Annotated in this window: 52 protein-coding genes (2 of these 52 running past the window's edge); 19 read left to right on the top strand and 33 right to left on the bottom strand. The window is 44.3% G+C overall.

Annotation, left to right across the window (positions count from 1 at the left end):
* Positions 1 to 601, top strand: the 3' portion of a protein-coding gene (locus F3J22_RS04565; protein ID WP_167014734.1) for a ferredoxin--NADP reductase. 119 nt of this gene lie to the left of the window's left edge; 601 of the gene's 720 nt are visible here — the last part of the coding sequence; its start codon lies beyond the left edge, outside the window; the stop codon is at positions 599 to 601.
* 58 nt (positions 602 to 659) lie between these two features.
* On the opposite strand, the gene F3J22_RS04560 is transcribed toward F3J22_RS04565, so the two are convergent.
* From F3J22_RS04560 to F3J22_RS04520, 9 genes are all read right to left on the bottom strand, one after another.
* Positions 660 to 2,087 carry a glycine--tRNA ligase gene (locus tag F3J22_RS04560; RefSeq protein ID WP_167014732.1) on the bottom strand — a complete coding sequence of 476 codons (1,428 nt, stop codon included), beginning with the start codon at positions 2,085 to 2,087 and terminating at the stop codon, positions 660 to 662.
* Between the two features lie 82 nt (positions 2,088 to 2,169).
* The gene (locus F3J22_RS04555; protein ID WP_167014730.1) at positions 2,170 to 3,108 is read right to left on the bottom strand and encodes a YihY/virulence factor BrkB family protein; all 939 of its coding nucleotides are present in this window, start codon (positions 3,106 to 3,108) and stop codon (positions 2,170 to 2,172) included.
* Between the two features lie 10 nt (positions 3,109 to 3,118).
* Entirely contained in the window at positions 3,119 to 3,445 is a 327-nt protein-coding gene (locus F3J22_RS04550) for a nucleotide pyrophosphohydrolase (protein WP_167014728.1), read from the bottom strand.
* A 131-nt stretch (positions 3,446 to 3,576) separates the two neighbouring features.
* Positions 3,577 to 4,056 carry a hypothetical protein gene (locus tag F3J22_RS04545; protein ID WP_167014726.1) on the bottom strand — a complete coding sequence of 160 codons (480 nt, stop codon included), beginning with the start codon at positions 4,054 to 4,056 and terminating at the stop codon, positions 3,577 to 3,579.
* Between the two features lie 76 nt (positions 4,057 to 4,132).
* Complete coding sequence (locus tag F3J22_RS04540; protein WP_167014724.1) at positions 4,133 to 4,639, bottom strand: hypothetical protein; 507 nt, start codon at positions 4,637 to 4,639, stop codon at positions 4,133 to 4,135.
* 145 nt (positions 4,640 to 4,784) lie between these two features.
* Positions 4,785 to 5,237 carry a D-aminoacyl-tRNA deacylase gene (gene dtd, locus F3J22_RS04535; protein ID WP_167014722.1) on the bottom strand — a complete coding sequence of 151 codons (453 nt, stop codon included), beginning with the start codon at positions 5,235 to 5,237 and terminating at the stop codon, positions 4,785 to 4,787.
* A 32-nt stretch (positions 5,238 to 5,269) separates the two neighbouring features.
* Positions 5,270 to 6,622, bottom strand: coding sequence for a hypothetical protein (locus tag F3J22_RS04530; protein ID WP_167014720.1), 1,353 nt, complete (start codon positions 6,620 to 6,622; stop codon positions 5,270 to 5,272).
* 23 nt (positions 6,623 to 6,645) lie between these two features.
* Positions 6,646 to 8,019: a hypothetical protein gene (locus tag F3J22_RS04525; RefSeq protein ID WP_167014718.1), complete on the bottom strand. Its 1,374-nt coding sequence runs from the start codon at positions 8,017 to 8,019 to the stop codon at positions 6,646 to 6,648.
* Between the two features lie 37 nt (positions 8,020 to 8,056).
* Positions 8,057 to 9,424: a hypothetical protein gene (locus F3J22_RS04520; protein WP_167014716.1), complete on the bottom strand. Its 1,368-nt coding sequence runs from the start codon at positions 9,422 to 9,424 to the stop codon at positions 8,057 to 8,059.
* 76 nt (positions 9,425 to 9,500) lie between these two features.
* Here F3J22_RS04520 and arfB point away from each other — a divergent pair, with 76 nt between their 5' ends.
* A complete protein-coding gene (gene arfB, locus F3J22_RS04515) occupies positions 9,501 to 9,902 on the top strand; it encodes an alternative ribosome rescue aminoacyl-tRNA hydrolase ArfB (RefSeq protein WP_167014714.1) in 402 nt (133 codons plus the stop codon).
* A 21-nt stretch (positions 9,903 to 9,923) separates the two neighbouring features.
* The gene (locus F3J22_RS04510; RefSeq protein WP_167014712.1) at positions 9,924 to 11,453 is read left to right on the top strand and encodes a lipopolysaccharide biosynthesis protein; all 1,530 of its coding nucleotides are present in this window, start codon (positions 9,924 to 9,926) and stop codon (positions 11,451 to 11,453) included.
* Positions 11,454 to 11,516: 63 nt separating this feature from the next.
* On the opposite strand, the gene F3J22_RS04505 is transcribed toward F3J22_RS04510, so the two are convergent.
* Positions 11,517 to 12,155, bottom strand: a complete 639-nt coding sequence (locus F3J22_RS04505; RefSeq protein ID WP_167014710.1) for an MBL fold metallo-hydrolase — start codon at positions 12,153 to 12,155, stop codon at positions 11,517 to 11,519.
* A gap of 55 nt (positions 12,156 to 12,210) precedes the next feature.
* On the opposite strand from F3J22_RS04505, the gene F3J22_RS04500 reads away from it, so the two are divergent.
* Positions 12,211 to 15,672 (top strand): hypothetical protein, encoded by a 3,462-nt coding sequence (locus tag F3J22_RS04500; protein WP_167014708.1) that lies wholly within the window; start codon positions 12,211 to 12,213, stop codon positions 15,670 to 15,672.
* A 52-nt stretch (positions 15,673 to 15,724) separates the two neighbouring features.
* On the opposite strand, the gene F3J22_RS04495 is transcribed toward F3J22_RS04500, so the two are convergent.
* The 5 genes from F3J22_RS04495 to F3J22_RS04475 form a co-directional block, all read right to left on the bottom strand.
* Positions 15,725 to 16,411, bottom strand: a complete 687-nt coding sequence (locus F3J22_RS04495) for a DUF1361 domain-containing protein (protein ID WP_167014706.1) — start codon at positions 16,409 to 16,411, stop codon at positions 15,725 to 15,727.
* Between the two features lie 42 nt (positions 16,412 to 16,453).
* Positions 16,454 to 16,819 carry a diacylglycerol kinase family protein gene (locus F3J22_RS04490; RefSeq protein ID WP_167014704.1) on the bottom strand — a complete coding sequence of 122 codons (366 nt, stop codon included), beginning with the start codon at positions 16,817 to 16,819 and terminating at the stop codon, positions 16,454 to 16,456.
* Between the two features lie 501 nt (positions 16,820 to 17,320).
* Positions 17,321 to 18,673 carry a cell envelope integrity protein CreD gene (creD, locus tag F3J22_RS04485; protein WP_167014702.1) on the bottom strand — a complete coding sequence of 451 codons (1,353 nt, stop codon included), beginning with the start codon at positions 18,671 to 18,673 and terminating at the stop codon, positions 17,321 to 17,323.
* Positions 18,674 to 18,726: 53 nt separating this feature from the next.
* Positions 18,727 to 19,029: a transcriptional regulator gene (locus F3J22_RS04480; RefSeq protein WP_167014699.1), complete on the bottom strand. Its 303-nt coding sequence runs from the start codon at positions 19,027 to 19,029 to the stop codon at positions 18,727 to 18,729.
* Entirely contained in the window at positions 19,026 to 19,670 is a 645-nt protein-coding gene (locus F3J22_RS04475) for a hypothetical protein (RefSeq protein WP_167014697.1), read from the bottom strand. Before F3J22_RS04475 ends, F3J22_RS04480 begins: the two co-directional genes overlap by 4 nt.
* A 133-nt stretch (positions 19,671 to 19,803) precedes the next feature.
* On the opposite strand from F3J22_RS04475, the gene F3J22_RS04470 reads away from it, so the two are divergent.
* Together F3J22_RS04470 and F3J22_RS04465 are read left to right on the top strand one after the other, a co-directional pair.
* Entirely contained in the window at positions 19,804 to 22,311 is a 2,508-nt protein-coding gene (locus tag F3J22_RS04470) for a DUF5686 family protein (RefSeq protein ID WP_167014696.1), read from the top strand.
* Positions 22,312 to 22,367: 56 nt separating this feature from the next.
* Entirely contained in the window at positions 22,368 to 23,117 is a 750-nt protein-coding gene (locus F3J22_RS04465; protein WP_167014694.1) for an SDR family NAD(P)-dependent oxidoreductase, read from the top strand.
* A 55-nt stretch (positions 23,118 to 23,172) separates the two neighbouring features.
* On the opposite strand, the gene F3J22_RS04460 is transcribed toward F3J22_RS04465, so the two are convergent.
* On the bottom strand, positions 23,173 to 24,354 hold the full coding sequence (locus tag F3J22_RS04460) for an aspartate aminotransferase family protein (RefSeq protein WP_167014692.1): 1,182 nt from the start codon (positions 24,352 to 24,354) through the stop codon (positions 23,173 to 23,175).
* Between the two features lie 85 nt (positions 24,355 to 24,439).
* Between F3J22_RS04460 and F3J22_RS04455 the strand changes: the two genes are divergently transcribed.
* The 3 genes from F3J22_RS04455 to F3J22_RS04445 are packed head-to-tail and all read left to right on the top strand — an operon-like array spanning position 24,440 to position 25,321.
* Complete coding sequence (locus F3J22_RS04455) at positions 24,440 to 24,979, top strand: gamma carbonic anhydrase family protein (protein ID WP_167014690.1); 540 nt, start codon at positions 24,440 to 24,442, stop codon at positions 24,977 to 24,979.
* A gap of 37 nt (positions 24,980 to 25,016) precedes the next feature.
* Positions 25,017 to 25,169, top strand: a complete 153-nt coding sequence (locus F3J22_RS04450; RefSeq protein WP_167014688.1) for a hypothetical protein — start codon at positions 25,017 to 25,019, stop codon at positions 25,167 to 25,169.
* An 11-nt stretch (positions 25,170 to 25,180) separates the two neighbouring features.
* The gene (locus F3J22_RS04445; RefSeq protein WP_167014686.1) at positions 25,181 to 25,321 is read left to right on the top strand and encodes a hypothetical protein; all 141 of its coding nucleotides are present in this window, start codon (positions 25,181 to 25,183) and stop codon (positions 25,319 to 25,321) included.
* Here F3J22_RS04445 and rsgA read toward each other — a convergent pair.
* The 5 genes from rsgA to F3J22_RS04420 form a co-directional block, all read right to left on the bottom strand.
* Entirely contained in the window at positions 25,318 to 26,247 is a 930-nt protein-coding gene (rsgA, locus tag F3J22_RS04440) for a ribosome small subunit-dependent GTPase A (protein WP_167014684.1), read from the bottom strand. The genes F3J22_RS04445 and rsgA overlap by 4 nt on opposite strands.
* A 95-nt stretch (positions 26,248 to 26,342) precedes the next feature.
* Positions 26,343 to 27,353: a VWA domain-containing protein gene (locus F3J22_RS04435; protein ID WP_167014682.1), complete on the bottom strand. Its 1,011-nt coding sequence runs from the start codon at positions 27,351 to 27,353 to the stop codon at positions 26,343 to 26,345.
* 48 nt (positions 27,354 to 27,401) lie between these two features.
* Positions 27,402 to 28,385, bottom strand: coding sequence for a hypothetical protein (locus F3J22_RS04430; RefSeq protein ID WP_167014680.1), 984 nt, complete (start codon positions 28,383 to 28,385; stop codon positions 27,402 to 27,404).
* Between the two features lie 17 nt (positions 28,386 to 28,402).
* Positions 28,403 to 29,242 carry a DUF58 domain-containing protein gene (locus F3J22_RS04425; protein ID WP_370459403.1) on the bottom strand — a complete coding sequence of 280 codons (840 nt, stop codon included), beginning with the start codon at positions 29,240 to 29,242 and terminating at the stop codon, positions 28,403 to 28,405.
* Between the two features lie 79 nt (positions 29,243 to 29,321).
* Positions 29,322 to 30,245: a MoxR family ATPase gene (locus tag F3J22_RS04420; RefSeq protein ID WP_205195220.1), complete on the bottom strand. Its 924-nt coding sequence runs from the start codon at positions 30,243 to 30,245 to the stop codon at positions 29,322 to 29,324.
* 294 nt (positions 30,246 to 30,539) lie between these two features.
* Between F3J22_RS04420 and F3J22_RS04415 the strand changes: the two genes are divergently transcribed.
* From F3J22_RS04415 to F3J22_RS04400, 4 genes are all read left to right on the top strand, one after another.
* Positions 30,540 to 30,878 carry a hypothetical protein gene (locus F3J22_RS04415; protein ID WP_167014674.1) on the top strand — a complete coding sequence of 113 codons (339 nt, stop codon included), beginning with the start codon at positions 30,540 to 30,542 and terminating at the stop codon, positions 30,876 to 30,878.
* Between the two features lie 6 nt (positions 30,879 to 30,884).
* Positions 30,885 to 31,544 carry a peptidylprolyl isomerase gene (locus F3J22_RS04410; protein WP_167014673.1) on the top strand — a complete coding sequence of 220 codons (660 nt, stop codon included), beginning with the start codon at positions 30,885 to 30,887 and terminating at the stop codon, positions 31,542 to 31,544.
* Positions 31,545 to 31,603: 59 nt separating this feature from the next.
* On the top strand, positions 31,604 to 31,981 hold the full coding sequence (gene gcvH, locus F3J22_RS04405) for a glycine cleavage system protein GcvH (RefSeq protein ID WP_167014672.1): 378 nt from the start codon (positions 31,604 to 31,606) through the stop codon (positions 31,979 to 31,981).
* Between the two features lie 127 nt (positions 31,982 to 32,108).
* Positions 32,109 to 32,504, top strand: a complete 396-nt coding sequence (locus F3J22_RS04400) for a VanZ family protein (RefSeq protein ID WP_167014671.1) — start codon at positions 32,109 to 32,111, stop codon at positions 32,502 to 32,504.
* 110 nt (positions 32,505 to 32,614) lie between these two features.
* On the opposite strand, the gene F3J22_RS04395 is transcribed toward F3J22_RS04400, so the two are convergent.
* The 3 genes from F3J22_RS04395 to prfA all read right to left on the bottom strand — a co-directional run bounded on the left by F3J22_RS04395 (position 32,615) and on the right by prfA (position 35,281).
* On the bottom strand, positions 32,615 to 33,295 hold the full coding sequence (locus F3J22_RS04395; protein WP_167014670.1) for an OmpA family protein: 681 nt from the start codon (positions 33,293 to 33,295) through the stop codon (positions 32,615 to 32,617).
* 172 nt (positions 33,296 to 33,467) lie between these two features.
* Positions 33,468 to 34,034 (bottom strand): hypothetical protein, encoded by a 567-nt coding sequence (locus tag F3J22_RS04390; protein ID WP_167014669.1) that lies wholly within the window; start codon positions 34,032 to 34,034, stop codon positions 33,468 to 33,470.
* A gap of 182 nt (positions 34,035 to 34,216) precedes the next feature.
* Positions 34,217 to 35,281 (bottom strand): peptide chain release factor 1, encoded by a 1,065-nt coding sequence (prfA, locus tag F3J22_RS04385; protein ID WP_167014668.1) that lies wholly within the window; start codon positions 35,279 to 35,281, stop codon positions 34,217 to 34,219.
* 100 nt (positions 35,282 to 35,381) lie between these two features.
* Between prfA and F3J22_RS04380 the strand changes: the two genes are divergently transcribed.
* Together F3J22_RS04380 and F3J22_RS04375 are read left to right on the top strand one after the other, a co-directional pair.
* Positions 35,382 to 36,530: an amidohydrolase family protein gene (locus F3J22_RS04380; protein WP_167014666.1), complete on the top strand. Its 1,149-nt coding sequence runs from the start codon at positions 35,382 to 35,384 to the stop codon at positions 36,528 to 36,530.
* Between the two features lie 87 nt (positions 36,531 to 36,617).
* Entirely contained in the window at positions 36,618 to 37,712 is a 1,095-nt protein-coding gene (locus F3J22_RS04375) for a mechanosensitive ion channel family protein (protein ID WP_167014664.1), read from the top strand.
* A 59-nt stretch (positions 37,713 to 37,771) separates the two neighbouring features.
* On the opposite strand, the gene F3J22_RS04370 is transcribed toward F3J22_RS04375, so the two are convergent.
* The 3 genes from F3J22_RS04370 to F3J22_RS04360 all read right to left on the bottom strand — a co-directional run bounded on the left by F3J22_RS04370 (position 37,772) and on the right by F3J22_RS04360 (position 39,913).
* Positions 37,772 to 38,290 carry a co-chaperone YbbN gene (locus F3J22_RS04370; RefSeq protein ID WP_167014662.1) on the bottom strand — a complete coding sequence of 173 codons (519 nt, stop codon included), beginning with the start codon at positions 38,288 to 38,290 and terminating at the stop codon, positions 37,772 to 37,774.
* Between the two features lie 11 nt (positions 38,291 to 38,301).
* On the bottom strand, positions 38,302 to 38,826 hold the full coding sequence (locus F3J22_RS30500) for a MerR family transcriptional regulator (protein WP_240155001.1): 525 nt from the start codon (positions 38,824 to 38,826) through the stop codon (positions 38,302 to 38,304).
* Positions 38,827 to 38,941: 115 nt separating this feature from the next.
* Positions 38,942 to 39,913 carry a M23 family metallopeptidase gene (locus F3J22_RS04360; RefSeq protein WP_167014660.1) on the bottom strand — a complete coding sequence of 324 codons (972 nt, stop codon included), beginning with the start codon at positions 39,911 to 39,913 and terminating at the stop codon, positions 38,942 to 38,944.
* A 359-nt stretch (positions 39,914 to 40,272) separates the two neighbouring features.
* Here F3J22_RS04360 and alaS point away from each other — a divergent pair, with 359 nt between their 5' ends.
* On the top strand, positions 40,273 to 42,891 hold the full coding sequence (gene alaS / locus F3J22_RS04355) for an alanine--tRNA ligase (protein ID WP_167014658.1): 2,619 nt from the start codon (positions 40,273 to 40,275) through the stop codon (positions 42,889 to 42,891).
* Between the two features lie 174 nt (positions 42,892 to 43,065).
* A complete protein-coding gene (locus tag F3J22_RS04350; RefSeq protein ID WP_167014656.1) occupies positions 43,066 to 44,118 on the top strand; it encodes a PDZ domain-containing protein in 1,053 nt (350 codons plus the stop codon).
* A gap of 118 nt (positions 44,119 to 44,236) precedes the next feature.
* Here the strand turns inward: F3J22_RS04350 and F3J22_RS04345 are convergent, their stop codons facing one another.
* Positions 44,237 to 45,619 carry an aldehyde dehydrogenase gene (locus F3J22_RS04345; RefSeq protein WP_167014654.1) on the bottom strand — a complete coding sequence of 461 codons (1,383 nt, stop codon included), beginning with the start codon at positions 45,617 to 45,619 and terminating at the stop codon, positions 44,237 to 44,239.
* Between the two features lie 165 nt (positions 45,620 to 45,784).
* Between F3J22_RS04345 and gatB the strand changes: the two genes are divergently transcribed.
* Positions 45,785 to 47,230: an Asp-tRNA(Asn)/Glu-tRNA(Gln) amidotransferase subunit GatB gene (gene gatB, locus F3J22_RS04340; protein ID WP_167014652.1), complete on the top strand. Its 1,446-nt coding sequence runs from the start codon at positions 45,785 to 45,787 to the stop codon at positions 47,228 to 47,230.
* 65 nt (positions 47,231 to 47,295) lie between these two features.
* Complete coding sequence (locus tag F3J22_RS04335; protein ID WP_167014650.1) at positions 47,296 to 48,462, top strand: redoxin domain-containing protein; 1,167 nt, start codon at positions 47,296 to 47,298, stop codon at positions 48,460 to 48,462.
* Positions 48,463 to 48,644: 182 nt separating this feature from the next.
* On the opposite strand, the gene F3J22_RS04330 is transcribed toward F3J22_RS04335, so the two are convergent.
* The 5 genes from F3J22_RS04330 to F3J22_RS04310 all read right to left on the bottom strand — a co-directional run.
* Positions 48,645 to 50,234 carry a RagB/SusD family nutrient uptake outer membrane protein gene (locus F3J22_RS04330; RefSeq protein ID WP_167014648.1) on the bottom strand — a complete coding sequence of 530 codons (1,590 nt, stop codon included), beginning with the start codon at positions 50,232 to 50,234 and terminating at the stop codon, positions 48,645 to 48,647.
* Positions 50,235 to 50,245: 11 nt separating this feature from the next.
* A complete protein-coding gene (locus F3J22_RS04325; protein ID WP_167014646.1) occupies positions 50,246 to 53,371 on the bottom strand; it encodes a TonB-dependent receptor in 3,126 nt (1,041 codons plus the stop codon).
* A 681-nt stretch (positions 53,372 to 54,052) separates the two neighbouring features.
* Positions 54,053 to 54,979, bottom strand: a complete 927-nt coding sequence (locus tag F3J22_RS04320) for a hypothetical protein (RefSeq protein WP_167014644.1) — start codon at positions 54,977 to 54,979, stop codon at positions 54,053 to 54,055.
* Positions 54,980 to 55,009: 30 nt separating this feature from the next.
* Complete coding sequence (locus F3J22_RS04315; protein ID WP_167014642.1) at positions 55,010 to 56,758, bottom strand: SusD/RagB family nutrient-binding outer membrane lipoprotein; 1,749 nt, start codon at positions 56,756 to 56,758, stop codon at positions 55,010 to 55,012.
* 23 nt (positions 56,759 to 56,781) lie between these two features.
* On the bottom strand, positions 56,782 to 57,671 hold the final stretch of the coding sequence (locus F3J22_RS04310; RefSeq protein WP_167014640.1) for a SusC/RagA family TonB-linked outer membrane protein. The gene runs 2,281 nt beyond the window's last position; the window shows 890 of its 3,171 coding nt (coding positions 2,282-3,171); the start codon falls outside the window, past its right edge; its stop codon occupies positions 56,782 to 56,784.

Genomic DNA, 57,671 nt, shown 5'->3' with positions numbered 1-57,671 from the left:
TGTAACATTAGATCTTCCTATTCACGAGAAGAAGAACAAAAGATGGCGTAGTTACTCTATTGCTTCACATCCTGACGGCACCAATGAAATAGAGCTGGTAATCGTATTACTGGAGGGGGGCGCAGGCACTACCTATCTTTTCAATGAGGTAAAAGAGGGGAGCGAATTATTACTACGGGGGCCGCTGGGTGTTTTCGTGTTACCGGAAACGTTAGACACTGAAATTTTCTTTATCTGTACCGGCACAGGCATTGCGCCATTCAGGGCCATGGCCAAATACCTTAAGCTGCATGGCGTTCCTCATAAAGGCATACACCTGATCTATGGCTGCAGGTATGAGAAGGACCTGCTATATGCCAGCGAAATGCGGCAGCTGGAAGCCGAATTTCCCGGTTTTCATTATATCCCTACACTCAGCAGGGAAGAGCATTGGACCGGCCGTAAAGGCTATGTACATAACATTTACGAAGAATTACTGCAGGACAAACGCCCTGCGCACTTCTATCTCTGTGGCTGGAAAGCCATGATAGACGAGGCAAAACAACGTATTACCGCTATGGGCTACGATCGTAAAGCCATTCACCAGGAGCTGTACGGATAGGCATAAAAAAGCCGCCTCTGTTGCGCAGAGACGGCCCTTTCAGTTATATTACTGCTAATTAGAATATTGCATTCATTACCATATTCCTGATCTCAGACATAGGCACACGTTCCTGCTCCATGCTGTCGCGGTGACGAACAGTAACAGTACCGTCTTCTTTGGTCTGGTGGTCGATGGTTACGCAGAAAGGAGTACCGATGGCATCCTGGCGGCGATAACGTCTGCCAATGGTATCTTTCTCTTCATAGAAGCAATGGAAGTAAGGCTTACACTGATCCATGAGTTCTCTTGCCAGTTCCGGCAGACCATCCTTCTTGGTTAAAGGCAGGATAGCCAGCTTGGTAGGCGCCAGTTTTGCAGGGAGGCGTAATACCACGCGGGTATCTGGTTTTTCTTCGGTACCAACCTGTTCTTCCGCATATGCGTTGCAGATAACCAGCAGGAACATACGATCCAGACCGATGGAGGTCTCAATTACGTAAGGAACATAGTTCTGGTTTATTTCTGTATCGAAGTACTGAATTTTCTTTCTGCTGTATTCCGCATGTTGTTTCAGATCGAAATCGGTGCGGGAGTGAATACCTTCTACCTCTTTGAAACCAATCGGGAATTCGAATTCGATATCCACAGCGGCATCAGCATAATGCGCCAGTTTCACGTGGTCTTTGAAGCGGTATTTAGCCGGATCGATACCCAGGCTCAGGTGCCATTCCATGCGGGTCTGCTTCCATTTGTCGTACCACTCTTTCTGGGAGCCCGGACGTACAAAGAACTGCATTTCCATCTGCTCAAATTCGCGCATACGGAAGATGAACTGACGGGCAACGATTTCGTTACGGAATGCTTTACCGATTTGTGCAATACCGAAAGGCACTTTCATACGGCCCGTTTTCTGCACATTCAGGAAGTTCACGAAGATACCCTGTGCAGTTTCAGGACGCAGATATATTTCACTTGCCTCATCTGTAACGCTTCCCAGCTGGGTAGAGAACATCAGGTTGAACTGACGTACATCTGTCCAGTTAACGGTACCGCTTACAGTGCAGGCAATTTTTTTCTCTTCAATTAAGGACTTCAGTCCGTCAAAATCATTGTCGGCCAGCAGTCTGTCCATAGTAGCCAGCAGCTCATCTGCCTGCTCTTTAGGTAAGTTTTCAGCAAAGCCTTCGATGAGATGATCCACACGGTAGCGTTTTTTGCTATCCTTGTTGTCGATCATAGGATCGGAGAAGTTATCTACGTGTCCGGAAGCTTTCCAGGTTGTTGGGTGCATGAAAATAGCAGCATCGATCCCGACGATGTTCTCATGCAGCTGGGTCATGCTTTTCCACCAGTAGTCCTTAATGTTCTTTTTCAGCTCGGACCCGTTCTGACCGTAGTCATACACCGCGCTGAGCCCATCGTAAATTTCGCTGGACTGAAAGATAAAACCGTATTCTTTACAATGCGATATAATCGCCTGGAATAAATTCTGTTCTGTAGACATAGTTGCGCAAAGATAACTGGCAATTTTGAAAATACAGTTGTAATTATTTTAACATCTGTATAAAATTGATTAATAAATATTTCTAACCTTCCCCAGTATTATCATCCTTATTTTCCACTACTGGCACTTCCTGCATCCAGATGGCGTATTCATTTGGATAGATGCGGGAGCCGAAATACTGTACCCATACACGGGTGAAGACGGCCCCAAAATAAAGAATGGCAGCGGAATAATATACCCAGAGGAGAATAATTACAATGGAACCCGCGGCGCCATAGGCAGAAGAGACCTTACTGGCCCCCAGGTAAAAGCCAATGGCAAACTTCCCGATCATAAAGAGGGTAGCAGTAGCAACAGCCCCTACCAGTACGTCTTTCCAGCGGATTTTGGCATCGGGCAGTACCTTGAAGATAATCGCAAACAGCGTGGTAATTACGAGGAAAGTAATACAGAGGTTGGCGGCATACACCGCAACGTATTCTACTTCCGGGAAAACAGCCAGCAGCCGGTGGTTCATGACTTCCATCAGTCCATTCAATGCCAGGGAAACCAGCAAAATGAAGCCCATACTCACCACCAGGGAAAAGGACAGCAGCCTGTTTAGTAAAAGCTTAATGATGCCGCTTTTCTTAGGTTTTGCCTTTAATTTCCAGATAAAATTGATGGAATCCTGGATTTCCGCAAATACCCCCGTGGCGCCCACCATCAGCATCGCACCGCCGAAAACAGTGGCCCAGCTTACATCATTGGACAGGGTCGCATTGGTAATCATGGACTTGATCTGTAAGGTGGCATCATTACCCACCAGCGAGCGGATCTGCCCATATACGCTTCCTTCGATAGACTCCTTTCCCAGAAAAATATCGCATAAAAAGATGATAATAATGAGCATGGGTGCGATAGAAAAAATGGTATAGTAGGATAATGCAGCGCTCAGTTTAAGCACCTTATCATCCAGAAAATCGCTCCCGGATTGTTTTAGCACATGCCAGATTATTTTCAGTCTGTCTGATATTTTCATAGGAAGGGAATTATTTCAGCTTGGGGTTATTTAAATGCCTGCTGGCATCGCGGATATTTTTCTTGTCGAAGTTTTTCTCGAGGGCCACGGTCATGTCTACACCGGTTTGATTGGCAATACACAACAGTACCCACATTACATCAGCCAGTTCATCAGCCAGTTCTTTTTTACTGTCGCTTTCTTTGGAGGACTGGTCACCATATTTACGGGCCATTACACGGGCTACTTCTCCGACTTCTTCTGTGAGTATAGCCATATTCGTGAGTTCGCTGAAATAGCGGACACCAGTAGTATTGATCCAGTTGTCTATTCGGTCCTGCGCTTCTTTTATCGTCATTTGGATAACAGTTTTATTATCCTAAAGATAACGAATGGGGCATAACAATGTTCAGCTGAAAATTTGGGGCTAACAGCTGCGTAAATATCCGGCAAGCCGGGTTCAATTAAAACGTAGATGGATTTAAGCAATTATTTTACAGGAACCTTTACAACAAATTCCGGCGATTTTAAAAAAGTAGTTTCATTGTTAAGATATATGCCGGTAATCCGTTCTCCAGAACAGCGGACCATATCAAATACAGGACGCACAGAAATTACAGTTGTATCTGTTACGTTACTGGCATTCCGTATCTTAATATCAAAGCGCATCACCATTGCCGAATGCTTCATCTGGTCTGTAACATTCATGGTAAAAAATCCGCTTGCTTTGGTGTCTTCTGTTTTTACCAGTGCTATCTGTTTATCATAATACCAGACGGAAACATAATCAGGATTAATCTTTGCGTCAGCACCAAACACCAGGTTCTGCTGCGTTGAGGCATCTACCAGTGTAAAATAAAATGAGTTGGATCCATTGATATAGATTCCATCACATATAGGCTCTTTCTGACTTTTTTTACAGGAAAACAGCAGACCAGCTACAGTCAGTATCAGGATAAAATTTCTCATTAAATTAAAATTTTGATTAACGGTATATATGATTCTCTATATAAAAAAAGCAATAACGTTGTAGGCTGAACGACATTTAATCGACAACAACAGGAATATCAATTACATGATTTTTTGCGGTGTATTCTTTATCACCTATCCATACATGCTCCGCATTACCACCGCAACACTCGGTTTGTTCATAATCCGCCGATAGTGTAAATTCTTTGACTAAGCCAGAATTGAATGTCAGTCGTATTGTCATATTTCCTCTGGAATGATTACCACCAGTAATAAGAGGCGTACGTAAATATGAATTAGTTGAAGCAGAACCAGGCATTGTGGAGGGGTGATACGATACCAGGTTCCCATTAACAATAACCCCATAATCTAGAGCAATTCCTTCTGGCTTAATTAACGGGAATGAACTGAAAACAAGATCTTCTTTAGTGACAGCATTGATTAGCCGGAAATTAAAATCAGAATTCCACATAACACAATTAACTGAAGGACATATAGATACGTTATCTTTTTTTGACTTTCGGCATGCAGCTGTCATCAGGATAGCCATCATGGCTATCATTAAGATTTTGGTGAATTTCATATTTATTTTTTAGGGGATGTGGAATACAGTACTTAAGCACATCTACCGCTTGCTAGATAAGTTTAAATCCACTACAGTAGCCAATCTACATATGAAGTTAAAACGGGGATTATCAAAGAAAAGTTACAGGGGTTAACAGAAAAATTTATTCCCGGTTTTGGGTATCAATAATTATTGTTACAGGACCGTCATTCAGTAATTCGACTTTCATATCGGCACCAAAAATACCGCGCTGGATGGTTGTTTCCATGTCCTGCTCCAGCCTTGCAATCATTTTTTCGTACATAGGGATTGCAAAATCAGGTTTACTTGCACGCAGGTAGGATGGCCGGTTACCCTTTTTCGTAGATGCGTGTAAGGTAAACTGGCTGACCAGCAATATGTCGCCGTTGACATCTTTAACAGAAACATTCATCACACCTGCATCATCATTAAAAATGCGCAGGTTAACGATTTTGCTGCTCAGCCAGTGTATATCTTCATCCGTGTCGGCATCTTCAATACCCAACAGTACCAGTAAACCTGTTTCGATAGCGCCGGTAACAGCGCCATCTACAGTAACAGAAGCACGACTAACCCGTTGTATTACAGCTCTCATTAGCTTTTCATTTTCATGGAAAGTTAATGGAATCAGTCCATACCGACAACCAGATCTTCTCCGATAGCGGATTCTTCTTTCAGGTATATCTCTGCATCAGCATCTTCCAGTGAAGGATGATATACTTCCAGGAACGCCTGAATGGATAAAGCACATTGCAAGAGTGCTAAGGCAGCAGTACTGGAATCATAATACCTGGTAAAGAATATTGGCAGCAGTACCAACCCCATCATCACATACACCGCCCATTCCTGTTTTATTAATATAATCAGCAGCACAAGCTTTGCTACTGCAATTCCCATGAATACACCTGCATCTTCCATCCTGGCTATATTCGATGCCTGCGATAAGATACTCAGCAAAGCCACTCCGATAATCACATATCTCAATACAGACATCGGCTCTTTCATATAGGTAGTACCGTTTTCTCCTGCTGTCGTATTTACCGCCGGCGCAGACCAGTAAAACAAGACAGCAATCGTATTAACAATGGGTATGATATGAAGAAAGAACCAGAACTTATTAGGATTACTGATTGTCAATGATCTTGCCACCACAATATTTCTCAGTAAATAAGGTACAAAAACCAATACAGCAACGGCGTATATTATGCCTAATGGTGTGAAAACGTTCCGAAAGATATACCCTATATTATTCAGTGAACCTTTAGACAAAAACTCCGCCAGAATCCGGCCGGCCGGCATTAATAAGCTATATAAACCAACAAACAAAAACAGGTAACTGTGTTTATCCATCACCGTTAGTTTGGATCTCAGTGCCTTTATATAATTGCTGTCTGTCAGGTTTTCAGCAATAAAGAGGAATAGATAATATGTCACGGGAAATACCATGTTCATATAAAGCATATCGTATTCCATCAGGTAGCCGTATCCGAACATTCTTATAAAAATACTGGCCAGCGGGCGTGCGGGGGGCTGAACAGTCAGCACTACAGCTACCGCCAGCGCAATAAGTATAGCTTTAGTATCCTTCTTTCCCATCACCACAAAGCGCAGTAGCAACAAGGCAGTCCAAATGAGAAAGGTGAAATATACTACACCGTACCCGGAACCGAGCATATTCGTTAGTGCCGGAAGGCCCAATGAACCCGCCACCAATACAAGGCTGACAGCAGCAATAAGCATGCGGTGCTTATGTTGTACCAGGAAGAATTCCAGGTTATACGTCACTAAAATAACCGGTAACCAAAATATCAACGGACCATAGCTATTATTAAACATCCTGGCCCCGCCAATAGGTAAATAGGGATCATATCTGCCAAAATTCACAAAAACAAGGTAGCTTATACTCAATATAGCTGCCAGCAATACAGGTATCCAGATTTTTTTTATAACTGCCGATTGGTTGTCAGTAAACAGATGCATAGGGAAATATAAAAAGTGAAATATTAGTCATTAATTGCTACTACATCTTCTCCGATTGTAGCTGCTTCGTTCAGGTAAATTTCTGCATCCGCATCTTCCAGGGATGGATGATAAATTTCCTGAAAATATTGCATAGCGAGCACTTCCAGCATTACTGTAAGTCCACCATATGCGACACCGTAATCTTTGCTAAAAAATACTATCAGGATAGATATACCAGGAAGTAAGAATGCTGCAAATTCTTTCTTAAATACCAGGATATACAAAACTATACGAATAAATGCCAGTGCATAAAATATGGATACATCATTGTCCATACGGGCATCCAGTACTATCATCTGGTATACCAGTACAGCAATACCTAATCCTGACATCACATATCTCAGTACCGGCATAGGCTGGCTCATATAAGTGGTGCCATTTTCTCCTGCTGTGACATTAACATCCGGTGCAGCATAATAAAGTATAGCAGGTATGATATGGAACACCGGAAAAAAATGGAACAGAAACCATACCTTCCCGGTATTATTAATCGTCATTGACCTGGCAACAAGAATATTTCTGAGCACATACGGTACTGTTATCATTACACCCAGACAATATAAAAAACTGATCAACATTAAACCATTCCCGGAAAAAAACTCCTGAATCTGACGCATTCCACCAAGCGAAAAGATATGAACACATCTTTCGGCAGCAGGAAGTAGCAGACTATAAAGTCCAATGAATAAAAACAGATAGCTTCGTTTATCTATTACCGTTAGTTTAGACCTAAGACTGATCAGGTAGTCTTTTCGTGTTGAATTATCTGTCAGATTGTCTCCGATAAACAGCACCAGGTAATAAGTTACAGGAAATATCACACTACAGTATACCAATTCTAATATCGCACCATTCTGATAGGTATACCCCTGGGTTAGCATATGAAATACCGACTCACTTAAAGGCTTCAAGCCAAAGATAAAGGCTGTTGCTATGGCCAGCACCAAGCTATTTTTATCTTTTTTCCCAAAGGAAAAACTACGCATCAATAGCAGTACGGCCCAGATAAGTACCGTAACCATTTCGGCTTTCATGGTGGTCATTGCATCTGTGGAGAAATTCTCAAAGTAGGCCCATGCTCCGCCCAGCAGTGCAAAACTTGCTATCGCCACGGTAAAGCGATGTTTATTCTCCAAAATAAAAAATTCCAGGTTGTACGTCAGATAGAGTAGCGGCAAAAAAGTTAGTAAAGCGCCACGGTAATTGTCAAAAATCCTGGCGCCCAAACCCATGGAAGGGGTATAGTCGGCGAATCTCTTTAGTAAGATATGCCCAAAGATAAATATGGCTCCAAGCACGGCCGGTATCCATATCTTACTTATTACCTTTGATTGGTTATCAGTAAATAATTGCATAGGGATAAATGTTTAGGGGAATAATAACAATATATTATCATGCAAGAATAGTATCCTCTTCTACCACGTCTTTTGCTTTGTGATAAAGCACCGCATCTTCACCATACAACGCAGGATGAAACACTTCCATCATATAATAGAAAGATAAGACAATCTGCATCATCCAGAAAGCAGCAAATTCGCCATAGGCAATACTACAGCAACAAATAACGGAGATAGCACACAGTACATAAACCGGCCATTTATGTCTGAAAAAAACGCTTACCAGTGTAAGCCGGAAGCTCAGTAAAGAAAGGAACAGTTTTCCTTCTGAAACACGGCCCCTTGCAAATACCATTATGCAGCCCCATATCAGAATAAATACGTTGAATATGAGGAAATAATATCTCACATCAGACTCGGGTTCCTCCACATACAGCAACGCGTTTTCTTCTTCATTGCTATGCACTTCCCTGCTGTTGAAAAGAACCAGTGTAACAATAACGTTAATGACAGGAATGAAATGACCAACCAGCCATAGCTTCCCCGACTTTCCCACTGTCAGCAATCTTGCCATCACAATATTTTTCAGCATATAGGGCGCCAGCAGTAATACACCCATAGCAACCAGCAATTGTAGCAATAACGGAACATGCGTGATGTAATGAAGCAGGACCCCATAACCTCTTGGTGCAAAGACATTAGTTGTAGTAATCGCTGCACCAACTATCATGGCATACAAGGCAATAACGGCAAACAGATAAGTACGTTTATCCATGATCGTTATTTTCGATTTCACCGCTTGAATGAAGTTGTTTTTCGATATATTTTCCGCCACAAAGACAAGGAGATAGTAGACCATCGGAAACACGGCATAGCCAAACATACATTCAAATCCGGCCAGATACTTTGACTCCAGGAAGTTGTTAATAATATAAACGATGGAGTGTCCCCAGGGCATTATTGAAATCAGCAACCCCGCAATGATGGCCGTAATCAGGTCAGTTTTGCTTTTCTTTTCCAAAGCATACGTGCGCAGGAGCAGGAGTGATACCCAGATAATACATTCAACACCAGCATAGGCATATATCCGGGCGTTCCCTTCAGCAATGGAGGCCCTGGATTCAAATAATAAAAAACCGGTCAGGAGCAAAGCACCCAGGAGCGTCACCGGCACTGCACGTTTGTTTTTTAGCACGAAAAATTCCAGGCTGTACATCAGTACATATACAGGCAGTAAAAGTATCATGTTCATAGGAATACCCCATAACTTCCCATCCATTGCAAAAGACAAGTCATAATACGATACCGACTCCATTTGGGATATTCTGGAAATAACAAACGGCAATAGCATGACTATTGTTGCCAGTACAGGGATCCAGAGCTTATTAATAACAAGCCTCTGGTCAACAGTAAATAATTTCATAGGTTAGATTAGCGGTAGTTTTAATAAATTGCTTTCTAATATAACACTAGATTATTAATTTTTATATTAATACGTAATGAATATAGATGTAACTCCTGAGATCAGTTTCCGTACAGCACGTAGCGGGGGCAAGGGAGGACAAAACGTAAATAAGGTGGAAACCATGGTAGAAGGTTACTTTGACATCGGCTCCACAACCTTGTTAACCACTGAGCAACAAGCAATTGTAAGAGAAAAACTCTCCAACAGAATCAATGCCGACGGTATTTTGCTGGTAAAGTCACAAACGGCGCGCACACAGCTGGGAAATAAATACGAAGTGATCCGTAAAATCAATGACTTGATTAACAAAGCGCTGATTCCCCGGAAGAAACGTATTGCAACAAAACCTTCCAAAGCGATGGTAGAGAAGCGGATACAGTTCAAGAAAAGACTGTCCGACAAAAAGCAGCAACGCAGAGGCGGAAACTTTGAATAACTTAGCAAAAAATTTTAGGCTTTGAGCATAAAGAACCTGGCAGGGCAAACGATATATTATGGCCTTAGTAACATAGTGAGCAAGCTGCTCAACTATTTTCTGACACCGTTTTATCTGCAAATACTTACCTACAAGGCGGTGGCCGAAATGAACATTGCATATGCCTATGTTCCTTTTGCCAATATCGTATTGACTTACGGAATGGAAACGGCTTTCTTCCGTTATGCCAAAAAAGACAATGAGAACATGGTATTGAGTACTTCCATGATCTCATTGATATGTAGCACGATCATAGCCACTTTTTTGCTATTTCTGCTACAAAACCCCGTAGTTCACTCAAATTCGGGTCAATTAGCCGGCTTGCTGACTCATCCGGAAAGCTATCTTTACCTGGTAATGATCATGGGTTTTGATGCCCTGACAGCAATTCCGTTTGCCCAGCTCCGTTATGAGAACAGGCCAATGAAATATGCAGCCATCAGAGTAGCCAATATCCTGACCAACGTATTCTTCAACGTATTTTTCCTGTTAGGTGTTCCTTATTTATATGCCAAAGGCCATCACTGGCTCCCGGATATTATAGGTACCAACTCACAGGTGAGCTATATCTTTTTAAGTAATGTACTGGCCAGCGGCCTCACCTTTGTCATGTTCCTTCCCCAGCTCAGAAAGCTCAGATGGGTATTTGACAAGGTGTTATGGAAAGATATGATCTCCTATTCGCTGCCACTCATCATCGTTGGGATGGCCGGCATGGTAAATGAAACCATGGACAGGGCCTATTTCCTGCCTACCTACCTTAAAGGTAGCCGCCAGGACCAGGAAAAAGCCATCGCTATTTATAGCGCCAACTATAAACTGGCCATGTTGATCAATATGTTCATACAGGCGTTTAAGTTAGGGGCAGAACCATTTTTCTTTAAGCAGGCAGAAACGGACAATCCCCAGCGGACCTATGCCCGTATCATGAAGATATTTGTGGCGCTGCTATGTACCATGTTCCTTTTTGTAGCACTTTACCTGAATATCTGGAAGATATTCCTGCGTAAACCTTTCTATTACGAAGGACTGACCATCGTGCCGGTATTGCTCATGGGATATATCTTCCTGGGTATCTATTATAACCTGACTATCTGGTTTAAACTGACCAACCAAACCAGGGCTGGTGCAATAATCACCCTGATTTCTGCCGGACTTGCATTTCTGCTGAACTGGTGGTGGATACCTGTTATGGGGTACTTCGGGGCAGCCCTGGCAACTGGCGTATGTTACCTGGTGCAGATGATCATATGTTATGTCTGGGGACAAAAATACTATCCGGTACCTTACCATCTACCTAAACTACTTACGTATATATTGCTGGCAATAGGAATTTATTATATCTATAACTGGATAAATACTACTTTCCTTTCTCCAAAAGATATCTATGCCATTACCGCTTCCAATGTGATTTTGGCTACCGTCTTTTTCCTGGGCTACCTGGCCTTTATCCTGAAAATGGAGAAAAAGGAATTTGCCCGTTTGCCGGTGATCGGTAAATTTCTCCGCTAATAAAACAGCCATCCCTATACGAAAATAGGGATGGCTGCCTCCTTAATATTAATTCCGGGTTAATTATACCAGGAATGGATTGTTTCTTTTTTCAAAACCGATGGTTGTTGCCGGTCCATGTCCCGGGAACACTCTAACGTCGTCCGGCAGTACGAAAAGTTTCTCCCGGATGCTGGCCAGCAGCGTATCATAGTCGCCACCAGGCAGGTCTGTTCGTCCGATGCTCTGGAAAAACAGCACATCTCCCGCAATTAATAATTTCTGACTGGCACAATAAAATGATACACTTCCCGGAGAATGTCCTGGTGTGAGGATTACCTCCAGCTCATCTTTTCCGAAGGGTATAATTTCCCCTTCGTGCAGGTACCTGGAGGGCATCGGGGAAGGATCAAAAGGCATGTTATACATAGCACCAGCCTGTTGTGAGTTGTCCAGCACCACTTGTTCCTGCGGATGAATTTCAGGACGAACCTTGTACGTTTCAGACACTAATTTGTTACCAAAAATGTGATCCAGATGGCAGTGAGTATTCAGCAGCCGTGTAACAATTAGTCCTTCCGTTTGTATATATTGTAATAATTCTTTTCTTTCGTCCTGAAAATAACAACCCGGGTCTATAATTATACATTCCTTTTTTTCGTTAATAAGCAGGTAGGTATTTTCCTGCATGGGACTAAAGGTGAATTGGTGAAGTTCGATCATGTTACCCGTTTTTTAGCTAATTTTAAACAGATCCAAAATTATCAATACTTTCTGTATGAACAGATTTATTACCAGGTTATTATTCCACGGAGCCCTATTACTTGGAACGATGGTATCGTTTGCCCAGACAAATACAGTAGAATTCGGCCAGAATCGTGTGCAGTTTAAGAATTTTAAGTGGAGATACTACCAAAGTCGGCATTTTAATACCTATTTTTCCCAGGGTGGACTGGAATTAGGAAAATACGTGGTACAGATTGCAGAGAAGGAATTGCCCCAGCTGGAACAATTTATGGAAACCACCCCACGTCAACGGGTAAACATAGTTGTGTATAACAGCTTTTCCGAGATGAAGCAATCTAACATCGGGATCGGTGTGGAATGGCAGAACACAGGTGGTGTTACCAAGCTGGTTGGTAATAAAATGATCGTTTACTTTGATGGCAATCACGAAAATCTCCGAAAGCAAATCCGCCAGGGTATTGCGCGTATTATGCTGGAAACCCTCCTTTTCGGGGAAGATATCGGCGAGTTTGCCGGTAATGCCGCATTGATCGACTTCCCTAAATGGTTTACCGATGGCTTCATCGCCTACGCTGCAGAAAACTGGAGCGCCAAAGAAGATGAAGAACTCAAGTCCATCATGCTTTCCGGGAAATACAACAACTTTAACCAGCTGGCATATGATCATCCACTGCTGGCAGGCCATGCCTTCTGGTACTATGTGGAAACCAAATACGGAAAAGATGCGGTTCCTTACCTGATGTATATAACCCGTATCAACCGCGGACTGAAAAAAGGTTTTGAGCAGGTACTGAGTCTGACGCCTAAAAAAGCGACCCAGGACTTCATGTACTACTATACCAAACGCTACTCAGACGATAACAAACGCAGAAAAACATCTGCCAAAGGCCGCACGATAGTAGCACAGGAAATTGGTAAATCCGATTATTACCGCTTCAATGCCAACCCTAAAAACAATTCCTACGCAGTAGTAGAATTCAAGAAAGGCCTTTATAAAGTACAGATACAACTTGGCTGGAACAAGCCTAAAGTATTGCTGAAGAGCGGTGTGATGCAGCTGGCCAACCAACTGGATCCAAATTATCCGATGATGGCCTGGAACCCTAAAGGTAACCGCCTCGCTATCGTCTACGAACATGAAGGCCATACCAAACTGATGATATATGACCTGATCTCGCATATCACCATCCGTCAGGACCTCCCGCAGTTCGACCGCGTGATCGACTTCAAGTATATGCCGGTTCAGGAAAATACATTGCTGATGTCTGCCGTGAAAAATGGCCATACCGACATCTTTACCTATAGTATTACCAACTCTAAAACAGAACAGATCACCAACGACGTGTACGATGACCTCGACCCGTCCTTCGCGGCATTCCCTGGTAAGAGCGGTATCATCTACTCTTCCAACAGACCAGGCCCTAAAGGCAGAGGTACTGATACCTCCCTGCTGGGCAATCCATACAATATCTTCATGGTGGATAACTGGAATAAGAGCGCAGATAAACAAATCACGCAGCTGACAGACATGAAGTATGGCAATGCCCGTCTGCCAATGCAATATAATACCACGCACTTTACTTTCGTTTCCGATGCAAACGGTATCCGTAACCGTTATGCCGGCTTCTTCAAATCCCAGAACATGGGCGTGGATTCCCTGTTCTATGTAGGATCAGAGATCCTGCACAACCCGGAAAAAGAAGAACTGGATTCCGCGCTGGCAGCCTATGGCGCCACCGCTCCGGATTCGGTAGAAGCAGTGATCATTACTAACGACTCCACCTATACGTTCCCGATCTCCAACTACCCTTATGGTATCCTGGAGTCAAGAGTTACAGGTGAACAGGGCGAGGTTTCGGAAGTAGTAGGATATGCAGATATCAAACGACTGATGAAGCTGAAGGTAGATACCAACACCTTACGCAGACGCAATGTCTCTGCCCGTCCTACGCATTTCCGCCAGGACCAGATGCATGCAGACAGTATCAAACAGGGGCTGCCCACCTATTTGTCAGCACCTAAAAAAGATACCAGCAGTCATCCTAATTTCTTCCAGAACGAGTTCTCCAATGAAACGACAGATTCATCTGCCAACGGTAATAACAGCAATAACAGCAGCACACCTGCCATACTGAACCTGGCTGCCGATGATAAAGACAACGACCGTTTGTCGCTCTTTGGCGATAAGAGCTCCGGCGCCAAGCCATCGGTATTGAAATCGTCCAAGCTGTTCCCTTATAAGTGGAAATTCGCGTCAGACTACCTGATACTTCAGATAGATAACTCCGTACTGATCAACAGATATCAGATCTATACCGGCCCTCCGGGAGGTCCGATCCGCCTGACCGATCCGGTAAACGGATTAATTCGTATAGGCGTCAGCGATCTGTTTGAAGATGTCAAATTCAACGGAGGTTTCCGTATTCCATCCAGCTTACAGGGATCTGAATACTTCTTTACCGCCTCTTACCTCAAGAAGCGTTTCGATTATAAATTCACTTATTATCGTAAGGTAGATAAAAGTGGAGCAGTGCAGGATACTGACCGGGTACAGAATTTAGTTACCTGGGTGCCTGCCAGATTGATTACCAATTTATTCCAGGCAGAAGTACGTTATCCGTTTGATCAGGTAAGAAGCATACGTATGCAGGGTGGTATCCGTACAGATAAACTGGTGAAGGAAGCATATACCCAGCATAGCCTGGAAGCACCGGATCTGAAAGAAACCTACGCTTTATTAAGACTGGAATACGTATACGACAATACCATCAACCCGGCCATTAACATCTGGAATGGTACGCGGTATAAGCTCTATGTAGATCTCAACTCGCAGTTAACCAATAACGGGCTGAATGAGGCTTTCAATCCGAATGCCCCAGCCGTCAACGGGCGCTTTACTTACAACTGGGGAGTTGATATCCGCCACTACGAAAAAATATACCGCAACTTTATCTGGGCTACCAGATTCTCCATGGACATGTCGTGGGGTAGTCGTAAGCTGTTGTACTACCTGGGTGGTATCGACAACTGGCTGAACCCGCAGATCAACCTCAACACACCTGTTCATAATACGAACTACGCTTACCAGACGCTTGCTGAGAACCTCCGCGGTTATAAGCAGAATGCTAAAAATGGTAACAACGTCATGTTATTGAATACAGAGCTCAGGTTACCGATATTCGCCACCTTCATCGATAAGCCAATCAACTCCGCATTCCTTCGTAATGCACAGCTGACCAGCTTCGTGGATATTGGTACTGCATGGAACGAAAAGCTGTCATTTAAAGATGCCAACTACGCCATATATAATGATGGAACCGGTGTTGTTACCAAAATCAAGGAAGGCTTCCTCGGACCATTCATTGGCGGTTATGGCTTTGGTGCCCGTACTACTATCGCAGGTTATTTCCTCCGTGTAGATGCCGGCTGGCCTTTAGTGAATTTCTTCAAAAATGGCCCTATCTGGTATTTCGGTATGGGTGTTGATTTCTAAGAGAAAGAAACTGATCATATAAAAAGGGCCTCTACAAAGTAGAGGCCCTTTTTTATTGCACGTCTCGTGAAAGACGTTGCTTGACCAGCGGGTACATCAGGCTTAGGAACACGCCCATGCATATGGTAAAAGCCCAGGCGTGACGGTTTTCCCATGGATGGGTAAATAAAGCGATCAAATCTCTTGTAAGGGTAACAGGATCTTTTACTACATCCCAGCTGTTATAACGCAAATAACGACCAATATAAACACCCAGACTGCTGAGGAACAAAACCGGGAAACTGAACAGCCAGGCCGGCCAGCGCGTATACCTGCGGCTCCACATCTTCTCCATACTGCGTATCGACATATATCCCATCAGCATACCATTAAAGGCAAAAGAGCAGATGAGGAAAAGCTCGAACCATACCGGCACACCACCGTCGAACAGGTGAAACAGATCAGTGATAATGTACGGCGCATTCGGAATAAACACCAGCCATACCACAAAGCAGATATACCAGTTCAATCGTTGTTTCATTTCGGCAGGATTCCTTTCCATCCAGTTAGTGAGTGCAAAAGGAATATATGCCAGGAACAAGTTCCATACCAGCGAAGCTCTCAGCATACTACCGGTATAGTACATACGAAAGGTAACCAGCAACAAGCTGAATACGATGCTCGCATAGAGGATGTGTAAAAGCTTTGGCCTTTCTGCGATTAAGCTGATTTTTCTGAATAATTGCTTTAGATACTGCATGATGTTTCGCTATTAACGGTGAAACAGTATAGGAATAAATGGTTAACGGAAGATGTAGGGCCAGAAGATAACAGCGCCGGTGATAGCTGCGGCAAAAGCCGCTACCAGCACTGCCCCGGCAGCTACATCCTTGATAAATTTTACGGTAGGATGAATGGCCGGCGATAAGTGGTCCATCATTTTTTCAATGACAGTATTCATCATTTCTGTAATCCAGACGATGGCCATGGCCCATATCAGCCATAACCAGTCCTGCTTGCCTACATGAAACCAGCAACCCGCTACCACTACTATCACAGTGGCTACAGCGTGTATACGTGCATGTGGTTCCGATTTTACAAATGAGAATATCCCTGTAAATGCATAACCGAAACTGGCGAGTCTTTTCCGGAAGTAAGAATTTGACATATCAAAGCTATCTGTTTGCAGTGCAGTGTTTATAGCACTGTGTTAATAGAAATGTTAAATGCAGATAATCAAATTTAATCATTTCCGGAAGTATCTGGTTTTACGGCTTCCTGTGACTTAAATAGCTGATCAGTTTACTGACCGCATTGACAATGTTTGCAAGCACAATTGCCCCTAAGAGCACTAAAATAAGTCCCACAATTGTAATTGCCACCAAACACAGCACTACTTTAAGAATCGGAAGTCTATAATCTGACATATCAAGCATTACCATGTTATACCAGTTTAATTTTCCGGAAGATATTTTCTGTACTCTTCTCTAACGATAAAAAACACTGCTACTATTGAAATGATTGAAACGCAAAATATTATCGGGTTGCTTTTCATCATTTCCAGCATAAAGCGCAGGAAAAATCTGCCCAGGGATTCTTTATCTGAATACATAAAACATTGTTTTAAAAGCCTGTTACGCTGACCGGCAGCGCAACAGGCCGGCTGAGGTTATGAATGTACTGCGACGTTTTTACGAGTGCGGTTCCAGTTAATCTTCCTGCTATAAAACATAATGCCTGCCAGTGTAATAAAGAGCCCAAAGCTACCCATCAGGAGTGCATAATCTTCCGCACTGATAATGATATATACAAAAGCATAGATCAGGGCAAGCACAGCGCCAATGCTGATGGCTATCCGCGTACTGAGCACAGAAGCCGTGTATGCGCTTATCAGGCCTATGGTCATCACACTGGCAATGAGATAAGCGAGGCCAAATCCCAGCTGCTCTGAAACAGACAGCAGCAACACATAAAAGATGCAAAGTGCGATACCGATCAATCCGTACTGGACAGGGTGAACGCTGCGTTGCTGCGCTGTTTCAACGATATAGTACACAAAGAAAGTGAGACATATCAGCAGGAACGCATACTTGACAGATCTGCTCGTTTGCTGATAGGTATCCACCGGAGTGATCAGGGATACTCCGAAATCATCCTTGTTTATATTGTACTGGTTATCAATCCATGTCTGCGGAAAATCTCTTTTCAGGTCCTGCATCTCCCAACTGGCAGTAAAGCCCTTATCAGTCACCTTACGTTCTACAGGCAGCATCACGTCATCGAAGCTGGGACTGGGCCAGCTGGAGTTTATGCTTATAACGGTTGATTTGCCAACAGGGCTGAAAACCAGCTTCGTAGAGCCTTTCAGGGCAATATCTACTGTAAAGTTGAATACGCTGTCAGAAGTTCCGTAGGGTAGGGGAATGGCAGCCTGAATGCCGGAAGATGCAGGGATCATTGTTTCACTGCTTCCAGGATAATGTGCATGGAAAATGCCCCCAGGTGTGCCTGCCCCAAATTCATAGGATTGATCATTCCATTTCACCTTTACCTGGCTGCTTAATCCTTTCAGATCTGCCAACCCCAATGCCAATACTGCTTTCTCCGGTTGAATGGCGGAAGGAGAGAGATGCAGTGCCTGTAGATCATGCATAGAAAAGCTACCGCTTAACTGCATTTTCGCAGTATAGACATTGACGTTATAAATTCCTCTTTTCAGTTCCTGCGGGATTACCTCGCCATTTATCTTTAGCTCGCGTGGCATCAGGTATACATAGCCGTACCCGCTGGAATCATTTTTAGCAGGAATCGCCAGGAGAGGGCCGGTTATTGTTTGTTGCTGGCCCCAGCTTTCCCCGATTTTGGCAGCCGCTTCGCGGTAACGTGAACCACGCTCGTCCACAAGGCTGCTCACCATCATGATAGGTATCAACAAAACAAGGATCAGTACAAAAACTATAAAAGCCTTTAACGCATAGGCAAAACGGTCGTAGAACGATGGCTGTTGTATTTCGTTTTCCATATTTTTTTATTTTTAAAAGTACTTTGTATTTCAAAGTAAAAGGGCAAAAAAAATTATTTCGTAAACCGAATCATGTTTTCAAGGGCCACCAGATGACCTTTGAAGGCTTTTTCACCGGCTGCAGTAATCGCATAGGTCGTATTGGTTTTACGTCCGATAAAACCTTTGTGGACTTTGATATAGCCGTTTTCTTCCAGCGTGTTCAGGTGAGACGCCAGATTACCATCAGTAACCTCCAGCATCTGCTTGAGATCATTAAAATTGATCTCGTCATTCACCATCAGGATGCTCATCACACCCAGCCTGATACGACTCTCAAAAACCTTATTTAAATTACCGATCGGGTTTATATTCATGATTGATGATTCTCCTTTCTATCGTACTTCCACCACATCAAAATACCATATATGATGTGACAGATGCCGAATCCAATGGCCCAAAAATAAAGCCCTTTGCCCAAAAAGAAAAGATTTAGCAATCCCAGCACCGTTTCCGTTATACCCAGATAACGTATTTCCGGCACCGTATACTTACTGGCATTGATCAGCGCCAGTCCGTAAAAGATCAGGGTAGAAGTACCCACCAGCCACTCCGCACCGTTATATAGTAAACCAAGTATAAATACACCTCCGATTGCCATCGGCAAAGCACCACTAAAAAATACTTTCCGCGCAGTCATGTCCCATACCGGCAATCCATTCTTCCTCGCCTTACGATAAGTAAACAGAATACCGAATAAAAATGCCCCCGCCATCACTGCTAAACCCAATAAAACTAAACCGTTTCTCAGGTATATATAGTCCGCTACATCATATCTTCCCCTCGCTGTCCAACGCGCATAATATCCATCAAACATCTGCTGCGCCACACCCGCACCTATCAATGCTACAATCCCCGCAGATATGCTACTGAGGCCACTTAGCGAAATAAACCGACTACTCCGCTCCATTATCCGACGAATGTCTGTTATAGCTTGTAGATGTTCGTGTTCTGTCATATAAAAAGCACTTTGCAATACAAAGCTAACTTAAATTTTAATATTTCAAAATATATTTTTTTGTCATTGGAACGTTAAGGTATCCGGCAGATTGAAAGTTTAGCGCTAAATACTATAATATTGTTCTCAGAATATGACAGACTGGAAAAGAATCATAGCAACCATTTTTATTGTATTAGCCTGGCCCGCAGGTTTGATAGCTCAACAGTATAAAATCAAAGGAGTAATCAGAGATGCGCATTCACAGGAAATTATACCTTTCGCCACCTTGCAATTCACTAATACTCAAACAGGTATGGTTAGTGATGCAGAGGGAAAATATATCTTTGAATTGAATGTAATCCCAGCAGACACACTACAGGTAAGGGTAATGGGCTACAATCTCACTAAAATGCCCGTAGACCGCAGTCTCAAGGAACAAACCATCAACTTCGATATAGCAAGGTCCGATGTTTCGCTCAAAGCACATGAGGTAAAAGCAAGCGTAAACTGGGCACTCATATTACTACGGCAAATCATCCGGCATAAACCAGAAAATAATTATAATAGGCTGGATAACTATACGTATGAGGTTTATAATAAACTTGAACTGGATATGAAAAACCTTAATAAGGAAAAATTATCCAGGAACAGATTTACCAAACCCTTCGCTTTTATCCTCAATAATATCGACAGTACTTCGGAAGACAAACCCTTTCTACCCATCTTCCTGACCGAATCATTATCTGATTACTACTACCAGGCAAAACCTCATAAAACCAAAGAGGTCATCAAAGCTGCCCGTACTTCAGGAATAGACAACGAAAGCGTTCACAAGTTCCTCGGTGGAATGTACCAGAACATCAACATCTACGATAACTTTATACCCGTATTCGATAAACAATTTGTAAGCCCGATCAACAACAACGGTGCTTTCTATTACGACTATAAAATCGCAGATACCCAGTACATCAGTTCCCAACGATTCATCAAACTAAACTTCACGCCTAAACGTAAAGGCGAAAATGTTTTCATTGGTGATATCTGGGTACATGATACGACTTATGCAGTTTATAAAACCACGCTCAGCGTACCTTCTGCCGCCAATCTCAACTTCGTACGAAAAGTGAGCCTGGTACAGGAATTCAAACAACTGCCAGATAGTACCTGGTTTCTCTATAAAGATAAATTTATCGCCGACTTCTGGGCGCCCAGCCCTAATCCGGCTAAAACGCTGGACTTCATAGGCCGTAAAACCACGACCTACTCCAACGTTATCACCAACGATACCGCTGCCACCAATATCTTTGCCGATAAAAGATATCCGCAGAATATCAATCTGCTGGACAGTGCACGCTTTCAGAAAGACTCTTTCTGGACAAACAACCGCCCGGAAGACCTGAGCAAAAACGAAGCTGGCATCTACAAAATGGTAGATAGTCTGCAGAAAATGCCACTGTTTCAGAAGTATTCCAATACGATCCGTTTCCTCGCTACCGGCTACAAGCCATTCGGCAAACTGGAATGGGGACCCTATTACTACGCATTTTCGCAGAACACACTGGAAGGCTTCCGTATGAGGCTGGACCTCGGTACCACGCCTAAATTCAGTAAAGATGTATACCTCTACGGCTACCTGGCATATGGCTTCAACGACGAAGCCTATAAAGGTAAAATCAGTGCGCTCTGGCTCCTGAAAAAACATCCGCGCATGTACCTCTATGGCGCCTATGCCCGCGATCTGGACAATGGTTCCCATTATTATGACGAAGTAGGATCTGATAATATATTCACCCTCGCCATCCGTAAAAATGGTGTACCACAGAAGTTTTTACTGGTAGATGAAAAACGCGTAGAGTTTTTCAAGGAATATTTTAGCGGATTTTCTCACCAGGTATCCCTGATACATAAGTGGGTAAGGCCTTTTGCGCCATTGCCTACTGTCGATGCCTACAAGTCGATGACCACCAAAGGTGATCCGCTGACCAGTGCAGAAGTGGAGGTAAAACTCCGATATGCATTCCAGGAAGAATTCCTGGAAGGTAATTTTTATCGGTATAGTCTGGGTAGTAAATTTCCTATCGTAGAATTCAAATACGCACTGGGTATCCCAGGTATCGCGAACAGCAGCCAGCAATATAATAAACTGAGTCTGAGTGTATCCGACTACGTGAAGCTGCCGCCTTTCGGTACGCTGTACTATAACGTTTATGGTGGCCGTATCTTCGGTAATCTGCCTTATACTTCGCTGGAAGTACATCCCGGTAACGAAATTTACTACTATAACAAATATGCCTTCAACATGATGAACCGCTTCGAATTCCTGAGCGATCGTTATGCAGGCTTCAACCTGGAACACACCATCGGTAATGGTATCTTCGCATATATCCCACTCATTAAAAAGCTGAAGTGGCGCCAGTTCTGGGAAGCTAAAGGGGTGATCGGTTCACTCTCTCCGGCAAACAGGGCACTGAACCTCAACAACGGCTATCCGTTCAAAACACTGGACCGCGACCCTTATGTGGAAGTAGGTACCGGTATCGAAAACATCTTTAAATTCCTGCGTGTCGACTTTGTATGGCGCGTTTCTCCGACGGCATTACCGGACGATACCAACAGCAAACGATTCGGCGTATTTGGCAGCTTTAAGCTACAATTCTAAACATAACCTTTCCCGCTTTCCGGTGTTAACATGATTACATCCTAAACAGATTTATCATGGGAAAGCTGGACAATAAAGTTGTATTCATTACCGGCGGCAATTCCGGTATAGGTAAGGCCTGCGCACTGGCCGCTGCTAAGGAAGGTGCTATTGTAATGATAGCTGACCTGATCACTTCAGACCCTTCTGCTGTATTAAAGGAGCTCAGCGACCTGGGTGCTAAAAATGCTTTTATCGCTATTGATGTAAGTAAGTCGGACAGCGTAAAAGAAGCCATAGCAGCCACCGTGAAACAGTTTGGCCGCATAGACGTGGCGCTTAACAATGCTGGGGTAGGAGGGCCTTATTCCGGCATCCATGATATGCCTGATGAAGTATGGCAACGGATTATCGACATAAATCTCACCGGACAATTCTACTGCGTAAAATATGAATTGCAACAGTTCCTGACACAGGGTGGTGGCGTTATCGTCAACCTTTCATCGCTGGCAGGACTGGTAGCAGAACCTGGCCTGGTACCATATACCGCTGCCAAACATGGTGTGCTGGGACTCACAAAAAACATTGCCGCACAATATGGCGGTCAGCATATCCGCGCCAATGCCATCTGCCCATATTACATTGATACGCCATTACTGGCAAATCTGCCTGCAGAAATCCGTAAAAAATGGGAAGATAGGACTCCTATACATAGGCTGGGGCTGGCACACGAAGTAGCAAATGCTTTTATCTTCTTTGCCTCTGACGACAGCAGCTACTGCAACGGCAGCATTCTTACGCTGGATGGTGGCGTACTGGCGAGTTAAAACAAAACCGGCAGGATAAATTATCCTGCCGGTTTTATTTTCTTTAGTAAGATAATTACAATCTATCCAATCCCTCACAAATAATCTTACACGCTGCAATAATCTCTTCTTCGGTAATAATGAGCGGCGGTGCAATACGCATACATTCCGGTGCAAACAGGAACCAGTCTGTCAGCACACCATTGGCGATGCAATAATCGATTGTTTTCTTATTGGATTCAAAGTTTTCCAGCTCAATGGCCATCATCAGGCCGAGTGAGCGGACTTCCTTTATTTTAGGATGTTTCAGGTGCTGGTGGAACAGCTGTCCCTTTGCTTTCACATCTTTTACTACATCCAGGTCCAGCAATGCCTGGAAGCCTGCACGGCCAGCGGCACAATTCACCGGATGTCCGCCAAACGTAGTAATGTGGCCTAATACAGGGTTATTGGTAAGCGTCCACATAATATCTCTGGAAGATATAAATGCACCTAATGGCATACCACCACCTAATGCCTTACCCAGCAGTAATATATCAGGTACGATACCCAGTTGCTCAAATGCCCATAATGTACCATTACGGCCAAGTCCGCATTGAATTTCGTCCAGGACCAGCAAAGTACCTGTGGCAGTACATTTTTCACGTAATGCGTATATCCATTCCAGTTGCGGTACGTTTACGCCGCCTTCTGCCTGTACGCTTTCCGCGATCACAGCAGCAGTACGTTCCGTGATAAGGTCTAATGAAGCGTAGTCGTTATAGGTCAGGTGCTGAATGCCTGGCAATAAAGGCCTGTAGGCATTTCTCCAGAATTCATCTCCCAGGATGCTGAGTGCTCCCTGGGTAGAACCATGATAGCTGCGATTAAAGGCCGCGATTTCAGTTCTGCCGGTATAACGCTTTGCCAGTTTCATGGCGCCTTCTACAGCTTCTGCACCGGAATTGGTGAAATATACAGTGTTAAGATTCTCTGGAAGATGATCTGTCAGGAGTTTGGCAAAGGATACCTGTGGCGACTGTACGAATTCTCCGTACACCAGCAGGTGCATATACTGCTGCGCCTGGTCCTGTATGGCTTTTACTACAGAAGGGTGGCAGTGTCCTACGTTACATACGCTGATACCAGCTATCAGATCAAGGTATTTTTTACCGTCAGCATCCCACATGTACATGCCTTCTGCTTTCACTATTTCTAATGCCAGCGGGGCATCAGACGTTTGCGCTACGTGCTGCAAAAAAAGTTGTCTGTTGTTCATATCTCGATTCACTATTCCTGCGAAGTTAGAAAACAACTGCTAATTACTAATTGTTATATTTGTACAGCTTCAAAATCAGTTTACTATGGCATACATTCTACCTTTAAACGGCCACACACCTCAATTGCCGGAAGATACCTTCATTGCGCCAAATGCTACAATCGTTGGTGATGTTATTATGGGAAAAGGCTGTACCGTGTGGTTTAACGCCGTTGTGCGCGGAGATGTAAACAGTATTCGCATCGGCGACAATGTGAATATCCAGGATAACGCTGTTATTCACTGCACCTACCAGAAATCACAGACCATTGTAGGGAACAATGTGTCCATAGGCCATAATGCTATCCTCCATGGCTGTACGATCGCTGATAATGTGCTGATAGGTATGGGCGCTATTGTGATGGACAATGCCCGTATAGACAGTGATTCCATTGTTGCAGCAGGTGCAGTGGTACTGGCAGGCACACACGTAGAAAAAGGTACTATCTGGGCCGGCGTTCCCGCCAAAAAGGTAAAAGATATAGATACGAGTCTCATTAATGGCGAAATCAACAGAATATCAAAGAATTACGCCATGTACGCTTCCTGGTATGAAGGCGTGATTCCAAAAGAGAAGACGCGTTAGGAAAAATCGTTATATTGCAGGCAAATATCCGCTCCCTATGAAATTATATATTTGCCTGCTTCTCCTGGGCTGCATCCTGCTGGGAAGCTGTGCCTCACAGGAAAAAGGCTGCCCTGCCTCCAATTACTACACGAAGGACATTAAGGCCTCTAACCGCAAGGCTGGCAAGCAAATGACACGTCTTTTCTAAATCATTATCCTATGAAAAGACTGATCATCATTTTGCTGCTGGCAGTAATTGCCTGCGCCGCCTGTCATACGCAAAAGAAAGGATGTCCGCAACCCCGTCGTAACTGGGGCGCCGAAAAAGTGCTGGATGAGCTGAGTAAAACGAAACGTTAGTATTCTTTTTCTTCGATGGTTTCAAGAATGGTAGCATAGCTAACATACCTGTCGATATTTATTTCGCCGGCTTCTACCGCTGCTTTCACAGCGCAGCCTGGCTCGTTGATATGCAGGCAGTTATTGAACTGGCATTCGCTCAGGTATGGCTGCATTTCCAGGAAGTAATGCGATAACTCTGATTTCTCTATATCAACGATACCGAACTCCCTCACGCCCGGCGTATCTATCAGCCGGCCGCCATCAGGAAGGTCGTACATTTCCGCTGCCGTGGTAGTATGCAGCCCTTTACCGCTCCAGCCGCTTACAGCAGTGGTACGGATTGTTAATCCGGGCATCAGATCATTTATCAGAGAGGATTTCCCTACGCCGGAGTGGCCGGAAATCAAAGTAGTCTTATCTTTCAGCACCGCCTTTACTTCGTCTATACCATCTTGTTCTTTTGCAGATATCAACATTATCTGATAGCCGATATTGGTATATACTTCCTCAATCTCTTCAAACTTCTCCATCTCCTTATCTCCATAAATATCTTTTTTATTGAAGATAAGAATCACCGGGATGTGATATGCAGCGGCAGTAACCAGGAAACGGTCGATGAAGCCGGTGGAAGTACGGGGTTCTTTCAGCGTACAGATCAGTACGGCCTGGTCCAGGTTTGCAGCAACAATATGCTTTTTGTTTTTACCATGGGGAGAAGCACGCACGATATAGTTGGTGCGGTCTTCGATCCTGGTAATCATGGCATTGCCAGGTTCACTATCTTCAGGCTCAATCTCTACGAGGTCACCTACTGCCACCGGGTTGGTGGAAGTGATGTCTTCATTTTTCTTGAAGATCCCCTTCATACGTGCCTGAAAAGTTTCGCCGTCAGCCGTTTTCACAGTGTACCAGCTCCCTGTTGATTTATAGATCGTTGCTTGCAATATCCCTTATTTAGATGTTCTGAACACCAAAGGTAAGGATAAAAAAAATGCCTTATCATCTACTGATAAGGCATTTCACAATGATAAATATCTTTTTACGGCAGACTTCTGAATAAAGTATATCTCAATACAGTTTCCAGCAGGATGCAGGCTAATGCGATGCAGGCAAACAGGAAGAAATGTTCCGCATACTTCTTATAGGAAGTGATTTCTACCTTAGTCTTCTCCATATTATCGATTTCGTCGTAGATATGCTTGAGGTCTCCGGTATTGGTAGCGCGGAAATACTGGCCACCGGTTTCCTTGGAGATTTTCTTCATCAGCGGCTCATCGATCTGAACGTCCTGCATAACAGTTTGTACAGAACCATCCGGCATCGGCATCGGGAAAGGTGCTTTACCAATGGTTCCTACGCCGATTGTATATACACGGATTTTATATGCTTTTGCAATTTCCAGGGCTGTCAGCGGGTCAATCAAACCAGTGTTGTTGACGCCATCCGTCAGCAGGATGATCACTTTACTTTTAGCGGTACTGCTACGGAGGCGGTCTACAGAAGTAGCCAGCCCCATACCGATGGCTGTACCATCCTGCAGCATACCACTTTTCACCTGCATAATCTGATTTTTCAGTACGGCATGGTCAGTGGTAATGGGGCATTGTGTGAAGCTCTCGCCAGAAAACACCACCAGGCCGATACGGTCGCTGATGCGTTTATCCACAAAGTCGAGGGCCACATTCTTCGCCGCTTCCATACGGTTTGGCTGGAGGTCCTGCGCCAGCATACTACCCGAAATATCGATCGCCAGTACGATGTCGATCCCTTCACTGTCAATACTTTCGGAGGTATTGGAGGTTTGCGGACGTGCCAGTGCTACCACCAGCGCCGAATAGGCGATAATCCGGAGAACCAGCAGCAATGGGCGGAACCGTACCTTCCAGGATACGGGCAGTCCCCGTAAACCCTGAATGGAGGATACCATCATCACTCCTTGCTGTTGCTTATTCCGGGAGATATACCAATACACCATCACCGGCACCAGCAATAACAGCCAGAAGTAAGCCGGGTAGGCAAATTCAATATTTTTCCAGGTAGATAAATCCATCAATATCTTATTAAATCCTTTCTATAAAGATTGCAGGTATAACCCCGGTTATGCCTCCTGGGTTACTATACCTTCACCATTGCCCCCCTCGCTTTTAGGGCGGGTCCATTCGAGAATTTCTTCTGCTTTACGCATACAATCCTCATGTTCATCTGCCGTAGGCTCCATTTTCGCAAATTTTGCCAGGTCGGCGATGGTAAGCAAGGTGCGTAATTTATCACGCTGCTGATTCAGCTTGGTTACAGGCTTGATGTTCTGTAACAGCTCTTCAGTAGTTTGTTCCAGGGCAGCTATTCCAAACTGATGTTCAAAATAGGTACGCAGGATATCTGTCAATCTGGTATAATACTGTTTTACATCTCCGTGCTGCCAGAGCTGCTCTGCTTTCAGCGTTTTCAGCTGTTGCGTAGCCAGATCAAATGGAGAAACAGTAGGAGTAGGCACTTCAGGTACTTTCTTCTTACGTGTAGCGAAGTACATGATGATACCGATAATAATCAGTACTGCCAGCGCGCCGCCGGCAAACTCCATCCAGTAATCCAGGAAGCGCCATGGTGCGCCCTGTACACTTTTAATGGGACGGAATGCCTTGGTCGTATCCACAGCCACCGTTCCAACATCTACACCAACAGGTGCAGTGTATAGCGAATCTGTCAGACTGGTACCACCTTTCAGTATCTCAAAACGCATAGGAGGTATTTCCCAGTGACCGGAATCAAAGCTGGTAAGCACAAATGTCTGCGCCAGTACTTTCAGCTGCTGATCACCGCTGGTATCAATGGAACCTCTGGATACTACTTCAAAATGTTCGAGTGAATCGGGTATAATCGGGAAGCCGATACGTGCACTGTTAAACTGACTGGCAGGAATGGTAGCAGTAAGGCGCAGCTTTACCTGTTCACCTATCCTGATACTGGCAGTATCCACTCCTGCATGAACTTCAGGAGATGTTTGTGCCATCAGGCCAGCCGGAAATATCAGGCCCAGTAACAAAAAGATAAATATGCTTCGTATACCTGGTTGTTTATACATGATTTCTTTGCTCCGCTTTATGCTCTGTTGAGGAAGAATGTCTGCAATGCTTTCACATAATCCTCATCTGTTCTGATAGATACTAATTCTGCACCACTTTTCAGAAAAGCATTTTTACAATATTGTGCATGTTGCTGAAACTGGTGTTCGTAATACTGACGTACTTTTTTGTCGGTAGTGTCCACCCATTGTACGGCGCCGGTTTCTGCGTCGGCAACCTGTATCAGCCCAACTGGCGGCAGTTCTTTGTCGCGCTGGTCGTATACATGTACACCAACCACATCGTGCCTTTTAGCCGCGATATTGAGGGCGTCCTGGTAATTACCTGCCAGAAAATCGCTCAGCACAAATACGATACTTCTCTTTTTGGTAGCGTTATTAAAGAAGCGCAGGGTTTCTTTAATATTGGTTCCTTTTCGTTTAGGCGTGAATGACAGTAATTCACGTATAATGAATAAGATGTGAGATTTTCCCTTTTTAGGAGGAATATATTTTTCCATTCCATCACTGAAAAAGATAACCCCAACCTTATCATTGTTTTTGATGGCAGAGAAAGCAAAAACAGCGCACAGCTCGGTGATGAGATGGCGTTTATCCTGTTTTTTGGTACCAAAGGCAGAACTTTCGGAGACATCCACCAGCAACATTACGGTCAGCTCTCTCTCTTCTTCAAATACCTTTATGAAAGGATGGTTAAAGCGGGCAGTTACGTTCCAGTCTATGGAGCGTACGTCGTCACCGAAGTGGTATTCCCTTACTTCGCTGAAGTTCATACCACGGCCTTTGAAGGCGCTATGATATTCGCCTGCAAATATGTGATTGGTGAGACCTTTGGTCTTGATCTCAATCTGTCTCACCTTTTTTAATATTTCTGCAGTATCCACCTTTAAGCAATTAATGTTTTACGAAATGATATTGAACGGGCGTGTGGTACGATTAAGGTACTTCTACTGCGTTCAGGATTTCGCTGAGGATGTTTTCGCTGGTTACGTTCTCTGCCTCTGCTTCGTAGGTAAGTCCCACACGGTGACGCATTACGTCGAAGCATATACTGCGGACATCTTCCGGAATTACATAACCTCTGCGTTTCATGAAGGCATAGGCTTTTGCTGCCAGTGCCAGGTTGATGCTGGCCCTTGGAGACCCGCCGTAGGCGATCAGTGGCTTCAATTTCTGTAATTTGTATTCTTCCGGGTTACGGGTAGCGAAAACGATATCGATGATATATTTCTCGATTTTCTCATCCATATAAACCTCACGTACCAGTTTACGGGCTTCCATGATATCGGAAGGCTGAATAACCGGGCGGATTTCAGGCGTAGCCTGTGGGTTGAGGTTCTGACGGATGATATGTCTTTCTTCTTCTTTCGTCGGATAACCGATTACTACTTTCAGCATGAAACGGTCTACCTGTGCTTCAGGCAGCATGTAGGTACCTTCCTGTTCGATCGGGTTCTGGGTAGCCAGTACCAGGAAAGGCTCATCCAGCTTGAAGGTAGTATCACCAATGGTGATTTGTCTTTCCTGCATTGCTTCCAGCAGGGCACTCTGCACTTTTGCCGGGGCACGGTTGATCTCATCCGCCAGGATAAAGTTGGCGAAGATAGGACCACGGCGTACTACAAACTCGTTACGCTGCTGGTTATAGATCATAGTACCAATAACGTCGGCCGGTAATAAGTCCGGCGTAAACTGAATACGGCTGAATTTACCATTGATCGCGGAAGAAAGCGATTTGATAGAAAGGGTTTTTGCCAGACCAGGCACACCTTCCAGGAGTACGTGACCTTGTGCCAGTAAACCAATCAACAATCTTTCCACCATGTATTTCTGACCAACGATTACCTTGCCCAGCTCCATGTTTAGCAAATCCACGAAAGCACTTGCCTGATGGATTTTTTCATTCAGTTGACGGATATCGGATGATGTATTTTCCATGCTAATAATTTTTCAGGTGTGCTAAAATAATCATTCTTATCACAAATAAAACTTATAACTGTGTGAAGGAGCCGTTAAAGTGCTGTTAAACTTGCCACAGTGGCTGATCTATCTATGCTGATCAACGACAGAAATTTCCCGGTGGCGGCCCTTCTTTAGTTTTATTGTATATTTTCAGTATCACGTACATTTGCTGTTCAGGCTAAATAAATATATATGGAAGATTTCGCGACGCGTTGGAAGCCTATAGAGGAAATGCTCACAGAAAGGTTTGGTAAAAAACCTAATATGGAGGCCATTCTGTTCCTTATAGGCATGAACGAACTTAATAAGTTTAGAAAAAAATATACCAAAGAACAAAAACAGGACCTCATGCACGTTGCCGTATGCACGTTGCTGAGCCAGAGCGGCTATTTCGAACTGGATGGCTATGATAAAGACGGATGGCCACATTTCAAAGAAGTACAACCCGTTCCTAAAATGGGGCTGGAAGAACAGGAACAATTCCTGAAAGAACATGTCATCGCTTATTTTAACGATAAGGAAGAAGAATAATTCTCTATGAAGAAACTGTTACTCCTGATCACCTTTTTATCCCTGGCCGCTTTCACCCAGGCTAAGAACAGAAAGGCCAAGATCATTACCCCTTATGGAACCATGATCGTTAAACTCTACGATCAGACCCCTAAACACCGGGATAATTTCATCAAACTTACCCGCCATCACTTCTACGATAGTACGCTGTTTCACAGGGTGATCAAAAACTTTATGATACAGGGTGGCGATCCCGACTCCAAACATGCCAAACCAGGGCAGGAGCTGGGCAACGGCGATGTGGGCTATACCATCCCTGCTGAGTTTGAGCTGGACCTCTTTCATCGTAAAGGGGCACTGGCCGCAGCCCGCGATAACCGCCCGGACAAAGCCTCTTCAGGTTGTCAGTTCTATATCGTTCAGGGAAAGGTTTTCACAGAGCAACAGTTAGACACACTGGAAAAAACCAGACTTGGAGGGCGTAAAATACCAGTAGACCAGCGGGATGTCTATATGACAGAAGGCGGCGCTCCCCACCTGGACCAGAGCTACACCGTGTTTGGACAGGTCATCAAGGGCATGGATGTCATCGATAAAATCGCTGCAGAAAAAACCGATAGCCGTAACAGGCCCCTGCAGGATATTCCCATGAAAATCAGGCTAAAGAAAAAATGGCTATTCTTTTGACAGCCAGACTCGTTGTAATATAACTTTCAGTATTTTTACGGCTCAAAAATCAAACTTGTATGAATTTTCCTTCCAACCTGAAATACACAAAGGATCACGAATGGATTTTGTTAGAAGGTAACACCGCTACCATCGGTATTACTGAGTTTGCTCAGCGCGAACTGGGAGACATCGTTTTCGTGGATATTCCAACCGTTGGTAAATCCTTAGAGGCAGAAGATGTATTCGGTACCGTAGAAGCAGTTAAAACCGTTTCTGACCTGTTCTTACCTGTTGCCGCTACTATCAGCGAAGTAAACGAAGAACTGAACGACAGTCCTGAACTGGTTAACACTGACCCTTACGGTGACGGCTGGATGGTAAAAGTAACCGTTAAAAATCCTGCTGATGTTGATAAGCTGTTAAGCGCTGACGACTACGCAAAACTGATCAGCTAGTATTACGCTATCAATAACTTTTTTATACATGCCACGAAGGACAACAGGCTGCGTTTATCATGCGCCCCGGTTGTCCTTCGTGCTTTTTTCGAATTACGGAAACCACTCAGATACAACAAACTGGTAAATGAAACAGCTCAGATATTTCATACCTGCAATAGCCTGGTTAGTGCTGATCATGGTATTGTGTACGCTCCCTGGCAGAGACATTCCTACCAACTCCTTCCTGGAAAAAATTCATTTTGATAAATTTGTGCACTTCGGATTGTTTGGTGGAATTGTATTCTTTCTAAGTCTGGCCTTCTGGTGGCAACGTAAAAAGATTTCTCCGGCACTGCTGTTTCTCTTCGTACTCTTTGCCGCTGCTTATGGCCTCGCTATAGAATTTATACAAAAATATTATGCCGAAGGCAGGAGCTTTGATCTCTACGACGCATTGGCCGACACGATAGGCGCTATCGCCGGTGTCTGGGTTTTCAGGATATTCATCTCCATATTGGAAAAAAGAAAAGAGCGGAAATAATTTCCGCTCTTTTCTTTTTATATCCGGCAGAAAAAAAATCCCCCCTGGAATCAGGGGGGAGTCATTTACTGCTTATGAGAAATAAGTGTACCTTAAAAATCTCTTGAATATTATTGCTGGCCAGCTTCTTTCTTCGCGTCAGATTTCATCTTGTCGTTAGCAAAGATGGAAAACTCTACACGACGGTTTTTAGCACGGCCTTCTTCTGTGCTGTTTGGTGCAATTGGCTGAGTTTTACCATACCAGAAGCCCTGGATACGGGAAGCATCAACACCTTGCTTAGTCAGGAAAGCAGATACGCTTTTTACCCTTCTTTCTGATAATGCCATGTTGTAAGCATCAGTACCGGTAGAATCGGTATGACCTTCCACACGTACATATGTATCAGGATATTTATTCAGTACCTGCGCCAGTTGTGTAATGCTTGTCTGTGCAGCCGGAGACAGATCAGATTTATCGAAACCGAATAATACACCTGCATCAAATTTCACGTTAATACCTTCACCCACACGTTCTACAGTTGCATTAGGCACTTCAGTTTTGATTTCCTGCGCCTGTTTGTCCATTTTCTTACCGATAAGGGCACCACCGGCACCACCTACAACAGCACCAAGGATAGCTCCCAATGCAGTGTTACCAGCTACTTTACCGATTACCGCACCAGCAGCAGCACCGCCACCAACACCGATCGCAGCACCTTTCTTCGTATTGTCCATGCTCTGCCATTGCGAACAACTAAACAACATTGTTACAGCTAATACACAAGCTACCAGAACATTCAGTTTTTTCATCATAGTAATTTTTGATATGAAGGTATTATATAATTTCCGGGGTCCGACAATGGGTGTCGTTTCCCTGCTAAACAAATATACTGCCAAACTTGAAATTCGGAAAAATAAGCATGATTAATAATTGTTAAAAAATATAAAAAAATCATAACTTATAATCTTCCTACTTAAAAAATCAACCAAACAGATTTTTCAGCATACCGCCGATACCACCTTCCTGTTGTCCTTTGGCACCATTGGATAATATATTTTTCAGGTCGCCCAAATCAACATTACCATCACCATTTGTATCCAGGCCTGATTTCAGTTTACCAAGGATACCGTTCAGATCAAGACCTGAAGAAGCGCCACCAGTCAGTGATCCCAGGATACCATCCAGGCTGAAGTGACTGTTGGAAGGATCATTGGTTTTGCTAACAAGCGATCCCAGCACTGTAGGGATCAGGCTTCCAGCCAGCTGCGTAGCAGCTCCTTTGTCCAGATTGAATTTTTGCAATAATGTATCCAGGAAGTTGTTGGATATATTATTCACCACAGGGTTACCTTCAGTGGAGGTATGGCCACCAAGCAGGCTCAGAACGCCCTCCGTGTTTCCATTTGCCAGCTCCTGCTGTAAACCATTGGTGATAGATTCAGAAGCGGCCTGCATTACAGCCTGGTTCTGCTCATTAGGGACAGCAGGGTTGTTCACAACAGCACCCTGTGCATGTTCCTGAACTAATTGCAATAATTGCTCTAACATGATTGCATGATTTAAGTAAAAGGGGGAGTAATATTGGTTTCCCGGACTAATTAAATGTAGGATTTTTCCTGTAGATACGGACAGTTCAGGGTAAATATTTCACAGTCGCTTAATAAAGCAACAGCCTCTGTAAATCCCGCTGTCAGCGGCTATTATCAGAGGCTGTTACCAATATACAAGGCTTAGTTGCCCTGCTTCAGCTTCTCCGCATTTTCAGCAAATGCAAGGGCTTCGATCATATCTTTGATTTCACCGTTCATGAAGGCATCCAGGTTGTAAACAGTCATACCAATACGGTGATCTGTAACACGACCCTGCGGATAGTTATAAGTCCTGATCTTCGCAGAACGGTCGCCGGTAGATACCAGACTCTTACGCTGGCTGGCAATTGCATCTTCATGTTTACGCACCGCCGCTTCATAGATACGCGTACGCAGCATCTTCATGGCGATTTCACGGTTAGAGTGCTGACTACGTCCTTCCTGACACTCTACTACCACACCGGTAGGACCGTGCGTCAGACGTACTGCAGACTCCGTTTTATTTACGTGCTGACCACCCGCACCACTGGAACGGAAAGTATCCATTTTAATATCAGCGTCGCGGATCTCCACATCTACTTCTTCAGCCTCCGGCAAAACCGCTACGGTAGCAGCAGAAGTGTGCACACGGCCTGATGCTTCTGTAGCAGGAACACGCTGTACACGGTGTACGCCCGATTCAAACTTCAGGGTACCATATACATCATCTCCACTTACTTCCAGTACCACCTCTTTATAACCACCGGCAGAACCAGGGTTTTCACTCATAATACTGGTTGTATAGCCTTTCAGCTCGCAGAAACGCAGGTACATACGCAGCAGGTCTCCGGCAAACAGGCTGGCTTCATCACCACCAGTACCCGCGCGGATCTCCAGGATCGCGTTTTTCTCATCCTGAGGATCTTTAGGGATCAGCAGGTTACGGATCAGTTCTTCCTGTGCTACTTTCTGCTCCTGCAGCTCTTCTGTTTCGGCCTTCGCCAGCTCACGCATTTCATCATCTCCACTATCCAATACTTCCTTGTTAAAGGCAATATTATCCAGCAGATTGCGGTAAGCATCATACGCCTTCACAATCTTTTCCAGCTGACGGTATTCCTTGCTCAGCTGGCCAAATTTTTTGTTATCACTTACCACCTCAGGGTTGGTAAGGGCCAATGCTACCTGATCAAATCGGCCTTTTATAGCTTCGAGTTTGTCTATCATAATTATCTTTGACTGTTGAGTATACTGCCCAATGGGGTAGTCACGGTACTCAATCGGGTTGCAAAATTAAGATCATTCACGTAAATAAACACCAGGGTTGTTGAAACAGATCAAATTAAAAGGAAAAGCGATATTTGACGGGCACCGGTTTTTAGGTCCCGACAAAGTACTGATATTAGATGAAAATGGCGTAGTGACAGGCATTTCAGACGATCAACAGGCAGGAGAAGACGTCATTTTTCACGACGGAATCCTGATCCCGGGCTTTGTAAATACCCATTGTCACCTAGAACTTTCTCACATGAAAAATGTGATTCCGGAAAAAACCGGGCTGCCAACCTTCCTGACTACCGTCATGAAGCAGCGGAATACCAATGCCGACCAGCAGGAAACTGCCATGGAACAGGCTGCGGAAGCCATGTGGAATGCAGGAATCAGTGCCATAGGGGATATCAGCAATGGCCCGGCCACCATAGCGCATAAAAAAAACAGCAAAATTTACTTCCATACGTTTGTAGAATGCATGGGTGTTGCGGATGCCGGCGCCGAAAGTCGCTACCAGTACAGCATGGACGTACTTCGTCAGTTCGAAACCCTCAATGGCGCTATGCATAGCAGCTCCATCGTGCCGCATGCCCCCTATTCCGTCAGCAAAACGCTGTTCGATAAAATTGCCAATACCCCCGATAATACGCCTTTCAGTATCCACAACCAGGAAACTGCCGCAGAAAATGAGCTCTATGCCACCAAAACCGGCGGCTTCCTCGACTTTTACAACACCTTCGGCATGGACGCCAGCGGCTTCCAGCCAACAGGTACAGGCAGTCTGGAGGCCTATCTTCCATATTTCCATCTACATAAAATAATACTGGTACATAACACCTTCTCCACAGCTACTGATGTGCAATTTGCCCGGCAGCAGTCTGCCAATATATGGTGGTGCCTCTGCCCGCAGGCAAATCTTTATATAGAAAACAAATTGCCGGATATAAACCTGCTACGGGAGATGAACTGCCAGATCAGCATCGGTACCGATAGTCTGGCCTCTAACCATCAGTTGTCTGTCTGGGAAGAGATAAAAACCATCCGCCGGCATTTTCCGGAGATCCCGCTGGAAGAATTGCTTCAATGGGGCACCAGCAACGGGGCGGAAGCCCTTGGGATTGCCGGCACCTATGGCAGTTTCCAGCCAGGCGCACGGCCAGGCGTAGTATTGATTCACAACGATATGATAAGCAGACTCATCTGATAAAAATTATGCTGACAGGGAGAAATACACCCGGAATTTCCGGAAATTCGGCCCCGTAAATCTTTATTTTAAAACTCGTTCCGTACAATGAATAAATTTCTGGATACCATTATCCTGGATAATCCGGTAAAAGACTACCTGATTCTGATATTGGTTTTATTGTTTGTGTCCTTTATCAAACGTGTGCTCTCCAAGATAGTAGCCGCATTGTTATTCAGGCTGGTAAAGCACTGGTCGCCGCAGATAGAACAAAAAAGCTTTGTGGAGCTGTTGCTGAAGCCACTGGAGTTCTTCTTCCTGCTGGTAACTTTCATGTTTGTTATCGACCGGTTTAAATTCCCGGAAATATTGAACGTGCACATATATGGTAAATCCACCCTGAAGGATGTTACCGATAATATATTACAGCTGGTTTTCACGGCCAGTATTATCAGAATCCTGCTTCGACTGGTGGATTTTATTTCGCTGGTATTGGAGAAGAAGGCAGATTTAACAGCAGATAAAACTGATAATCAATTTGTTATATTTTTCAGAGATTTCTTTAAGGCGATTATCCTGATTATGGGGGTGATTGCCTGTATCAGGATATTCAGTCCGGACCTGGTAGGAAAGATCATTACGGGTCTTGGTATCGGTGCTGCAGCCCTTGCACTGGCAGCCAAGGAAAGCATAGAAAACCTGATTGGTTCCTTTATGATTTTCTTCGATAAGCCGTTCCGGGTAGGCGACACCGTGAAAGTAGACGCTTACACCGGTACGGTGGAAAAGATCGGGCTGAGGAGCACGCGTATCCGCACACAGGAAAAGACTTTCGTAACGGTACCCAATAAAAAGATGGTGGATTCCATACTGGATAACCTGACCCTTCGTACGCAGCAGCGTGTAAATATGAAGCTGGAGCTGACCGCCGACACGCCGGCAGATGCCATCCTTGGCATTGTACAGGATATCAGGGCCATTTTAAAGGGCAATCAGAGCGTGCTGCCGGGTTTCACCGTTAATCTGCATGACTTTACCAAGGACACGGTAATCGTGCAGGTCATCTTCAATACACTTATTATAGATGGCCAGCAGTATGCGGCATTGCGGGAAACGGTTAACCTGGCGATTATTCAAATGCTGGAACATCGGGGCATTAAACTGCCGGGAAGCAGTACCACGGTTGTTTTGAAACAGGCATAAACATAAAAAAGGTCTCTACTGAGTAGAGACCTTTTTTATTTATAAGTTAAGCGAGATAATTATTCGCTTTTGCCGTCGCCCTTGTCGGATTTGCTGCTTTTAAGCAGGATGCGGGACAGGTCGGCTTCTACAGATTCTTTCGGAGCACCAACGATGCGGCCTTCCTCTTTACCATCTCTGAAAACGATGATGGTAGGTACTTTCTTCACTTTGTAATCAACAGGAGCATCTGTATTCATTTTCTGATCTGCGCCAAACATCAGCACCTGGTCGTCAGGGCTTCCGCCGAGGATCATTACTTTATACAGCTGCGGAACAACGTCTCTGCTGGTCTGGTCCCAGGTACCCACTACCGCTACAAGGTTGAAGCTGGAGCGGTTTGCCTTGATATAATTGAGCATATTATCATTAGGTTGATAATCGTTCACTCCTTTATAGAACCAGGTATAATCGCTACCATTCATGAGCGTTTTCATGTCAATTTTGCCCTTCAGCACTTTATCGTTGCTGCTGGACTGTGCCCATGTCAGTGAGGAGAACAGGAGGCCACCACCTAATAGTAACATTTTTAATCGCATAACCTTGTTTTTTATAATTGATCTTTCAGTTCGGTTAAAAAACCTCTAACCTTCAGCAAAGCTTGTACCATTTCGAAATTTCGTGCTGCAAGCTTACGATCTTCCTTCAATTTTTGCTTGGCGCCTTCGATGGTATATTTCCTTTCGCGTAAGAGATGATAAATAAGTTTAAGGGAGTGGATATCTTCCTGGCGGAAGAGCCGGTCGCCCTTACGGTTCTTTTTGGGCTGGAGGATATCGAACTCGTTTTCCCAATAGCGTACCAGCGAAGTATTTACCTTAAACATGGTGGCCACTTCACTGATAGAATAATATTGTTTATCCAGTACCAGTTTATCCAGTTCCATAATCAGATCCGGGTCTTCGGAGAATTCTTTCAATGATTTTCGTCCGCGTTTTTTACCAATTTGCGGTGGTGCAGAAGGGGCAGCCGCCTTAACCTTCGTTTTTACATTCGCTTTTAACTTCCGGCTTACCGTTTCCGCAGTTGGCAGAGAAGAAGTAGTTGCTATTGAAAAGAGGTCTAACTGATGCATGGCAGTAAAAAACACGTTGAAAAATATCTTTTACAAGCATGAATTTAGCCAATTTGTTTCAGCTTTCGTTGATTTCCCCTTAATTAACAATCATATTATAATCAAACCAGATGCATTAGTCGAACGATTGGTTGCCAGATCTGGCCATTTTAACCATGGTTTCGAACTGTTCGGCGGTAAGATCGCTGAAGAAGAAGTAGACCGGGTCTACTTTTTCACCATTTTTGATCACCTCATAGTGACAGTGAGGTCCGGTAGATTTACCGGTGCTACCTACCCATCCCAGTACATCGCCGCGTTTTACGGCCATACCGGCCTTCACTTTCATGCGGAGCATGTGCCCATAGAGGGTTTTGTAACCATATCCATGTCGTACCACCACGTGGTTACCGTAACCAACGTCGCTGAGACTGGCTTCTTCCACCACACCGTTGCCGGTAGCATAGATAGGCGTGCCGCTCGGTGCCGCGAAATCGAGGCCTGAGTGGTATTTCATCATTTTATAGATCGGGTCGATCCTATATCCGAAACCGGATGCGATGTGTTTAAGATCTTTATTGGATACAGGTTGAATAGCCGGGATAGATGCCAGCATTTCCTGTTTGTTTTTTACCAGCTTATCGATTTCGTCGAAGGATTTCTCCTGACTTTTCATACGATTGGTGAGTTCTTTCAGGAGTACGGTGGTGGAGGCGATGATTTCGCTGCTGGCAAAAGATTGCAGCTGGGAAGCCTCTTCATCCTGGGTTATTTTGCCCATACGGGTGCTGTCGGGGATAGGGTTGGCCTCGAAAATGACACGATAGATCTCATTGTCGCGGTCTTCCAGCTCAGTGAGCTTCCCTTTCACTTCCTTCATGCGGCCCTGTAAAGCCTCATATTTCTCTTTCATCCCGTCCAGGTCCCGCTGTAACAGCTTTTCTTTGGGGGATGCAAAAAAGCGGTACGCAAATGACAGGAAAATCGCACCGGTAACGATAGCCGCCGATACAAATCCGAGAATACGTAGCACTTTAACCCGTAGTGAAACTACGAGCTTCTCATATTTTAATGTTTGGGTATTGTAGAAATATTTTACCTTCTTCATTGCATTGCACCTATGGCATACTTTGAGCGCCACGGCTAACGCGCCATGGCAGCAGATTTAACTGGCATGAGTTCAAACGGATGAATAGAATTGGCATATTTTAATTAGCCGCCCCTTAACTTTTTTGCCGGTAAGACCATCCTGTTTTGAATAATCCTACAGGTTTCAATATTTTTGCACTCCCTGTAACTCGGCGGGAAAATAAGGCGCACAAACCTAATGTAATTAGATTAAAACATCAACCTTTTGAATGTCAATTTTCTAACTACTTCATAATGGGTTGAAACACAGATATAAGTCCCAGCCCGATCCCTACAGCAATAAGTTATAAATAATATATTAATTCGCATCAATATTTTATGACAGCATCTGAAATACGACAGCAATTCCTGGACTTTTTTGCGTCAAAAGGGCACGTGATCGTGCCTTCTGCTCCAATAGTAGTGAAAAATGACCCGACCCTCATGTTCACTAACGCCGGTATGAACCAGTTTAAAGACTATTTCCTGGGAAATAAAGTACCCGCGGCCACCAGAGTAGTAGATACGCAGAAGTGCCTCCGTGTTAGCGGCAAGCACAACGACCTGGAAGAAGTAGGTATCGATACCTACCACCATACCATGTTTGAGATGCTCGGTAACTGGAGCTTCGGTGACTACTTTAAAAAAGAAGCCATCGCCTGGAGCTGGGAACTGTTAACCGAAGTTTACAAGATCCCCGTAGATCGTTTATATGTGACCGTTTTTGAAGGTGATGCGAAGGAAAACCTGCCAAAAGACCAGGAAGCATATGATTTCTGGAAAGAACATATCGCGGAAGACCGTATTCTCCTCGGAAATAAAAAAGATAATTTCTGGGAAATGGGCGATACCGGTCCTTGCGGCCCTTGCTCCGAAATCCACGTAGATTGCCGCCCGGACAACGAAAGAAAAGAAATCGACGGCAAAACACTTGTCAATAACGACCACCCACAGGTGATCGAAATCTGGAACAACGTATTCATGCAGTTCAACCGCCAGAAAGATAAATCCCTGGTGCCTTTGCCTGCAAAACACGTAGATACCGGTATGGGACTCGAACGCCTGGTTCGCGTACTCCAGCAAAAAACATCCAACTACGATACCGACCTTTTCATGGGTACCATCCATACCGTTGAAAAGCTCACCGGTCAGACATATAAAGGCACCGATGCCAAAAACGATGTGGCTTTCCGCGTAATTGCCGACCACATCCGTGCCATCTCCTTTACCATCGCTGATGGCCAGCTGCCTTCCAATACCGGCGCCGGCTATGTTATCCGCCGTATCCTCCGCAGGGCAGTACGTTACTATTACTCCTTCCTGGAAGTACGCAAAGCAATGCTCCATGAACTGGTACCTGTTCTGGCAGCTCAATTCTCCCATGTTTTCCCTGAACTGGAACAACAGGTGGATTTTGTGAAACGCATCATCTTCGAAGAAGAAAATAACTTCCTCCGTACCCTCGACAGCGGTATCAAACGTATCGAAGACTTCATGAAGCAAGCCACCAGTAAGATGATCGACGGCCAGACCGCCTTCGAACTCTACGATACCTACGGCTTCCCTTATGACCTCACTACCCTCATCGCAATCGAAAACGGGTTTGATGTAGATAAAACCGGCTTCGACGCCGCACTGGAACAACAGAAAGAACGCTCCCGCGCCGCAACCGCACTGGATACCGGCGACTGGGTAGTGCTCGACGAAACCCCGGATGTAGTGTTCATCGGCTACGAAAACCTGGAATCTCATACCAAACTGCTGAAATACCGTACCGTTAACGCTAAAGGTAAAGAGCAGTTCCAGCTGGTACTGAGCAAAACGCCTTTCTACGCTGAATCCGGCGGACAGGTAGGCGATACCGGTATCCTGTACTTCGATGAGGAGATCATCCACGTAACTGATACCAAAAAAGAAAATAACCTGATCATTCACTTTGCCGATAAGCTCCCTGCTAATCCAAAAGCTGCCGTGAAAGCGGTAGTGGCAAAGGAAAAACGTCAGAATATCGCACGTCATCACTCTGCGACACACCTCCTGCATGCTGCCCTGCGCCAGGTACTGGGTACACACGTTGCCCAGAAAGGCTCCCTGGTAAATGCAGAACAGCTCCGTTTCGACTTCTCCCACTTTGCTAAAGTGACCGACGAAGAAATGGCGCAGATCGAGCAGATCGTAAATGATAAGATCCAGGCCAATGTACCAGTGGTAATCAAGGAATTACCTAAGGAAGAAGCCATCCAGTTAGGTGCTATGGCACTCTTCGGTGAAAAATACGGAGACGTGGTGCGCGTAGTGATCATGGACCCTCAATACAGTGTTGAGCTTTGCGGTGGTACACACGTAGGTTCTACCGGTGAACTCGGCCTCTTCAAATTTGTATCTGAAGGTGCAGTTGCTGCCGGCGTACGCCGCGTGGAAGCCGTTACCGGCAACCAGGCCATTAACTTCGTCAATACACAGCTGCAACAGCTGAAAGAAGTGAAAGCCGCACTGAAAAATCCAAAAGAGATCGTAAAGGCTGCTGAAACGCTGGTAGCAGACAAAGCTGCACTGGAAAAACAGGTAGAAGCCCTGGAACTGGAAAAAGTTCGCCAGCTGGGAGCTGAACTGCGCTCAGAAGCACAACAGATCAACGGTATCAACTTCCTCGGCAAGGTAGTAAGCGTAAATAACGCTGAAGGCCTGAAACAGCTCTCCATGCAGCTGAAAACCGAAATCCCTGATCACGTACTGGTATTCGCTGCCAACATTGGTGGAAAAGCCAGCGTAGCCCTCACCATCGATGAGAAACTGGTTACCGGTAAAGGTTGGGAAGCACCTAAACTGATCAAAGAACACATAGCTCCACTGATCAAAGGTGGCGGCGGCGGACAGAAATCCTTCGCTACTGCCGGTGGCCAGGAAACTGATAAACTCGATCAGGTAGTCGCCGCGATTAAAAAAATAATCGGTTAATATCTACCTAAAATATTCACAATCAATAAAAAAAGTCTCTACTACGTGGAGACTTTTTTTATTGCTATCTACTGAAAAGGAATATTTATTTTTAATGGCCATTCGTCGGTTTTAACTTTTCCTTGTTTTACAGGGTCATTAAATTTGTTCAGCAAAATCAAAAAAGATAAACATATGAGCAAGTTACTGCAAACACTTTCTATTGCAGGTTTTACCTGCTTCAGCCTTCTGACTACGCAGGTACATGCCCAACAGGCAAAAGACAAACTGGGGGAATTTGATGAACTCATCATCAAAAGGAAAAGTGACAAAGACGGTAAGGTAACCGTAGAAATCAAAAACGGAGACATCTTCATTGATGGCAAAAAAGTAGATCAATATAACAATCCTGATATCTCTGTTTATCACAGGAGAATTACCCCGCTGGACGGAAACAGGATGGAACTCAGCGATCTATCCGGATTCCCCGGTATGAACTTTTACAATGGCGATGATGATGACGATGATGAAAGTGAAACACCCTCTTTCAACATTAAGCCCAATAAGGCTTTGCTTGGTGTGCTGACAGAAAAATCTGATGCCGCCGGTGTAACGGTAAAAACTGTTTCTCCAGGCAGTCCGGCAGAAAAGGCAGGAATCCGAACAGGTGATATTATTACAAAAATAGATGACAAGAAAATCGCAGAACCTAAGGAACTGTATGAAACCATCGGCACCTACAAACCAGGAGACAAGGTAACGGTAACGTATACACGCAATAAAAAAGAAAGCAAGGCAAATATCACGCTGGACGAACGTAAAACAGCAGAAAATGGCAATAGCATTTTCTTATCACCGCCATCTTCAGACCGTAGCAACAGGGACTTCTTCAACTTCAGGGACCAACGTCCACGTCAGGGCTTTGGCCAGGGATTCGGCGATGACAGCTGGGCTCCCCGTGGTTCCAATAATGTTCGTTTGGGCTTACAGGTAACCGATACAGAAGATGGTAAGGGCGCAAAAGTCACCAATATTGATGAAGGATCAGCAGCAGAAAAGGCAGGCTTCAAAACTGATGACATTGTAACTGAGTTTGCCGGCACACCGGTAAAATCCGCCAGGGATGTCGCAAATGCCTATCGCAGTAATCAGCAGAAATCTACTGTAACGGCAAAGGTTATACGTAATGGAGTAAGCCAGACCCTTGAAGTTAAAGTACCTAAGCGTCTTAATAAAGTGAATTTATAATAACAGGCATTCGCCAGACAGCATAAAAATAAAACAACCGATCTCCGCTTAGTAGAGATCGGTTGTTTTATTTTCGCCCCTTCGGGGCAGAAGAAGTATATGGTATATGCTATTCTTTCTATTTCATTATTTTTTTAAGGAGACCCAGTTTATTCTTAAACGGCGGATATTTCACCGGAACATCAAGCCAGGTACCTGTTTTGAGCATTCCTTTCGGATGTGTGAAGGTGTCAAAACTGTACTTCCCGTGATATTGTCCCATCCCGCTGTAGCCGGCTCCACCAAAGGGTAATTCAGGATTTGTAAGATGTACCAGCACATTGTTTACGCAGCCCCCGCCAAAAGGGACCTGCTCAATCAGCGCCCGTTCAGTTTTCTTGCTTTTTGTAAAAACATATAACGCCAACGGATATGGTAACTTCTTAATAGCCTGGATAGCCTGCGGCAGATCGGAGTAGGTAAGTATCGGCAATACCGGCCCGAAGATCTCATCCTGCATCACAGGGTCATCCCACTCTACATCGGTGAGCAGGGTAGGAGCAATGTAGCGTTGCGATTTATCTGTTTGTCCGCCATGTACTATATGGCCATCATTAAGATACGCAGCTACTACATCAAAGCGCTTATCATTAATCATCCTGGCGTAGGAATCGCTTTGTGCAGGGTCTTCTCCAAAAAATTCCACGATGGCATTTTTCATCGCCGTCACCAGTTCATCCTTTACATGCTGATGTACCAGCAGGTAATCAGGTGCAACGCAGGTTTGGCCGGCATTCCAGAACTTACCCCACACAATACGTTTAGCCGCTACCTTTATATTTACTTTTTCATCTACCACGCAGGGGGATTTGCCACCCAGCTCCAACGTAACCGGCGTAAGGTGTGGAACTGCCATTTCCATGATTTTCTTCCCAACAGGGATACTGCCGGTGAAAAAAACGTGATCGAACCGGAAAGACATCAGCATTGGGATCACCTGCCCTCCATCTCCTTCAACCACCGCTATATAGGTGGGATCAAAGGTTTCTTTTATCATGGCTGCGATGACGGCGGAAGTAGCCGGCGCCAATTCAGATGGTTTGAGTATGGCACAGTTTCCGCCGGCAATAGCACCCAATAAAGGACTGATTTGCAACATGAAAGGGTAATTCCATGGCGCTATAATCAGCGTGAGCCCCAGGGGCTGCCGGTAAATCCGGCTGGTACTGGGATAGGTCACCAGGGGAGAGCTGACTATCTGTGGTTCCATCCATGCTTTGAGTCCTTCGAGGATATAATTGATTTCTTCATATAGAAATCCTACTTCACTGGAATAAGACTCTACGGCATGTTTATGTAAATCCTGGTGCAGTGCGTCCAGAATACGGGGTTCATACTGCTGGACCGCTTTTTTCAGGCGTTTTAGCTGGGTCTTCCTGAAATTATAGGTAAGTGTGGCGCCTGAGTCGAAATATGCTTTCTGACCCTCATAAAGTTTGGCTGCCTGGGCATTACTGATCATAGGGAAGATCTTTTAAATATTAATGTTACCGAATTTAGCATTTTCCTGCCATGATTTTGCCCGGAAACCCAGCATTATTTAAATATATTTGTGTCAATCAGCAAGCAATTTTAGTGGTGATTTGCTTTCGATGCTATTTTATTGAATTTTTTTAAACGTCACCTCTTGGATTACAGTAAATACGAAACCGTGATTGGGCTTGAAGTTCATGCCCAGCTGCTGACGGAAAGCAAATTATTCTGCAGCGACAGCGCCTCATTTGGAGGAGCCCCCAATACACATATCAGCCCTATTACCCTGGCACATCCGGGTACACTGCCACGTATGAACCGTAAGGCAGCAGAATATGCCATTAAACTGGGGCTGGCCTGTCATTGTGAAATCGTGAAAGAAAACTACTTCGCGCGTAAAAACTATTTCTACCCTGATCTCCCCAAAGGATACCAGGTTTCCCAACATACTGCGCCTATCTGTAATGGCGGGCATATACGCATCCCTACAGAAACCGGCAGCAGAAACGTACAACTTAACCGTATCCATCTCGAAGAAGATGCGGGTAAGCTCCTCCACGATCAGGACCCTTCCAACAGCTATGTAGATTACAACCGCGCCGGTGTACCACTGGTTGAAATTGTCAGTGAACCGGATATGCATACCAGTGATGAAGCTTATGCCTATCTTACTGAACTGCGCCGGCTGGTACGTTTCCTCGGTGTTTGTGACGGAAATATGGAAGAAGGCAGTATGCGCTGCGACGCCAATATTTCCATCCGCCTGAAAGGCGCTACTACACTGGGTACCAAGGTGGAAGTAAAAAATATGAACTCCATCCGTAACGTGAAAAAAGCCATAGATGCGGAAGTGAAAAGACAGATAGAAATTGTGGAAAACGGAGGTACACTGGTACAGGAAACCCGCAGCTTCGATGCCGCAACAGGCACGTCTTTTTCCATGCGCTCCAAAGAAGAAGCCAATGATTATCGCTATTTCCCGGAGCCGGACCTCGCGCCGTTCAAACTCAGCGATGAATTTATACAGGCAGTACGGGCAACATTGCCTCCCCTTCCGGAAGAGCTCATTCTGAAATATACGAGCACACTACAATTGCCGGAATATGATGCCAGGGTTATCTGTGATGATAAATCTACAGCGGATTATTTCGAAGGTCTTATTGCCGCTACTCCATTACATAAAGCCGCAGCCAACTGGATTATCGGGCCGGTAAAATCATACCTGAACGAATCAGGAACAGATATCGCCGACTTCCCGGTAACACCGGCAGCACTGGCAGAGCTGATCACCTTAACCAACAGCGGTAAAGTCAGCTTCTCCATTGCTTCTTCCAGGATATTACCGGAATTGATTCAACATCCTTCGGAAAATCCACTGGAAATAGCCACCAGACTAAATCTGTTGCAGGATAACAATGCGGAAAACATTGCGGGTATCATCGACGAGGTGCTCGCTAAGTTCCCCGACAAGGTAACAGCCTACAGAGGCGGTAAAAAAGGACTGCTGGCATTATTTGTGGGAGAGGTGATGAAAGCATCTAAAGGCAAGGCTGATCCTCGTCTTACAAATGAATTATTAACCGAAAAACTCAAAGGTTAACGTTTATCCGCTATTTTGGTATAACTTAACAGTTTAGCGGAAACGAGAATATAAAAAACGATTGCATGAAAAAATACTTTTTAGGGTTGTCTGTAGCTGCATTCCTCGCAGGTTGCGCCGGGCAACAACAGGAAAAAGGAGAGTTCAGAATTGATGGTCATTTCACAAATATGCCATTAGGAACTGTTGTACTGGAAGAACTTACACTGGATAACGTAAAAGTAGTTGATTCCACCAGCATTAAAGATGCCAGTGGTTCCTTTACTTTTAAAGGTATGGTGCCTGAACAGGGACTTTACAGAATTCGTTTTACCAATGGAAAATTCATCCTGTTATCGCTTGATGCCGGCGACATGAAGCTGAAAGGCGATATGGACAGTCTGCAAAACATTGTTGTAGAAGGTTCTGAGCCTACACAGGAATTACAGCAATTCCTGGCAGACATCAGCAAGCAGTCTGTTTCTCTTACAGAAGAGATGCGTCAGCTGGACAGTTTGCATACGATCAAAACTCCCGATAGCATCCTGCAGCCTAAAATTCAGGATTTTCAGCGTCGTGAAAAAGAGTTTGAGACCAGTTTCTTCGTCACTGCTGATAAAACAAAATATCCTGCCAACGCAGTATTTGCTATCAGCCAGGTAAGAGACGGTCAGGAAATCCTTGCGCACAAGCAGGTAATTGCCAATATGGAAAAACGTTTTCCTAAAAATACATTGGTAAAGAGCATGGCAGACAGAATCAATCAGCTGGAGAAAGGCATGGCCTCCGATAGCACTGGTGCTGCCAACGGCGGAGAAGAAGCGTCTATCGCAGTAAAAGTTGGAGAGACACCAAAAGACTTTACCCTGCCTGATGTTTCCGGTAAAAATGTGAGCCTGAGTTCATTCAAAGGTAAATATGTACTGGTAGATTTCTGGGCCAGCTGGTGTGGTCCTTGCCGTGGAGAGAATCCAAATGTGGTAAAAGCCTATAACACTTACAAGAATAAAAACTTTACTGTACTGGGTGTATCACTGGATAAAACCAAAGATGCATGGCAGGCAGCTATCAAAGAAGACGGTCTGGCGTGGACACAGGTGAGTGACCTGAAATTCTGGGAATCTGCTGTGGTGAATATGTATGGTATTTCCGCTATTCCTTCCAACTTCCTGCTGGATCCAGCAGGTAAAGTAATAGGAGTAAACCTGAGAGGTCCTGAACTGGAAGCTAAGTTGCAACAGGTGTTGAAATAAGCAATAAATAACGATAATATATACACGAAAAAGGCCTTCTCTTGTGAGAAGGCCTTTTTCGTGTATGCCTATAAAGCATTACTGTCTTAAAACGATAAAGTCTTCGCAGTAGCGAAGACTTTATCGTTTTTTACTGATTATTATCTACAAGTTCACTATTAAATAAACTTTTGAAATAGTCATTAGTAACCAGGATTTTGTTCTGCTTTCAGTGTTGGATTAGCAATCACTTCAGAGTTAGGGAAAGGCCATACATAACGGTAGTCAGTATATGGGATGGCGTCCACTTTCGGTGTGATATAGATACCTGCGCCAGCTACAAAGTTTGCAGCTACCGCATCACCAACAGGTACTTTACCAGGAATACCATTAAAGCCATAGGTTGCATCAAATGCAAGGCGGTGAATATCCGGCCAGCGACGTCCTTCAGAGAAGAACTCGATTCTGCGCTCTCTCAGGATAGCAAGAGTCAGATCGGCAGGAGGTACTTTGCTATAGCTGGCTGCAGCAGGAACAGACCTGTCACGTACTACATTCAGCAATGTAAGCGCCTGGCTGGCGTTACCGGTTCTGGAATATGCTTCAGCTGCGTTTAACAGTACTTCTGCATAACGAACGATTGGAGCCCAGTCAGATTTATCCACATATTTGGTGAATTTAGCGCTGTACATTCTACCGTCGCCACCTTTAATAGTCATTTTATCTCTACGTCTGTCACCAGCAACCCACCAGGAGGCACTGTACAGGTTAGGACTCATAGATACGAGACCACGGGCACCAACACTACCAGGTCCGAACATAGGCGCAAGCGCACCGTTTGTTCCACCATTTGCGAGAATACTGTTTGCAATAGAGAAAATAGATTCGCTATTGATTTCGTTATTGGCGAAAACAGTTTCAGGCAATGCTTCTAATTTATAGTTGCCAATAGGGCTTACCGGGCTTGTCAGGTTTGCACCCAGCTTTGTAGCTTCAGCAATTACACCGGCATAGTCAGCCATGTGCAGCTTGATTCTGCTTTTCAACGCAATGATCGCACCTTTCGAAACTTTATTGATACTTGCTTTACCATCTCCTATATTCTGTTCAGCCCAATCGAGATCAGCCAGAATTTTAGTATAGGTTTCTTTTACAGTTCCACGGCTTACTTTCAACGCTGCTTCAGTTTTAGCAACAGAGTTGATAGCAACATCACGGTAAGGGATACCAGGAGTAGCGCCGCTGTTATCAGCATATGGACGGCTGAAGTTCAGTACTGCTTCATGATGTGCGAGTGCACGCAGGAAACGGGCTTCTGCTTCCACCTGTTTTTCCTTTGCATCGGAGATGATACCATTCTTTTGCGCCAGCTGTGCACCTTCGATAAACACGTTTGCCTGATTGATCAGTGCATACAGGTTTACCCACATCGCTACGTTGTTTGCACTGGTAGTAGTGATTACAGACCTGTAAGTGATATCGTAAAAAGTCGCCAGGTTCACCATATCCTCACCGCGCATTTCTGCCTGCTCAATAGAGGCTGCACCAAAAGGATACCCACGGCCTGAAGAATAGCTATCAGCGTAGCTACCTACAGCAGCATTGTTGTATACACCATTCAGTGCCAATTCAACGTTAGTAGAATCAGTAAAAATGGAAGACTCACCCAGACGATCTTTAGGAGTCAGTTCTGTATACTTGGAGCAGGACATCAGACTTGCGGAGATCACCAGCGTAGCTGCCAACACACGTCCTGCGTTTTTATTATATTTATATTGGAAGAACTTATTCATATTTCAATTTTTTACAGACCAATGTTTACACCGAAAGTATAGGTACGAGGAATTGGAGAAGTACTCATATCCAAGCCTGGTTGCAGGTTTGCATTTGCTCCACTAGTATAGTAGTTCAGCTCAGGATCAGCACCGCTGTACTTAGTGATTACAAAAGCATTCTGTACCTGGAAGTAGAAACGGGCACTGTTAATGCGTGCTTTTTTCAGCAGATCAGAAGGCACAGTGTAACCTAAACCGATGTTCTGAGCGCGGATGAAGCTTGCATCCTCAACAAAACGGGAGGTAGCATTTCCAGTAAGTAACAGGAACGCATCTGAGCCATAATACATTTTTGGTACGTCAGTAACCGTGTTAGTAGGAGTCCAACGGTTCAGGATTTCCTTTCCGTTGTTCTGGAATTTCTGGTTATTCAGTGTTTCCTGACGGGTAACGTTCATGATTTTATTGCCACCTGCAAAAGAGAAGAAGATATTGAAATCAAAACCTTTGTAGTTGACAGTGTTATTCAGACCACCATAGTAGGTTGGAGTTGCCTGACCAAGGAAACGTTTGTCATCAACACCCAGGGAAGACTTAGTTACCATATCCGCTGGTTTTGAAGCGTCATAAACGTAGTATGCGTTATTTGGCACGGAAGCCTGTACAAGGGAACCGTCAGCTTTCTCATAGATTGGGTTACCGTTAGCGGCGTTTACACCTCTATATACATAACCATAGAATTCACCTACTGAACGACCTTCACGGGTTACGTTATAAGCGTAGGAGATATCTCCGTTAGCCAGTTTCTGTACCTGGTTTTTAACAAAGGTTACATTCGCAGTAGTTGTCCACTGGAAATCCCCTTTCTGAATATTGATACTAGTTACAGAGAGCTCAGCACCGCGGTTATACATTTTTCCAATGTTCATTGAAATAACGTTCGGCTTGCTGGCATTAGGAATACCGAGCGAAGGAGCAACAGGCGCCTGGAGAATCATACCATCGATGTTATTGTTGAAGTAATCAGCAGTAACGGTGATACGGTCTCTTAACAGACCCAGGTCAAAACCAATGTTAACTTTCTTACTGGTTTCGAAGGTCAGATTTGGATTGTATACCTGACTGTAAACGAAACCATTCAATGTACCGTAGTTAGCACCTGAGTAAGAACCATAGTATGGATATGCACCAATTTCCACGTTACCAACCTTAGCATAACCACCACGGATTTTCAGGTTGCTGATAACATTTGCAATGCTTCCTTCTTTGAAGAAGTTTTCTTGTGAAAGTCTCCAACCTGCGGATACACCTGGCAGATTTGCATTCTGTTTACCCGGAGGCAGTGCAGAAATTGCATCTCTACGTATAGTCGCACTCAAAATGTAACGATCTGCATATGCATAGGATGCACGTGCAAACATTGACCTGAATGCTCTCTCGATAATACCACCACCAATTGTCATTGGACTCAGTGACTTGTCGATGATGTTTTCACCACTGAAGTAAGTAGTGCTCAGGTTATTACCTTCTGCAAAGAATGATCTTTCGTTGCTTTTCTGCAATTCAAAACCAGCTACTGCATTGATGTTATGCTTACCAATGTTTTTGTTGTAAGACAGGGTATTAGCCCAGTTGTAACGGAAGCTAGGAATATACTGTTGCATAACATAACCTTTCTGACCATAACCATCACCATGTTTAGGAGACCAGTAGAGATAATCTTCTCCGTTCAGCAGGTTAATACCAAGTTGAGTTCTCAGGTTCAGCCCTTTCATCACTTCAACGTTCACAAAGGTATTACCAGTAACGTTCAGGTTTTTGCTTCTGTAAACATTATTATCTAAAGTAAATCTTGGATTCGGATATTTATCATCGATCCACTTTGAGTTAGCACCTTGACCCAGGGCATTCTCTGTCCAGTTTACATTATAGGTTCCATCTGCATTAAACACAGGAACGTTTGGCAATGCACGTAAAGCACTGGCCATGTTGTTACCGGTAGCATTTGCACTGGTATTAAACCCATTATTGGTCACATGTGCGATATTAGCATTCAGACCAACAGTTACAACATTGAATGCTTTCTGTTCAATGCGCATACGAGCCTGGTACTTTTTCTGATTGTTTCCAACCAGCATACCGTTCATATCTGTATAACCAAGTGAAAAATAGTAGTTCGTAGTTTCTGTTGCACCACTTACAGACAGAGAGTGATTCTGCTGAAATCCTGTTCTCATTACTTCCTTCTGCCAGTCGGTATCGTAGAATCCACCACCTGGTTTAGCCAACAGACGAGCTTTTGAAGTATCACTAACATTCGCAAATTTTTCATTTGCGATAGTAACAAACTCCTCTGCATTCAACAGGTCAAATTTCTTTGCTGGAGTAGCAGCAGCAAACCATGCATCATAGTTGATTTTGGCTTTACCTTGCTTACCTTTTTTAGTAGTGATCAACACCACACCGTTCGCTGCACGTGAACCATAGATAGCAGTTGCAGAACCATCTTTCAGCACTTCCATGCTTTCGATATCGTTCGGATTCAGATCACCTAATGGGTTATTAGGCGTAACACCGCTCTGGTTTCCTGTGATAATAGGAACTCCATCAATTACGTACAGTGGATCTGCGCTGGAGCTCAGTGAGTTTGTACCGCGGATACGGATACGAGCCGGCTGACCCAGTACACCACTTGCTACAGTTGCCTGCACACCACTCACCTGACCTGCCAGCTGGCGGTCAACTGAAGGAGAAGCATTGTTTTTCAGTGCAGCACCATTAATGCTGGCAATGGAAGCAGTTACGTTTTTACGTTCCTGAGTACCATAACCAACTACAACAACTTCACTCAGTGCTTTCTGGTCACCTTCCAGCACTACATTCACGCTGCTTCTGTTAGCAACGTTCACTTTCTGGACCATGTAACCAACGAAGGAAAACTCCAACGTAGCTACTTTGTCGCCAATTGTTAATTTAAACTCTCCGTTCGGGGAGGTGAGCGTACCGATACCAGTACCTGGTACCTTAACGGTAACACCAGGAAGTGCCGATCCATCTTTTGCGTCGGTTACCTTACCGGTAATCGTTCTGGATTGTGCAAGTGCCTGGAAAACACTTAGGATTGCTAACAATCCCAGGAATAACCCTTTCTTCATAAGCGATCTTGATTAGAAAAATAAAAAGTAAAACGGTGGTAGATGGATGATTTAGTGCATAGGTATGCCATTAAGCAGGTATGCTTTTATTTTACCAAGTACAATACTTTAAACTATTGAAGCCTTATTATGGCCAAAGAAAAACCAATACTACATAAGCAAAATGATACTAACTGAACTAGTCATTACAAGCAAATAATAATGTTTCTGATTCTTATGCTACTTAAAGTCTTCCCCATTACAACACTGGCTCTTTTCACATGACTGCTACAATACTATTGAAAAAAAGCTCTTGCTGAAATTCATCAGGTAAAGAGATCTCCCATAAAAACCTTCGTTTTTATGCAGATACTATCTCAATAAAATGTGGGGATTTTCTTGTTGGCAAGTTTGTTCCCTCATAAGCAATTTAGATCAATTCAATTCTTCCTTAAGCAATTAGATTTTATTGTCCTGTTGAGGAACTCCTTCCTCATTATGTGCTAGCAAATATAATGTAAAGAAAAAGTCAAAACATAACACATTCGTGTTATTATTAAAGAAATGTTAAGATTAGAAAAAGGGATATATGGAATATAATATGTAGCAATGGTTTATCCGAAGGATAAAATGTAATAGCCCTATAAACAAAAAAACCGCCTCAACTCTGTTGAGGCGGCCGTATATTAACAAAGAAGTCTGTTAATTATGTTTGATCGTAATATTGGCAGTTCCAAAGCTACCCTGATCTACAGTATTAGTCAGCGACAATATGATAGAAGTATCACATGCACTGAAGTTACCAGCACCAGAAACGGTAGGGTTAGTGTATGACGTACCAGGTAATTTGGCAGCATAAACCTGTTTTGCAACGCTGGCTTTTTGTGTCTTCACGTTAGCCTGAATAACAAATTGCGCAGTTGGAGACTGTACATATCCAGACAAAGTGAGTTTGGTAGAATCAGAAGCGCTTCTCTGCAAAGTCACCGGATAGGTATCTTCCCAGAAATCAGGATCGTCCAGAGTATACTGTGTCTGACCGGTTGTACTGGCATAGTTAGACATTACCAACGGACATACAACAGTGTAAGTAATCGCAACAACGATAACCTGGTCACCGGTGGTAGTCGGCAGTGTCAATGCATCCGCTCCATAAGGATTAATGGCAACAGAGTCTCCCTTTGCACCAATTCCGTATTGAAACTGTTTGGTTACCTTTCCATCCTGTGTAGTAATATCCAGACCAAATTTAAAGCTGGTGTTTGTTGGAACATTGTTCACGTCCAATCCGAACAAGGTAGCCAGTTGAGGCCCTGTAATACTTACATTTGTCGGGAAGGTAGTGATATCAGCCTGAAAGGTTTTGATATTATTATAGTTGTTGTTCATTACAACCTGCAGATCTGCTTTTTTAGGTTTTTCTGCATTAGGAAAATACAGACCAACCTGGAAAGCAGTTTTAAAGGTACTCATGTTCTGAATCAGCACATCACCAGTGGTGTCCTGTACCAGACTCGGCAACACACCTTCCGTGATACCATCAGGTAATTTAGGGTTGTCGTTCTTACGGCATGCATAGAAAACACAAACCGCAAGAAGCATTATAATCAAACTATTTAATTTCTTCATACTTGCAAATTTTAATGCTTTACAATGCCACTATTTATCCCAGAACACCGGATATGAATCTGGTAATTTCTGAGCCGGAGCATTTCGGTTTACGTTCAGTTCATCTGTAGGCCATGGTAATGATAACGGATATTTTCTACCGCAACTTACCGGCACTTTAGGTTGTGCGCCAGGATGGGTTGGATCACCGTTAATTGGTGGCTGGAAGAATCCTCCAGGTGCCTGTGAAGGGTTATTCGGATCAAATAACACAGGGAAACCTGTACGACGGTAATCGCTATACTGATCACAGCTAAAGCCAAAGCTCTGAATCCATTTCTGGGTCATGATCAGCTCCAGACGTGGACTTCCTGCTCCGCGGCCATCATAAACAGCCATCACTTTATCAATGTAGGTTTTTGCTTTCGCAGCATCAGTAGTGGCAAAAGAGGGAACATCCTGAGCACCTTTAGCGCGGGTAACTACTAAGTCTACCATGTTAAATGACTCCTGGATAGCGTTTTTCAGCACTGTTCTTTCATCACCGGCAACTAAGCCCGTATTGATACACTCTGCCTGCAGATAGAGTACATCTGCATAGGTAAGCATACGAAGCGGAGCTGCACCGGTAGCCGAAGTACTGGTAACAACAAGGGTATCATCACCTGCACCACCGGTTGAATAGTAGTTCTGGTCAAATCTTCCACCAACAGGGTACATACCGAATACAGTCATACTCTTATCCTGGGAACCATCTCTACCTGGGCCGCTTGAACCGAACAGGATAGAAATAAATGCACCATCACGATAGTCAGTAATATTCTGTGCAGCATCACCTGCTGTATTCTGATTAAAGAAGTAGTAAGGAATACGCGGATCTTCGATGTTATTAAACGGAGCTCTGTAACCTTTCAGGATTTCATAGAACCATGGGCTTTGATAATGAGAACGCTGCGTTGCATAGTAATCATTGTAACCAGGGTTCCTGTCATCAGGAGAAGTTCCGGCACCATAAGGCATCATGAAACTGGTAGCAGTGCTGCTAATAAGGTCTCCACCTGAAATTAAGGCAGAAACATCTGCAGATACATCTTTAACAAGACGTTGCTGCACCAGCAGTTTCAATTTGATACTTTTCGCTGTCTTGCGCCAGGAATTGATGTTACCTCCGAAGATTACGTCATCTGTCTTAGGTACAAGACCATTAGGCGTTGCAAGGTTTACAATAGCTGTATCCAGCAAAGCCAGCAGCTGCGGATAGATGTCCGCACCTTTGTCAAAGTGAGGATAACCATTTCCGTTTTCAGAAAACTGGTTAGCTTCTGAATATGGTACATCTGCAAAAGCATCTACAAACTGGCTCATGCCATATGCTTTCATCACACGACCGATACCAGAGTAAACTTTATTTCCTCCGTCATCAGCCTGTTTGATCAATACATCTGTATTCTGCAGAAACCCTATGATACCATTACCATTGGTTGCCTGTGCACTATAGAATTGTGTCCAGGCGCCGTTGATATCAAACTGGCTACCGGTTGCGCCATACTGGTCCTGCGACTCACGTACGGTTACCTGGTGCATGTATACACCCAGTACTTCCGACAGACCAATAGCACCGCGGTTACTGTTACTGTAACCAAGGCAATATGCAAGGCCTTGTTCGCAGGTAGGTAACATTTGCGGCAATGTTACTTTCGTCGGGTTATTCGGGTCTTGGTTAATATCGAGAAAACCCTTAGTACAACCAGCAGCTGCAACTAATAGTCCCCCCAATAATATGTATCTAACTTTTTTCATCGATTGAATGTTTTTCATGAATACTAGAAGGTCACTTTCAAGTTCACACCAAAACGGCGGGTTGTAGGTGCGCCAGACAGTTCAATACCTTGTGTGTTCGTAGAACCAAAGCTGCCCACTTCAGGATTGAAATGTGTGTATTTAGGCATACCTGGAGCATAGAACCAAAGGTTTCTACCTGTGAGTGTAAGGGTTAATCCACCAATCGGAGTTCTGTTGAACATAGATTTAGGGAAGTCATAACCGAATGTTAACTCACGGAAGGTATATACTGTAGCATCATAAACGTTCCACTCTGTTGCTGAGTTGATAGCAAATGACTCACCGAAATAAGACTCAAATACTGAGATCGCAGTGGTATTTGGAATTTTGTTTCCTTTGCTATCCAGCAGTGGTGTACCAGGATTATTAACATCACCATAGTAACCAGGAATGATAAGCGTCTTCTCACGATCTTTGGTATCCAGTGTAACACCACGACCCAGTAAACTACTTACAGTTACAGAGTAAATATCACCACCTCTGGTCAGATCAAACAATGCATTCAGGAAAAATCCTTTGTAGCTGAAAGTGGTAGTCAGACCTGTTTTGAAATCAGGATTCGGATTACCGATCATACCCTGGTTAGGAGATCTGATAAGCAGACCTGTTTTAGGATTGATCAGCAGATTACCTTGTGCATCACGTGCGTCTAATGTTCCTCTGAGGTAACCATAAGGCATACCTGCTTCCAGGTAAGGGCTAACCTCGTCGAGTACACCATTCAGCAACAGACGATCTACACCTGCTTTCAGTTCAAGCACCTTGCTCACGTTACGGGTGAATATCCAGTGCAGGTTCCAGGTGAAGTCTTTGGTTTTAACCGGAGTAAGACCCAGGTCTACCTCAATACCTTTGTTGGAAAGTTTACCGT

This window comes from Chitinophaga sp. Cy-1792, from assembly GCF_011752935.1.
GTDB lineage: Bacteria > Bacteroidota > Bacteroidia > Chitinophagales > Chitinophagaceae > Chitinophaga.
The sequence above is the reverse complement of the archived record's forward strand: the minus strand, read 5'-3'. Positions and strand labels throughout refer to the sequence as shown.

Excerpts from the sequence above, each read along its gene's own strand:
- F3J22_RS04560 (WP_167014732.1), bottom strand. The coding sequence starts at position 2,087 with ATGTCTACAGAACAGAATTTATTCCAGGCGATTATATCGCATTGTAAA.
- F3J22_RS04555 (WP_167014730.1), bottom strand. The coding sequence starts at position 3,108 with ATGAAAATATCAGACAGACTGAAAATAATCTGGCATGTGCTAAAACAA.
- F3J22_RS04550 (WP_167014728.1), bottom strand. The coding sequence starts at position 3,445 with ATGACGATAAAAGAAGCGCAGGACCGAATAGACAACTGGATCAATACT.
- F3J22_RS04545 (WP_167014726.1), bottom strand. The coding sequence starts at position 4,056 with ATGAGAAATTTTATCCTGATACTGACTGTAGCTGGTCTGCTGTTTTCC.
- F3J22_RS04540 (WP_167014724.1), bottom strand. The coding sequence starts at position 4,639 with ATGAAATTCACCAAAATCTTAATGATAGCCATGATGGCTATCCTGATG.
- dtd (WP_167014722.1), bottom strand. The coding sequence starts at position 5,237 with ATGAGAGCTGTAATACAACGGGTTAGTCGTGCTTCTGTTACTGTAGAT.
- F3J22_RS04530 (WP_167014720.1), bottom strand. The coding sequence starts at position 6,622 with ATGCATCTGTTTACTGACAACCAATCGGCAGTTATAAAAAAAATCTGG.
- F3J22_RS04525 (WP_167014718.1), bottom strand. The coding sequence starts at position 8,019 with ATGCAATTATTTACTGATAACCAATCAAAGGTAATAAGTAAGATATGG.
- F3J22_RS04520 (WP_167014716.1), bottom strand. The coding sequence starts at position 9,424 with ATGAAATTATTTACTGTTGACCAGAGGCTTGTTATTAATAAGCTCTGG.
- arfB (WP_167014714.1), top strand. The coding sequence starts at position 9,501 with ATGAATATAGATGTAACTCCTGAGATCAGTTTCCGTACAGCACGTAGC.
- F3J22_RS04505 (WP_167014710.1), bottom strand. The coding sequence starts at position 12,155 with ATGATCGAACTTCACCAATTCACCTTTAGTCCCATGCAGGAAAATACC.
- F3J22_RS04500 (WP_167014708.1), top strand. The coding sequence starts at position 12,211 with ATGAACAGATTTATTACCAGGTTATTATTCCACGGAGCCCTATTACTT.
- F3J22_RS04495 (WP_167014706.1), bottom strand. The coding sequence starts at position 16,411 with ATGCAGTATCTAAAGCAATTATTCAGAAAAATCAGCTTAATCGCAGAA.
- F3J22_RS04490 (WP_167014704.1), bottom strand. The coding sequence starts at position 16,819 with ATGTCAAATTCTTACTTCCGGAAAAGACTCGCCAGTTTCGGTTATGCA.
- creD (WP_167014702.1), bottom strand. The coding sequence starts at position 18,673 with ATGGAAAACGAAATACAACAGCCATCGTTCTACGACCGTTTTGCCTAT.
- F3J22_RS04480 (WP_167014699.1), bottom strand. The coding sequence starts at position 19,029 with ATGAATATAAACCCGATCGGTAATTTAAATAAGGTTTTTGAGAGTCGT.
- F3J22_RS04475 (WP_167014697.1), bottom strand. The coding sequence starts at position 19,670 with ATGACAGAACACGAACATCTACAAGCTATAACAGACATTCGTCGGATA.
- F3J22_RS04470 (WP_167014696.1), top strand. The coding sequence starts at position 19,804 with ATGACAGACTGGAAAAGAATCATAGCAACCATTTTTATTGTATTAGCC.
- F3J22_RS04465 (WP_167014694.1), top strand. The coding sequence starts at position 22,368 with ATGGGAAAGCTGGACAATAAAGTTGTATTCATTACCGGCGGCAATTCC.
- F3J22_RS04460 (WP_167014692.1), bottom strand. The coding sequence starts at position 24,354 with ATGAACAACAGACAACTTTTTTTGCAGCACGTAGCGCAAACGTCTGAT.
- F3J22_RS04455 (WP_167014690.1), top strand. The coding sequence starts at position 24,440 with ATGGCATACATTCTACCTTTAAACGGCCACACACCTCAATTGCCGGAA.
- F3J22_RS04450 (WP_167014688.1), top strand. The coding sequence starts at position 25,017 with ATGAAATTATATATTTGCCTGCTTCTCCTGGGCTGCATCCTGCTGGGA.
- F3J22_RS04445 (WP_167014686.1), top strand. The coding sequence starts at position 25,181 with ATGAAAAGACTGATCATCATTTTGCTGCTGGCAGTAATTGCCTGCGCC.
- F3J22_RS04435 (WP_167014682.1), bottom strand. The coding sequence starts at position 27,353 with ATGGATTTATCTACCTGGAAAAATATTGAATTTGCCTACCCGGCTTAC.
- F3J22_RS04430 (WP_167014680.1), bottom strand. The coding sequence starts at position 28,385 with ATGTATAAACAACCAGGTATACGAAGCATATTTATCTTTTTGTTACTG.
- F3J22_RS04420 (WP_205195220.1), bottom strand. The coding sequence starts at position 30,245 with ATGGAGCTGGGCAAGGTAATCGTTGGTCAGAAATACATGGTGGAAAGA.
- F3J22_RS04415 (WP_167014674.1), top strand. The coding sequence starts at position 30,540 with ATGGAAGATTTCGCGACGCGTTGGAAGCCTATAGAGGAAATGCTCACA.
- F3J22_RS04410 (WP_167014673.1), top strand. The coding sequence starts at position 30,885 with ATGAAGAAACTGTTACTCCTGATCACCTTTTTATCCCTGGCCGCTTTC.
- gcvH (WP_167014672.1), top strand. The coding sequence starts at position 31,604 with ATGAATTTTCCTTCCAACCTGAAATACACAAAGGATCACGAATGGATT.
- F3J22_RS04400 (WP_167014671.1), top strand. The coding sequence starts at position 32,109 with ATGAAACAGCTCAGATATTTCATACCTGCAATAGCCTGGTTAGTGCTG.
- F3J22_RS04395 (WP_167014670.1), bottom strand. The coding sequence starts at position 33,295 with ATGAAAAAACTGAATGTTCTGGTAGCTTGTGTATTAGCTGTAACAATG.
- F3J22_RS04390 (WP_167014669.1), bottom strand. The coding sequence starts at position 34,034 with ATGTTAGAGCAATTATTGCAATTAGTTCAGGAACATGCACAGGGTGCT.
- prfA (WP_167014668.1), bottom strand. The coding sequence starts at position 35,281 with ATGATAGACAAACTCGAAGCTATAAAAGGCCGATTTGATCAGGTAGCA.
- F3J22_RS04375 (WP_167014664.1), top strand. The coding sequence starts at position 36,618 with ATGAATAAATTTCTGGATACCATTATCCTGGATAATCCGGTAAAAGAC.
- F3J22_RS04370 (WP_167014662.1), bottom strand. The coding sequence starts at position 38,290 with ATGCGATTAAAAATGTTACTATTAGGTGGTGGCCTCCTGTTCTCCTCA.
- F3J22_RS30500 (WP_240155001.1), bottom strand. The coding sequence starts at position 38,826 with ATGCATCAGTTAGACCTCTTTTCAATAGCAACTACTTCTTCTCTGCCA.
- F3J22_RS04360 (WP_167014660.1), bottom strand. The coding sequence starts at position 39,913 with ATGAAGAAGGTAAAATATTTCTACAATACCCAAACATTAAAATATGAG.
- alaS (WP_167014658.1), top strand. The coding sequence starts at position 40,273 with ATGACAGCATCTGAAATACGACAGCAATTCCTGGACTTTTTTGCGTCA.
- F3J22_RS04350 (WP_167014656.1), top strand. The coding sequence starts at position 43,066 with ATGAGCAAGTTACTGCAAACACTTTCTATTGCAGGTTTTACCTGCTTC.
- F3J22_RS04345 (WP_167014654.1), bottom strand. The coding sequence starts at position 45,619 with ATGATCAGTAATGCCCAGGCAGCCAAACTTTATGAGGGTCAGAAAGCA.
- F3J22_RS04335 (WP_167014650.1), top strand. The coding sequence starts at position 47,296 with ATGAAAAAATACTTTTTAGGGTTGTCTGTAGCTGCATTCCTCGCAGGT.
- F3J22_RS04330 (WP_167014648.1), bottom strand. The coding sequence starts at position 50,234 with ATGAATAAGTTCTTCCAATATAAATATAATAAAAACGCAGGACGTGTG.
- F3J22_RS04325 (WP_167014646.1), bottom strand. The coding sequence starts at position 53,371 with ATGAAGAAAGGGTTATTCCTGGGATTGTTAGCAATCCTAAGTGTTTTC.
- F3J22_RS04320 (WP_167014644.1), bottom strand. The coding sequence starts at position 54,979 with ATGAAGAAATTAAATAGTTTGATTATAATGCTTCTTGCGGTTTGTGTT.
- F3J22_RS04315 (WP_167014642.1), bottom strand. The coding sequence starts at position 56,758 with ATGAAAAAAGTTAGATACATATTATTGGGGGGACTATTAGTTGCAGCT.